Consider the following 57,277-nt stretch of genomic DNA (forward strand, 5'->3'; position numbering starts at 1 on the left):
ACATTCCAAGCGCCCACACTTATCGGCTGTTATATTGTTAAAGAGCATTACAACATGACCCAACGGTCATGAGGCTGACACAAACCTGCTTTACAGTAGGTCTTGTCGCATTCAGCTCAACCCGATTCAAACCCGAAGGTTTTCACATCAGACTGACTTGACTGCGTTGCTGTGTCAGCAGCAGAGAAACGAGATTATGAAGTATGTGGTTTTGTTTGTCAAGAACTTTTTTAAAGAATTTTTAAAACCGTTCTTTTTAAACCCCCTGGCAAATCGTTAACACCAACCTGCCAGACCACCAACTTCACGTTGCCTGCTTAAGCCGTAGCGTTCTAAACCAACACACTTAACCAGACTTCGTTTCCTTTTCACCGCCGGACGTTTTGGGGTAAACCCTAATGCCGTTGCTGCGAAAGAATGTAACTATAGCGGACTTCTTCGCACCTTGGCAAGCTTTTTCTACAAATATCTGTAGGTATTTTACACAAAAAAACATAAGCCATTGATTTAATTGAAAACATAAAGCAAGCCCACCCCTCAGAATATTTGTGCTTTTATTGCAACAACGCAACAGGAAGAGGTTTTCTGCCTGCACCACAGACTCCCACATATCCAAAACCCTTGCCTGAATGCTGTCCTGGCTCCGCTCACCTCACCCAACTCATTGCTCCACACATGATTTATTATCCATACCAGCGCCCGTTATTTTTTTACAACATGTGTACATGTGATCGTCTTTATCTAACATAAAGCATTTTGCTTTCTTTTATTTTTTGCAACGCAAAGCTTGAGCGCATATCAATAACAGAAGGATGCTTCATTAATACATTCATGGAGAACGCCGAAAAAGCCGCCAAATCTTTTACCTGCACTCTTAATATGTAATCCATTTCCCCGGACAGGGCATAACACTCCACCACCTCGGGCCATTTCTGCACATCTTGGGCAAATTCCTCCATGGGTGCATGACTGCCACCATTGACCTTGTTCAGATGAATGGATACATAAGCAATCAAGCCGCAACCGATCTTATCCGGATCGACCTTTGCGGTATATCCCGTGATATATCCCTCATCTTCCAGGCGCTTGACCCGTCGCAAACAAGGACTCGGAGACAACGCAACCCGATCGGCCAACTCAAGATTGCTCAGCCTTCCATCCTGCTGCAACTCATTAATAATTTGCTTGTCTATCTTATCCAGTGAATTTATTGGCATTTTATTTCCTTAATATTTTATTTATTAGAATAATAATTTAAAAATTCATTTTTTCGAGACTTATTCGCAATTTTTAGTTGTTCATTTTTTATTAAAATATCATTTACGCACAAGCTGACAATGAATCAATAACAAAAGGAGATAATCATGAACACTGAAACATTCACCCCCTGGGACAACCCAATGGGCACAGCCGGTTTTGAATTTATTGAATACACCGCCCCCGATCCGGAAGCACTGGGCAAGGTATTTATCGCTTTAGGCTTTAAAGCCATCGCCAGGCACCGCACCAAAAACGTCACCCTATACCGCCAGGGCGAAATTAATTTTCTCATCAACGCCGAAAAGGACTCTTTTGCCCAACGGTTTGCCCGCCAGCATGGCCCGTCCATCTGCGCGATTGCCTTTCGGGTCCAGGATGCCGCCAAAGCCTATCAACGCGCACTGGAACTGGGCGCCTGGGGGTTTGATTCACAAAGTGGCCCAATGGAACTGAATATTCCGGCGATTAAAGGTATTGGTGACTCCCTGATTTATCTGGTTGATCGCTGGAAAGGAAAAGACGGACACTGCGGCATTGGCGATATCAGTATTTATGATGTTGACTTTGAACCCATCAATTGCGAAACCGCCAGTCAAGACCTGAATCACCAAGGAGCCGGCCTGCAAATTATTGACCACCTTACCCATAACGTCCATAAAGGCCGCATGCAGGAATGGGCCGAGTTTTATGAGCGCCTGTTCAACTTCAGGGAAATCCGTTATTTTGATATTGAAGGTAAAGTAACAGGCGTCAAGTCCAAGGCCATGACTTCTCCTTGTGGAAAAATCCGCATCCCGATTAATGAAGAAGGTACCGAAGAAAAAGGACAAATCCAGGAATATCTGGACTTATATCATGGTGAGGGCATCCAGCATATTGCCCTGGGCACCCACAATATTTATGAGACGGTAGAAGCACTAAGGCAAAACAAGCTGAAATTTCTGGATACGCCTGACACCTATTATGAATTGTTAAGCCAACGCCTGCCCAACCACAACGAGGATGTAGCACGCTTGAAAAAGAACCGTATTCTTCTGGACGGTGGACCGAACAACGATTTACTCTTGCAGATTTTTACCGAAAACCAGATTGGTCCCATTTTCTTTGAGATTATCCAGCGTAAAGGCAATGAAGGTTTTGGCGAAGGCAACTTCAAGGCCCTGTTTGAATCCATCGAACTGGATCAGATGCGCCGGGGCGTCTTGAAAACAGTAGAGTAATTCTGCCCTTCAAAACCAGGAGTTGATAAGCAACAAAACATGCCCGTCATTAATTGAATCAGACTGCTTTATTGAAGCAACACACCTTCAGCACGATGGGCAACCTCATTGCCCAGTGCTGAAAGCACCGCAGATTCCTGATTCCATTGATGCCAATACAAAGGGACATCAATATAAGCCCCCGGCATGACCTGCACCAGACGAGCATTGTCTTTATCGTTTAACATTGTGTGAGGCACCATGCCATAACCCAAGCCCAGACGTATGGCATCAGTAAAGGGTTCCGAAGCAGGTATGTAATGACAGGGGCAGGCACTTTGCGATAAACCCAGATATTTTTTGAGGAACTGTTCCTGCAGCAAATCATTTTGATCAAAAATCAACATGGGCGCCTGCACAGCTGTCTCCCGATTAAAACCAAGCGAAAACCAACGCTGCATGAACTCACGGCTTGCCATCATGGAATAACGCAAATTCCCCAGGAAACGGCTGGAACAACCCCTCATGGCCTGTTGATTGGAGGATAACGCCGCCACCACCAGCCCCTCCTCCATATGACGATGTGTTAAATCCTGATCAATTAACAGGATATTAAGCAAAATCCGGTTTTCTATTACAAACGTTGAAATAGCGGGCATGAACCAGGATCCGATTGAGTCATTATTAACGGATATATTCAGCTCCAGAAACTGGTTTTCTGAAGGAAAAAAAGTGCGTTGGAAATCCTTGAACAACAACTCTCGCTTACGTATAAACTGCGCCAGCTTCATGCCTTGCCTGGTTACCTGACACGGCCGGGTTCTTTGCACCAATGGCGCACCCAGCGCATTTTCCAGCGCCCGTATTCGTTGCGATATTGCTGCTGGCGTAATATTCAGTTTTTGGGCTGCTGCCTCAAAACTGCCGCCTTCAAGAATAGCGATAAATGCCTGGGTCTGACGCGGATCAAAGTCATGAATCACAACACTTCCTTAAATATAATTTAATATATATAAAATAAATTAAATTATATTTAAATAACAATCCGTTCAATGCATAATCCAGTCTTCTGAACTATATCCCATTCGATTTCCCCATGAGCGCTCTTTTTGCAGGATTCCTGCTCTCACTTTCCCTTATTTTAGCCATTGGTTCGCAAAACGCGTTTATTCTTCGCCAGGGCCTTAAGGCTGAACATGTTTTCTGGGTATGCCTGATTTGCGCCATTTCTGACGCAACGCTTATTGGCATAGGTGTTGCCGGTTTTAGCGTGGTTTTGTCCCAATCCGGTTTCTGGCTGGCCACCATCCGCTATGCCGGTGCCGCTTTCCTGTTTTTTTATGGACTCATGAATTTCATTTCCGCCCTCAAAGGGCAAAGCAGCTTGAATGCAAGCCAGATCAACACACCCAGCAGCCTGAAAAAAACACTATTAATCTGCCTGGCCTTTACCTGGCTGAATCCGCATGTCTACCTGGACACCCTGCTTTTGATCGGTTCTGTTTCTACCCGCTACCCGGGCAAGGGCCTGAACTTTTTCCTAGGCGCCAGCCTGGCATCCCTTTTGTTTTTCTTTTCATTGGGCTATGGTGCCCGTTTGCTGCAACCTTTGTTCAAAAGGGCAAGGGCCTGGCAAATACTGGATATAGGCACCGGTATGATTATGTGGTCAATCGCCCTTTCATTAATATAAAGCCCTCATAAAACCAGTTCACGCAGTGATTATGTCGTTAACAGGTAAAAACCGGGCTTTTTTTATAAGACAGCAGCATGCCTGCCACATCAAAAAGCCTTCAATTTATCGGGAAAACGTTTCATGAACTTGTTTACTTTTTCAGACACCACAAAAGCGCAATAAGGCTGATTGGGATTACGGGCAAAATAATTGTCATGATAGGCTTCGGCTGGCCAGAATTGCGCCTTGGGCAACAACTTGGTAACCACCGGCAAAGCAAACTGTTCTTGCAGCCGTTCTATGTGTGAACGGGCAACGGCCTCCTGCCCGGGGTTCTGTAAGAAAATGGCCGACGCATATTGCGGCCCCACATCATTTCCCTGACGATCGGGCGTGGTCGGGTCATGCGTTTCAAAAAAAACCGTCAACAAGTCATCAAAACCGATTTCCTGTGGATTAAACTCAATTTTCACCACTTCAATATGACCGGTATTTTTTTCACACACCTGCTCGTAACTGGGATTATCCACATGGCCACCACAATAACCCGACTGCACATCAATCACACCGCGCAGACGTAAAAAAACCGCCTCGGTGCACCAGAAGCAACCACCTCCCAATACCGCTGTTTCTGTTAATGTATTATTCATTAGTCGCCCCCTCCAAACTCAAACCCCGAATCCATCGGGCAATCGTCAATGCGTCTTCCTCACTGATTTGTGGCTGGGCTGGCATGGGAATGACCCCCCATCGACCTCGCCCCCCCTGGCGAATTGCCTGAGCCAGATAGACTTCAATTTCATCGCTGGCCTGCTGGTAGCGTTGGGCTATGGCTTTGAACGGTGGCCCTACCCGGGCCTTTTCCACCTGGTGACAACCCAGGCAAACTTTTTCCTGCGCCAGTTTTGCCCCATCAAGCTGACCGGAAGCATAAACGGCCGTTGACCCGCACATCATTAATAAAAAACACCATCTACCCAGCGAACGCCACATATTCAACCCAAACATAATTAAAATTTAAACAATTAAATGTATTTACACGACAACTTCCGGAACATTCGCCACAACACTTTATACTTTTTTAACTGCGATAATGCTATTGTATCCAGAAAATTGACTGAACCAATTATTTCTCATTCCCATACAACAGAACCGAACACATGATCCCATTTCCCGAAATCAATCCTGTTGCCATCGAAATTGGCCCATTAAAAGTCCATTGGTATGGGCTGATGTACTTGCTTGCCTTTGCCCTGGTATGGATACTGGGCAGATACCGCATAAAAAAAGGCATGATTGACCTGACCCAACAACGCTTTGAAGACCTGATCTTTTATGGTGTACTGGGCGTCATCCTGGGTGGTCGCCTTGGCTATATCCTGTTTTACCAACCTTCTTTTTACCTTGCACATCCACTGGAAATCTTCTCGATCTGGGACGGCGGTATGTCTTTTCATGGCGGGCTTCTTGGCGTGTTACTGGCCATGTATCTGTTTGGCCGTAAAGTAGGCAAGACTTTTTTCGAAGTGACCGATTTCATCGCCCCCTTGGTGCCACTGGGTTTGGCCTGCGGACGTCTGGGCAATTTCATTAACGGTGAACTTTGGGGCCGCCCGGCCGATGTCCCCTGGGCCATGATTTTTCCAGGTGCCGGCAATATTCCCCGCCACCCTTCACAAATTTACCAGATGCTGCTCGAAGGGATTCTATTATTTATCATCCTGTGGTTATTTTCAGGCAAGAAAAGACCCGTTGGTCAAGTCAGTGCCGTTTTCCTGATGGGATATGGCGTTTTTCGCTTTATTGCCGAATATACACGCGAGCCCGACAGTTACCTGGGTTTTCTGGCCCTGGGCTTTAGCATGGGACAGTGGCTGTCCATCCCCATGATTCTGGCGGGCATCTACTTATATATAAGCAGCACAAAAAAAACGGCGAACAACAAATAAATTCAAAGCCCGTACCAAGCAAAAAGCGGATCTTGAAACCAAGATCCGCTTTTTCATTAAATGCCCCGCATGTACCGTCTAGGCCGGCACCTCGAACCCTAAAGTTCAAGATTGGTCACCATCAATAAAGCTTCGGGTTCGTCTGACGAGAGACGCTCACACCCACTTCATAATCCGATAACCTGATGCCATAAGCATAGGTAAGAGATGATAAGCCAAGTCACGAATACCGCAGGGACAACCTTTCGTGTAAATTGATAATACACTAAAACTTGTTTTCCAGCCTGACTTTTACAAGCCTTTTAATTCATTAATTCCATCATCAAGCAAAGTATTGAGTTCCTCAATTTTTTTCTTGAAGTCACCGTATTGTACACCAGCAAAAGGCCCGTCAACCGCCCTCACAGACAAAAGATCGGAAGCCATTTGAATACATGCCATGATCGCAATACGCTCATTGCTAACCGATGCATTGCCAGAGCCTTTGATTTTAAGCATAAGCTGATCTGCATGCCTGACGGCCTCTACCAGCTTTTGCCGTTCTTCAGAAGGGCAGGCAAGAGAAAGCTCACGCCCCAGAATTGATACATTGACCCGTTCCATTATTTAGCTCCTTCCGTAACAGCACCAGGCAAATTGGCCAACACGTGTTCTACACGATCACGTGCCTTCATGGCTCCCTCACGAAAAGCAGCCAGCTCGCTTTGCGCCTTGGCCAGATCGATCTGCAACCGGGCAATTTCCTGTTGCGCACTTTCGAGCTCGGATTTTAACCGAACATTCTCATGCTCAGCCTTGGCACGGATTTCACCCACTTCCTGCTCATGGTTATCCAGGCGCTGCATAATGTTCTTGAACTCGTCCTCACGGGCCTGGAATTGATCGCGGTATGAGTCACGGGCCTTTTCGGCCAACTCCAGCCGTGTGGCAATGGACTGACGCTCAGCCATTAAACTGCGTGATAATTGAACCACTTGCCCGACACGAGCAGCAACTTGATCTAAGTCTTGCAACATAGTGATATCGTATTCAGTACAAAAGGCGCGCTTACAGGTAAACGCACTGGATTAAAAATAAGAAGATATTGATTTTACCCTGTATTCAAAACCACAAACCGGATTTTTTAATATTAAGGTATATTAATCTTTCAAGTGTTTTTTCCATTTTGACATCAACAGGATTGCCATGGCATCAATTACCGAAAAATCTTACGAAACGACCCCTGCCATCAATGTGGCTTTTATAGGTTTGGGCGTTATGGGCTTTCCCATGGCTGGTCACCTGGCCAGGGCGGGTCACAAGGTTTGCGTCTACAACCGCACCACCGCCAAAGCCGAAAGCTGGGCTGCCGAGTTTGGCGGATCATGGGCTCCTACTCCGGCACAGGCCAGCAAAGACGCCGATGCTGTTTTTTGTTGCGTGGGCAATGATGATGACCTGCGTAGCGTTGTCCTGGGAGAAACGGGCGCTTTCAATGGCATGAAACCAGGTGCCGTTTTTGTTGATCACACCACGGCCTCTGCCGATGTTGCGCGCGAACTATATCAATTAGCCAAAGAAAAACAGCTGGAATTTATCGATGCCCCCGTTTCTGGCGGGCAGGCGGGCGCTGTCAACGGCGTGCTTACTGTCATGTGCGGTGGCGAACCGGCTGTTTTCGACAAAATCCAGGCGGTTGCAAAACCCTACTCACGTGCGATTACCCTTTTGGGTGAACCCGGTGCCGGCCAACTGGCCAAAATGGTCAACCAGATTTGCATTGCCGGCCTGGTCCAGGGCCTGTCGGAAGCCATTGCCTTCGGAGAAAGGGCAGGTCTTGACATGTATGCCGTGCTGGATGTCATCGGCAAAGGTGCTGCTCAAAGCTGGCAGATGGATAACCGTGGCAAAACCATGATTGAAAACAAATTTGATTTTGGTTTTGCCGTAGACTGGATGCGCAAAGACCTGGGCCTGGTACTGGATGAGGCAAAGCGCAATGGCGCCCTGCTACCGGTCACGGCTTTGGTCGACCAGTTTTATGCGGAAGTACAGCAAAAAGGCGGTCACCGCTGGGATACCTCCAGTCTTATTTCCCGCCTGAAACCCTGATCAGCCTTAACCCTGCAAAAAAGTCGTGCCTTTTTTGAATGGTACGACTTTTTTCACTATATACTCAAGGTCTTAGCATCAAAAACACTAACAACCGAGAAAGACAAAACCGATCAGTTTGAAATAAATACATCACCATGAGTCTGCTGATACTCAAGCAGCTCTTGCTGAACCGCCTTACGCGTTTTGGTACTGTTTACCACAACCGCCGGAGAAGAAGACTCTTTAGTCATGCGCTGTTCGACTTTTTGTCCTGCATCGATACTTGCGGCATTGGGCACAAACGGATAATCAGACTCACTCAAGGCTGAGGCATGCACCGCACCTGCGGCAAGAGTAGTGGCAATAAGGGCGGCTTTAATGATGTTTTTCATAATAAACTCCAAAATATTAATGACTTTCAATAAAAATCAAGTTTCATACCGATTTGTTAAATTTCGGGAAAGTTGATTTGATGGGTTTATTATGAAGCGGTAAACGTGATAGAAAAATAGCGATTGTTGCAAATGTATTTCCATTAATGGAAATATAATCAGACATTTATCCTACAATTAAGAATATTTATAGCAATTTTAGTTCCAATCAATCACGAACACACTGGAGAGTCATCATGAAAGTGCTTGTATGTGGTGCAAAAGGCTTTATTGGCGAAAACATTTCCCGGGCACTTAAACAGGCCGGCCATGAAGTGATTGCCGGCATCTCGGCACGACATGCCGGTGCCCTACCCAATAGCGTGGTGGTTGACTATGCCAAAGATACCACCCCCCAGGCATGGCTGCCCCGGCTTGACAATGTAGATGCCGTCATCAATGCCGTGGGTGTTCTTCGCACGTCCCGTAACCGCCCCATTGATGCCGTACACCAACACGCCCCCATCGCCCTATGGGATGCCTGTGCTCTGGCAAACATTAAAAAGGTCATACAAATCTCAGCGCTTGGCAGCGAAACCAGCGAAACACAATACGCCCGTACCAAACGGGCTGCAGACCACTACCTTATGGGGCTCGCTGACAGTGGCAAAATAAACCACACCATATTGCGCCCCAGTATTGTATTTGGCAAAGGTGGCGCCAGCAGTGGGCTCTTCATGAACTTGGCCAGATTACCTTTGCTGCTTTTGCCCAAACCGGTTCTGCATGCGCGTGTCCAGCCTGTTTCCGTACTTAATCTGGCTGAAGCTGTCGTTGCCCTGCTGGGCCCTGCCCTTGTACAACAGGGCATTATCAGCTGCACCGGAGCAGAACCGGTTCTGATGAGTGATTTCATTGCCAGCCTGCGACAACAGTGCGGTAAAAACCCGGCTCGCGTTCTACCTTTACCTGACAGCCTGAGCATCCTAAGCGCCCGCCTGGGAGATCTGGCCCCAGGCATTCCATGGTGCACAGAGACCATGACTATGCTGGCCACCAACAATGAAGATAGTTGTGCTGATTTTGAAGCCCTGATTGGACACACACCCGTGCATTACGGTGAGCTGGTGAGCAAGGCCTGGAACATCTAAAGAAACATGACTGCGAAATGCAACAACCATTGGAAGTTGAAATATTTACTTGAGGAAAAACAGAAAAAGATGAGATAAATTGAAATTAATTGCTGATTTGTTTTTTTATTCAAAAGCAATTAATGGTGCCCAGGAGAAGACTCGAACTTCCACAGGATTGCTCCCGCTAGGACCTGAACCTAGTGCGTCTACCAATTCCGCCACCTGGGCACTTACATGCGATTTGCTTATTTACTGCGTTTCGCGATGAAGATGAAATTATAATCCCATTATAAAAAAACACAAGTCCTGTTTCTGATTATTTTATGATTTTTTCATCTTTGTTGTTTTCAATACAACAAAACAACAATTTCAATCATCACAATACAAAACTGGCCGGTGCCATTTAAACAGCACCAGCCAGTGAATGATAAACCGATTACCGCTACTCAACACCCAACGGGATTTTTGCTTTCTCCGTTTTTTGGGTATTGGCGGCATCTGTTTTTTTGCCACGCCCCGCCTGTGATTTACGTCCATAAAACTGGCGCGGCCTGGAAGTTCGGGTTTCGGATGGATTGCGAAAAATGATTTTGGACAACTCATTCAACGCCTGCATATATACTTCACGTTTGAATTCGATCACTGAATCCAGAGGAACCCAATACCGGCTCCAGCGCCAGGCATCAAATTCCGGATGATTGGTTGCCCGTAAACTGACATCAGAATCCTTGCCCACCAAACGTAATAAAAACCAAATCTGCTTTTGCCCCTTATAATATCCTCGCGACTCGCGTCGCACAAAATTATCCGGTACGTTGTACCGTAACCAATTACGTGTTCGTCCCAATATTCGTACATGCTCTGGTTTCAGACCAACTTCTTCATGAAGTTCACGGAACATGGCCTGCACAGGGCTTTCACCATGATTAATGCCACCTTGCGGAAACTGCCATGAATGTTCTCGAATTCTTTTACCCCAGAACACCTCATTCTTCTGATTAACAAGGATAATACCAACATTAGGACGGTAGCCTTCGCGATCCAGCATGCGGCCACCCCCATTTTCAAATACAATTTAGTTGATTATACGTATCTATTGAGTCTGTAACCATGTTAGCATCCAAATTTCACTTAAATACCTTAAAAGAAGCCCCCACAGAAGCCGAAATCGTCAGTCATCAATTAATGACACGTGCCGGCATGATTCGAAAACACGCAGGCGGCATTTATACCTATATGCCGTTAGGCCTGAAAATCATGCGCAAAGTAGAGGCGATCGTTCGTGAGGAAATGAACAAAGCCGGTGCCATAGAGCTGCTTATGCCTGTTGTTCAGCCCGCGGAACTCTGGATGGAATCCGGCCGCTGGGAACAATACGGCCCTGAACTGCTGCGCATCAAGGATCGCCATCAGCGTGACTTTGTGCTGCAACCCACTTCTGAAGAAGTCATTACCGATATTGCCCGTAATGAAATCCACAGTTACCGGCAACTGCCCGTTAATTTTTACCACATCCAAACCAAATTCCGTGATGAACGCCGCCCCCGCTTCGGCCTGATGCGTGGTCGTGAATTCACCATGAAAGACGCCTACTCTTTCGATCGCGATGAAGCCGGTGCCCTGGCCAGCTATGACATCATGTATAACGCCTACATGCGTATTTTCAAGCGTCTTGGACTGACTTTTCGTGCCGTTGCTGCCGATACAGGCTCTATTGGCGGCTCACGCAGCCATGAGTTCCAGGTGATTGCCGATACCGGCGAAGACCTTATCGTGTACAACCCCGACTCTGACTATGCCGCCAACATAGAACTGGCCGAAGCGCCTTGCCTGATTGAAAAACGCGCTGAACCAACCCAGGAAAGTCAGGAAGTTGAAACACCCAACGCCAACAAATGCGAACTGGTTGCACAGCAACTGGGGGTCAGCTTGGACAAAACCGTCAAATCGGTGGTGTTCGTCACCACGCCTGAAGAGGGGCCTGCCCAAGTATGGCTGCTCATGGTGCGTGGCGACCATGAAATCAACGAAATCAAGGTCAGCAAGCTGCCTGCCTTCAAACATGGTTTTCGTCTGGCTACCGAAGAGGAAATTCTTGAATACTTTGGCTCTGAGCCCGGCTATCTTGGTCCGCTCAATACCGCCAAACCCGTCAACATCATTGCTGACACCACAGTTGCCAATATGTCCGACTTTATTTGTGGTGCCAATAAAGCGCCCTATCACATTACCGGCATCAACTGGGGCCGTGACCTACCCGAACCCGAAGTGGCCGATTTGCGCAATGTGGTTGCCGGAGACCCGGCCATTGGTGAGCCCGGTACGCTGGCTATCCAGCGCGGTATCGAGGTTGGCCATGTGTTCTTTCTGGGTGACAAATATTCGTCCGAACTGAAGGCCACTTTCCTGAACGAAAACGGCAAACCCGAAACCTTGCAAATGGGCTGCTACGGCATTGGCATCAGCCGCATCACCGCCGCCGCGATTGAACAAAACCATGACGAAAAAGGCATTATATGGCCAATTGCCATGGCCCCCTTCGAGGTTGTCATTTGTCCGGTGGGCTGGGGAAAAAGCGAAGCCATTCGCAATGAAGCAACAGCACTTTACGAAACCCTGAAACAAAACAATATAGACGTTATACTTGACGATCGTGATACCCGCCCCGGTGTCATGTTCTCGGAATGGGAACTCATTGGCGTGCCGATCAGGGTTACCATTGGTGATCGAGGGCTCAAGGACGGTATTATCGAGGTACAGGAGCGCAGCAAAGCAGAGGCGGTTAAAGTCCCTGTGGCAGAAGTAAACGCTTACGTTTTATCCTTGTTTAACAACCTTAAAAATACGCTATAATTCACTGATTTATCAGGGTTTTAAATGTCTGAAAAACAAGACAACAGGCAATTCACACTTCCCATCCGGGTTTACTACGAAGACACGGATGCCGGAGGTGTGGTTTTTTACGCCAATTATTTAAAGTTTTTTGAGCGTGCCCGCACTGAATGGCTACGCCATCTTGGTGTCAATCAATCAGAGTTGGCCAGCAGTGACAACCGCATTTTTGTGGTTGTCAACACCCAACTGAACTACAAAAAACCCGCCCGGCTTGACGATATGATTGTCATTAAAAGCAAAATCACCAAAGTCGGCGATGCCTCTGCCACCTTCGTACAATGGGCAGAACGAGACGCCCAGCTACTGGTTGAAAGCACGATTAAAATATGTTGCGTCAACAATCAAACTTTCCGGCCAGCGGCCATACCCCCCTCAGTCAGAACCTTATTAATTTCCGTGCAGGACTAATATTTTATTATGCAACCCGTTCAAGATGAGATGTCAATTTTCTCGCTGATAGTCAATGCGAGCGCCCCCGTACAAATCGTTATGCTTATCCTGCTGGCCATTTCGGTGGTCTCCTGGACTTACATCATAAGCAAACGACTAACCTTAAAACGCACACAAACACAAACCCGCGAATTTGAAAATGCCTTCTGGAAAGGCGGTGACCTGTCTTCCCTGCACCAGTCCATCAGCCGCAACACTGAAGAGCATGGTGCACTGGCCCGTATTTTCGAAGCGGGCATGAGCGAATTCATGAAAGCCCGCCGTACCGGCAACACCGACATCAATACGCTCATGGAAGGCCCCAACCGCGCCATGCGAGCCACCTACCAGCGCGAACTGGATCTGCTCGACTCCCGTCTGAACTTTCTGGCTTCTGCCGGCTCGGTCAGCCCCTACATTGGGCTATTGGGCACCGTCTGGGGCATCATGCACTCTTTCATCGGACTATCAACTACCCAGCAGGCAACTCTGGCAGCGGTTGCGCCAGGTATTGCCGAAGCGCTTATCGCCACGGCCATCGGCCTGTTTGCAGCCATTCCCGCTGTCATTGCCTACAATCACTTCTCAAACGACATCGACAAACTGGCCAACCGTTTTGATAGTTTCATTGATGAGTTTCTGAATATTTTGCAACGTCAGGTACGCTAATCATGTCTTCCAGAAGAAACAGCCATCGACGTGGCCGTCGAATGAAAAATGAAATGAACGTGGTTCCCTATATCGACGTCATGCTGGTATTGCTGGTTATTTTCATGGTCACGGCCCCCATGATCACGCCAGGCCTGATCAACCTGCCCTCGGTTGGCCAGGCGGCAACAGTTCCGTCAACGCCGGTTGAAATCGAACTTGCCGAAAACGGTGACATTTCCATTCGCCTGCGTGAAGCCGGCAAAACCTTCCAGAAAATCGAGAAAGACAATTTACTCTCCGAGGTGCAGGCACTGGTTCAGGCTGACACCCCCGTCATTATTGCCGCGGATGGGAAAGTCCCCTATGAGGATGTCGTCAAAATCATGGATACCCTGCGCAGCAATGGTCTGACCCGCCTTGGTTTGCTGGTGAACCAAAACAGTGAAAACTCCTCAAATTAAGATTGCCTGATTAACACGACCTATTTTCATGAAACACACTGAAAATCCTAACGAGTTCTATGAGCAGTCCGATGACCGCAAAGGGCTTATCGGCGCCCTGACGCTTCATAGCCTGTTAGTGATCGCACTTATCGTCAGTCTGCTGGCCTCTCCCGAGGCGCCCACCGGTCCCATACAATTGGAGTTGTGGACCGAAGGTACGGAACAGGTACTGAAAGCACCGGCCCAAACACAGTCTCCCGAACCGGAAGAAGAAGATACCACAAGTGATGAGGACCCTGATCCACCGGTTGAAGAGCTGGAAAGCCAGGAATCCCCGGCAGAACCCGAGGCGGCCCCCCAGGCATCCGAACCCCCTCCTTCTGCCCAGAAACCGGTAGCCAATGCCCAGCAACAGGAAGATCCTGAAATTGCCATAGAAAAGAAACGCCAGCAAGCACAGGAAGAGCAGCGTCAAAAAGCCTTGGCGGATGCCAAGGCAGCCAAAGAGGCCCGCGAAAAAGCACTGGCGGAAGCACGAGCCCTTGAAGCCGCTCGCGAGAAAGCGCTGGCAGAAGCCAAAGCCGCGAAACAAGAAGCCGAGAAAAAGGCCAAGGCACTCGCGGAAGCCAAGGCAAAACAGGAAGCTGAAGCCAAGGCAAAAGCACTGGCAGAAGCCAAGGCCAAGGAAGAAGCCGCCAAAAAAGCCAAGGCACTGGCAGAGGCCAAGGCCAAGGAAGAAGCCGAGAAAAAAGCCAAGGCCTTGGCAGAGGCCAAAGCCAAACAGGAAAAAGAAAAAGCACTGGCCAAAGCAAAAGCCGATGCCAAAAAAGCGGCCCAAGCCAAGCAGAAGGCCGAATCCCAAGGCGAAGCCTTGCGGGCAGCCATGCGTGGTGACATTGCCAGTGCCGCCGGTATCAAGGGTGGCGCAAGCAACCGGAATCAGGTTGGTGGCGGTGGCGGCAACTCAGCCTACGCCAGACTAGTACAACAGTGCGTGCAGCCCCGCCTGCTCTTTAACGGCAATGCCAAACTGGAGTTAACCTATCGCGTTGATTTTGATGCCTCATTCAAGCCAAAATCAGCCAAAATTACGAAACGCTCAGGCAATCCCGCGTTTGATGCTGCTGTACAAAAAGCCCTGATGGCATGCAATCCATTTCCAAAGCCACCATCAGGAAATACCTATGTGACAGGTCCTTACACCTACACACCACGATAACTCTTACTTTTTTGTCTGACTAAGGAGATGTGCTATGACTGCAACCCTTGATAATCGCAGCATGCGGAATACCGGCCAAGGCCGGCTCGCATTCATGCACCGTGTTTTTCTGTTCCTTGTTTTTGCATGTTTCCTGCAACTGGGCAATTTTGCCCAGGCCCAGGTTCAGGTCGCCCTGCAAGGCTCTGGTTCTGCCAATAAATTTCCTATCATCATTGCCGATTTTGCCGGCACCAATGGCAAGGAAATTGCCGATATTATCAGTGCCGACCTGATCCGTTCCGGACAGTTTGAAGTGACCCGCACCCAGGCGCTTACCATCGACTCAAACGGCACTCCTAACTGGGCTGCCATCTCCAACCTGGGCGCAACAACCGTTGCTTATGGCTCTGTCAACGGCACAACCGCCAATTACCAGCTTACCGACACCGCATTGAGAGCCCCTCTTGAGGCCAAAAACATTGCCGACCCTCAAATGCGTCGTCTGGCCCATAAAATCGCCGATGCCATCTATGAGAAAATGACCGGAGTGCGTGGCATTTTCGCAACAAGAATCGCGTATTCAACAGGGCAACAATTGGTGGTCGCTGATGCCGATGGTGAAAACCGCAAAGTCGTCGTCAACTCACCCAGTTCCATCATTTCTCCCGCCTGGTCTCCAGATGGTTCAAGATTGGCTTATGTCAGTTTTGAAACCGGCAAACCCGTTGTTTATATACAAAACCTGGCCACCGGTTCACGTCAGGTGGTTGCCAACTACAAGGGCAACAACAGTGCACCCGCATGGTCTCCAGATGGCAGCCAACTTGCCGTGGCGCTTAGCATGAATGCACTCTCAAACATCTACCAAATAAGTGCCTCGGGTGGCTCAACACCGCGCAAACTCACCGATTCGCACGAAATTGATACAGAACCTTTTTACTTCCCGAATGGCAGTGGCATCATCTTTACCAGTGACCGTGGTGGCAGCGCACAAATTTACCGCACGGGTCTGAATGGTGGTGGCGCCAGCCGTCTTACCTTCAACGGGTCTCAAAACGTCTCTGGAAAAATTTCACCAGACGGCACAAAACTGGTATATTCTAGTCTAAGAGGAGGCTCATACTCCATCGCCCTGCAAGGGCTGGGTGGCGGTTCGGATAAAACCCTTACTTCCGGGCCCAATGATCTTTCTCCAAGTTTTGCACCAAACGGGATGCAAATACTTTATGTTTCAAGCGGAGGCTTAAGCATTGTTAACACTGACGGCTCTTTCCAAGCAAGTATTCCATCAGTCGGAAACGTATCAAGCGCTGCTTGGGGCCCGTTTACTGATTAATCGTGTATATTTTAAAGGAAATACTATGAGTTCTCGCATCGCGAAAACTTTGGCAATCGCAGCCATCGCTGCCTCCCTGGCGGCATGTAGCTCAACTCCATTGGATGGCAGTGCAGGTACAGGCGACTATGCATCAGGCGCTGCCATGGATCCATTCAACCCTAACAGCCCGTTAGCTCAACAGCGCTCTGTTTATTTCGCGTTTGACAGCTATGCTGTTGAACCGCAATACCAGCCTTTAGTCCAAATGCACGCTCAGTATCTAACCGCACACCCACAACAGCGCGTTCGTATTGAAGGCAATACCGACGCTCGTGGAAGTGCCGAATACAACTTGGCTCTTGGTCAGCGCCGTTCAGTTGCAGTTGGCAATCAACTGGTACAACAAGGTGTAAACGGTAACCAGATCGAAGCGGTCAGCTTTGGTAAAGAGCGTCCCAAAGCATTAGGTAACACCGAAGAAGCCTATGCAGAAAACCGTCGCGCAGATATTAACTACCTCCGTTAATCGCTCGTTCGGATAATTTGCATTGTGACACGCCGCACGGTATGGCTGTGCGGCGTTGCTGTTTTACTGGAGTAAACATGATCGTTAAGAAAAAACACACACTTTCACTGCTCACCACCGCTTTTTTTTGTAGCATCTTGAATACCAATGCCTATGCATTTGAAGATGAAGATGCACGTCGTGCCATTCTTGATCTGCGTGCCCAGCTAAGACAAAGTGCACAGGCAAGGCTTGAGCTTTCCAATAAAATCCAAAACCTTCAAACCCAAATTACCCAACTGCGCGGAGAAGTTGAAAGACTCAGTAGTGCAGACACACTTTCGCGTCAATCGGCACGTGTCGAGGCCGGCTATGACCCCACCCCCCAAGTTGGTGACCCTAACGAACAGCGTGCTTATGATGAAGCCCTTGACCTGTTCAGGCAGGGTAATTACGCCCAATCCAGCGTAGCCCTGGGAAATTTTGCCACCACCTATCCAAACAGCCCATTGACACCCAGCGCCCGTTTTTACGAAGGTAGCAGCCTTTATGCGAGCAAAGACTTCAGAGGTGCCATACAAAGACTGCAATCCATGGTGGCCAACTACCCTGCTGACCCCAAAGCCGGAGATGCCCTGTTAGTCATTGCCGGGAGCCAGGTTGAACTCAATAACATTGCTGGCGCCAAAGAAACCCTGCAAAGCATTATCAATCGATATCCCGACACCCCTTCCGCTGATACGGCCAAACAGCGTCTGGAACTGTTCAGATAAGTTATTCCCGCTTCAAAAAAACAGGCATCATTCCATCGCACCTTCCTCAAGTGTGATCATGATGCCTTTACTTTTATACCCTCTTTCCCGCACTGTCATGGATTCTTCCTTTCCCATTAAAACTCTTCAGACCACAAGCAGCTGTTTTCACTACCAAGACAAGGGGACAGGCCCAGCACTATTGTTAATCCATGGCTCATTGTGTGACTTGCGGTACTGGCGCTGGCAACTGCCCGAACTTGCCGGACATTGTCGGGTCATTGTGCCGAGCCTGCCCCACTACTGGCCCCAGGAAAACGCCCAAACCGAGTTTTCGGTTTATCAGCATGCCCGCGACATGCTTCACTTGCTAGATGCCTTAAATATTGAGTCCGCCCATGTTCTGGGGCATTCCCGCGGTGGTTCGATTGCCATCCAAATGGCACTGGAGCAAAATGACAAAGTCCGTTCACTCATTCTGGCCGACCCCGGAATCAGAACCCGCCAACAGGAAAGCCATGCCAACTTTAAACATGAAGCACTACTGGCCATACAGGAAGGAAAGCTTGACGAAGGCCTGGCTGTTTTTATTGATGCCGTCAGCGGTGAAAACACCTGGAAACGCATGGTCAGATGGTTCAAGCAAATGGTTCGGGACAATGCCAATACGCTGATATTACAACAAAATGAACCGGCCTTTTACTTTGATGAAGCGATTTTTTCAGCCTTGACGCTCCCCATTACCCTGCTGGGTGGATCAGACAGTCCAGCCCCGTTTCCCCAAATCATTGCACGTCTTGACAGCATTTTGCCCCAGGCCCAAAGCCATGTCATCTCGCCTGCATCTCACGGCATGAATCTGGCCATGCCTCATGAGTTCAACCGGATTATCCTTGATCACTTAATTCAGCAAGCATTCACCAATTAAAATAAAACATGGATTTGGCCAAAAACACAATAAAAATCATATGCACAAAAACACTCATATGAATATAGCGTGACCATGCCTTGGTTAAGGTTTTGTGTTTCATTTTGACAATGGCAATCAAAAAATGCACAAAGACGCTGAAGGCCAACAGGATTTTAAGACTCAGCTGCCAGGCAAAAGCCGATGAAAAAGGATGGGATAGGACAGCACCGTAGCGCATGGCCATTAGTACACCGGAAAGAAACAGCACAACCACCACCCATGGCATGAAACTTTTCACCCGTTTTCCAATGACTGGCATCACTTCATGCCGGGCGGACCTGGAAACCTGCTTGCCATGAACGGCAGACAGAACCAGCACCTCGAAAAACACCCCGCCCACAAAAACAATCGCGCAGAACAGGTGTACGATATGCGCAATACTGTAGCTCATATAACGTCCAATCCAGCCATAACCGATATTTAATGGTCAAACGACCGGGCATTGACCGGCTTCAATTCACAAGTAACCGGAATTCTGTCTCCGGTACCCAGTACAAAACGGGTTTGTATTTTATCGCCCGCTTTCAGGCCTGCAGCCGGCTTTTCAAGCATGGCATGAAACCCGCCAGGTGCAAAATGCAAGGTTTCACCTGCCTTGACGATGACTTCAGGCACCATTTCCATGCCCGACTGTCCATCTTTCATATAAGAACGATGCAGCATGGTCTCTTCAAACGCATCTGTTTCAATAGCCTTGATAACCGCTATTTGTGTGGTGTCATGATTCTTGATATCAAAAAAACCACCCGAAGGGGTGACTGAGGGCATCAGGCGTACCCAGCATTTTTCAATGGAAACATTGTTGGTACCCTTTTCGGTGCTTACTTCGATATTCATGGCATGACCATGGCCGTGTCCATGCTGGGCATATGCCCCCGACATCAAGACTGCAGACAGCCCCAAAGACACTACAAGCATTGATTTTTTCATATGCCACCTTTATCAAAATAAATAATTAAAAATCCAAAATTAAATAATGCTACTTATTCCGTTTTGAACATACTATCATGTGCTTGATCCAATGTAATTGATCTGCGTTATCACTTGAACGCGGCCTGACAACTTTCCCGCGCCCCACAATAAAAAGACATGCTTGTTAAGCATGTCTTTTTATTGTGCATGAATCATGCGGGATCATGGCAAAGCTGCCAAACCGGTTTACATATGACCGGTTTTTTCATAGCGGTCATGCCAGCTCAAGGCTTCTGACAAAACATGTGGCGTATGGATCCCACGTCCTGAATTGCAGGCCCGCTCAAAATAATCAAGCAAAGCTGCCTTGTAATCAGGATGCGCACAGTTTTCGATGATGCAAATTGCGCGCTGACGTGGTGACAGGCCTCGCAAATCGGCCAGTCCCTGTTCGGTCACGATGATCTGGACATCATGCTCAGTGTGGTCTACGTGAGAAACCATGGGGACAATCGCGGAAATGGCACCGTCTTTGGCTGTTGAGGGGGTCACAAAGAATGACATATAACCATTGCGGGCAAAGTCACCCGAACCGCCAATGCCGTTCATGATACTGCTTCCCATAATATGCGTTGAATTCACATTACCATAGATATCGGCCTCGATCATGCCATTAATGGCGATAATGCCAAGACGCCGCACAATTTCAGGGTGATTGCTGATTTCCTGGGTACGCAAAAGGATACGTTCACGATAAAAATCGATATTATCATTTAACTCTTTAAGCCCGTCGGCGCTTAAAGACAAGGCTGTAGCAGAGGCGCTAACGAGTTTTCCGGATTTGATCATGTCCAGCATGCCATCCTGGATCACTTCGGTAAACGCCTTCAGATTTTCAAACTCACCTTCATTAAGACCAGCCATCACGGCATTGGCAATATTGCCCACCCCGGATTGCAAGGGCAACAGGTTCTTGGGCAAACGACCTGCTGCCACTTCCTGGCTAAAAAACGCCAGAATATGTTTGGCAATGCGTTTGGAGGTTTCATCGGGCTCGGTAAACTTGTTGACCCGGTCTGTTTCATTGGTTTCAACAACCGCAATAATCTTATCCAAGGGGCAACGCAGATAAGGCTCGCCAATTCGCTGGTCGGGCTCGGCCATCATGATGGGCTTGCGATTGGGCGGCAAAGCCGTACCATAGTAAATATCGTGCATGCCCTCGAGCTTTTCACTTAATTTATGGTTGACTTCAATAATAACCTTGTCTGCCTGGTCAATCCAGGTTTTATTGTTACCCACAGAGGCGGCAGGAATCAAACGACCATCCTCCAAAATGCCCGCAACTTCAATAACCGCAATATCCAGTTTTCCAAAAAAACCAAACCAGGCAAACTGAGCGACATGTGACAGGTGAATATCCATGTAATTCATTTGGCCTGAATTGATTTTCTGACGGCAAACGGGATCAGACTGATAGGGTAAACGCATTTCAATGCCATCAACCTCTGCCAGAACACCGTCCAGCTCAGGGGCGGTTGAAGCGCCTGTCCAGACGCTGATACGAAACGGTTTGCCCTGATCATGAACCGATTTGATGTGCTTGGCCAATGCAAGCGGAATGGCTTTGGGATAGCCGGCACCGGTAAAACCGCTCATGCCGACATTAACACCGGACGGAATTAATTTAGCTGCCTCATCCGCACTCATCACTCGGTTTTGCAATGCAGCACATTTTATTCTTGAATTAGTTGACATATTTTTACTTCACGAAAAAAAAACGCAATACTGCGCGTAATAAAATAATGCATCAATAAATGCACACTTCACTTTATAATCGGTAATACACCCTCTTGCTTACAAATACACTCCAATTGCAACAATATGTTATATTGATTTGATGAAAATCAATAGAATCAAGGGTAACATCACAAGCTGATTATCATAAAAACAACCTGAGACATGCGAGACACAAAATGAATCCGACAACATACGATTTCATTCTGGTAAGCCGAAAAACAATGCTCAAAACCTTGCTTTGCATGGCATTGCTGGCCCCCATTGTAGCACCAGCCCAATCAGTACCCACGATTAATATCTGGCAAACGGCAAGTTGCAACTGCTGCAAACAATGGGCACAAGAGATGCAACATTCGGGTTTTCACCTGAATATCCAAACCGTTCCTGATACAACGATGTACCGCAGACAATTCGGCATTCCTGATGAGCTGGCTTCATGCCAAACAGCCCAGGCAGGGCCTTACGTGCTTGAAGGACCGGTTCCTGCCCGGGATGTGATAGACATGCTCCAGAGCCAACCCGATATTATCGGGTTGATCAATCCCACCCTGCAAGCCCAGCCTCCCAAGGCCAAGACAAAAAACAGTGTCCCCACCAACACTGCGCAAAGAACGTACATACTTCATAAAAACGGACAGGCCACCCACTTGCATCCCAACTAAGCACCGCCTGCCGGGCGGGCTGCCGGTTTTAATTCGGTGCTCTGCCCGAATTCCAATGATAAAACCCAATAACCTTATAAAATCGGGTAATAACCAAGCAATAAAAATTTCGTTCCAAAACAGCTGGTTCTTCGGTATGGTTTGACCATCTGATCCTGCAAATGTAAACAAAGGAGTTCCTGAAAAATGAAAACATTGACATATACGCTGGCCGCTTTTGCACTGATTGCCGGTGCTCAAACGGCACAGGCATCCACGCTGGACACCATCAAACAGCGCGGTGAGGTTCTGTGTGGTACCACCACCGGATTTGCCGGTTTTTCGGCCCCCAATGCCAAAGGCGAGTGGGAAGGGCTTGATGTGGATCTGTGCAAATCAATTGCAGCGGCTGTTTTGGGTGATGCCAACAAATTCAAGGCAGTCCCCCTGAATTCCCAGCAGCGTTTTACCGCCCTGCAATCGGGCGAGGTCGATGTTCTGACCCGCAACACGACCATTACCCAACAGCGTGATACCGCACTGGGCATTTTGGGTGCCGGCATCAACTTTTATGATGGCCAGGGCTTTTTGGTACCCAAAAAGCTGGGCGTTAAAAATGCCAAGGAGCTGGATGGTGCCACCGTTTGCATGCAAACCGGCACGTCCAATGAAAACACGATGGCCGACTGGGCACGCGCCAACAATATTAAATACACCCCCGTTGTATTTGACCAGTTCAATGAAGTCGTCAATGCCTTTGCGGCAGGCCGTTGTGATGTATTCACCACCGATGCCTCAGGCCTGGCTTCCATCCGTATTTCAAAATTAAGCAACCCCGATGACTACGAGGTCCTGACGGAAATCATTTCCAAAGAGCCATTGGGCCCATTTGTACGCCAGGGTGATGACCAGTGGCTGAATATTGTCAAATGGACTTTACAAGCCCTCATCAACGCCGAAGAGCTGGGACTGACTTCTGCCAATGTTGATGAAGCACTCCAAAGCACCAATCCCAATGTGCAGCGTTTGCTGGGCGTGACACCCGGTGCCGGCAAAAACCTGGGATTGGATGAAAAGTGGGCTTACAACATCATTAAACAGGTTGGCAATTATGGTGAAAGCTTTGAGCGCAATGTGGGTCAGGACAGCCCGCTTAAAATCAAGCGCGGCCTGAATGCCCAATGGAATGAAGGCGGCCTGTTATATGGCCTGCCTGTAAGGTAAGCCGTTTGCATTTAATACGGCAAACTTAAACGTCAACACTGCCACAAGCTATAATACCTTTTTTGTGGCAGTGATTTACGTATGCACCCCCCTTTTTTTGTTCTTCTGGATGATGCGGTTACCCAAACCGGACTGCTGCACGAACAACTGGTTCACACTGACAGCATAAAAGCCGATGACCTCGGGCACTTGCAATCCCTGCTGCTGCAGGGCTGGCAAAAAAACCGGCATGCCATTGTGTGGGCGCCCTATGGTTTGGGTCAGGACATAATCGGGCTAAAAAAAACAGAGCTGCCAGACACGGGCACTTTTACGCAAGCGCAACATGCCCTGCAGGTTCTCTGGTTTACCAAAAAAACCGTACTCAACAACCTGGAAGCCATCCAGGCGTGGTTACATGCCCAGTTCAGTCCTGAAGAACCCGCCGGCCTGTTACGACCAACGCTGGCGCAGAACCAGGCCGATTACATTGAAAGCATCGAACAGATCCGGCAAGACATTGCCGCTGGTGAAGTTTACCAAATCAACTATACCACCCAGCTGCATTTTCAAACCTATGGCTCGCCCTTTAAGCTCTATCAGAAATTACGGGCAAAACAAGCCGTGCCATACGGGGCCCTGGCCTGCCTGCCCGCATCATCCGCTCACACAGGCAATGAAACAGCACCCAGTGCCTGCTGGACCCTCTGCTTTTCACCTGAACTGTTTCTGGACATCCGCCACGATGGGAGCATTCATACCGAGCCCATGAAAGGCACGGTACCCGCTCTGGATGATGGCCGGAACGACGCCCGTGCCAAAGCACTGCAGGCCGACCCCAAAAACCGGGCGGAAAATGTCATGATCGTTGATTTACTGCGTAATGACCTAAGTAAAGTTGCCGTGCCAAATGGTGTGAAGGTACCCGAACTTTTTAAAGTCACACCGTTTGGTCCGGTATTGCAAATGACCACCCCCATTTATGCCCAGGCAAAACCCAATACCCATATGGGTGATATTTTTCAGGCACTCTTTCCGTGCGGGTCCATTACCGGCGCGCCTAAAAAAAGAAGTATGGAACTGATTGCCAAATATGAACGGCGTGACCGTGGCCTGTATACCGGCAGTATCGGCTATCTCGAGCCCTGCGAGGGCGGACTGGGCTTTTGTGGCAAACTCAATGTTGTCATCCGAACCTTAAATCTGACAGAGTCAACGCCAGACAAAACCACACGACCCACACCCACAGCCAACACCCTGCCCTCACCGCTTCACTTTACCGGTATCATGGGAGTGGGATCGGGTATCGTGTATGACAGCACCGCTGAAAGCGAATATGAAGAATGTCACTGGAAATACCGTTTTTTACAAAGCCTGCCCATTGATTTCACTCTGTTTGAAACCATGCTGTATGAGCAGGGAAAATGTCTCCTTCTTGAAGCCCATTTATCACGCCTGAAACGTTCCGCCCATGAGCTGGGATTTGTCTTTCATGAAGCAAGCGTGCGTCAACAGCTCACCAGCCACTTCAGTCAATTGCAGCGGCAAGATAAAAACACCGGACATCCCCTGGGCTATCGGGTTAAGGCCAGTTTACATGACAATGGTTCCCTGAGCATTCAGCATGCCGCGCTGGAGCCCCTTGCACAAGAAAAGCAAAGCGTGATCATTGCCCCGGTTTGCTTTCCCAATCAGGATTTTTTGCGTCGTTACAAAACCAGCCACCGTCAACCATACGATGAACACATGCACCGGGCCATACAACATCAGGCCTTTGACAGTCTTTGTTTTAATCAGGATGGTTTTCTGCTCGAAGGCGCGCGCAGCAGCATTTTCATTTACCATCAGGGCCAATGGCAGACGCCGCCACTGGAGCTGGATATTTTGCGCAGCGTGATGCGCGAACAAATCATGCAAAATCCAGCGCATTGGCTTGCCGCTCATACTCCCGCAAACGCACATCCCACTAACGCGGCATGGACGGTAACAGAAAAAACCATTACCCGCGAGCAAGTGGAAAACGCTGAAATTATTCTGGCCGTTAATGCACTTAGGGGAATTATCCCAGTAAAATTGCTACACTTAAACGATTTTAACGCTTAATAACCAAAGGAAACAATCCATGAGCTTTCCCCCCTGTCCACAATGCACTTCTGAACTGACTTACAACGATGGCATACAATGGGTTTGCCCTGAATGTGGGCATGAATGGCTTGAGGGCGAACAGGCCCAGGCTGAAGAAGGGCGCGTGGTTAAAGACAGCAATGGCACCGTTTTGCAAGATGGCGACAGTGTCACCCTGATCAAGGATCTGAAAATCAAGGGTTCATCACAGGTCATCAAACAAGGTACCAAGGTTAAAAACATCCGTATCGTAGACGGTGACCATGACATTGCCTGCAAGATTGAAGGCAGCAACATGATGCTGAAGTCCGAATTTCTGAAAAAAATTTAAAGACAGATATGCTTTTCCATGAGCAGGCTTTACATCATGGAAAAGCATGAGCAGCTGCTGCAGCCGACAACGGGCAAAAACTAAGGCTGACGGTTCAGGGTATGCTCAAGCAATAACACCACAATACACCCCATGATAAAACCATTACCAGCTATGGGTCGTGCCATGGCAGGAATCTGCGCCACCACCTCGGGGGGCAGAAAAGCAATCAGAATAGAAAGCATGACCGGAAAAGCGATGGTTACGCCACTGTAAAAATCAACAACGCCCTTTTCCCGGACCAGCATTTGCAAAGATGCCGCCAATTGTGCCGACATCACATACAATAACGCTGCCCCCATAACAACGGCAGGTATCAGGGTCATGAAACCGATAATATCCGGCACCCATGAACATAGCACCAACAGCAATCCTGCCAGCACCAACGGATAACGCGAAGCACATTGGGTAGCCGCAATCACGCCCGGGCTCATGGAGTAATCAATTGGACCAATCACACCAAAAAAACCAGCAATCATATTACCCAGCCCGGTGACGCCTACTCCCTTTTTGCTACGCTCGGGCATATTATGAGCACCCAGCATGGCACCTACCCCCTGGATGGAACCCAGTTCATTAATCATGAGAGCAATAAAACTGAAGAAAAATGCCAACAGGGTTGGCGCATCAAACTCGGGCTGCCACACCAACGAAGTCACAAACAGGGCACCCGTTTCTGCCCGGGGTAACACCGCAGGCAAACTGCCAGGCCAGCCGGCAAGACTAAAATACACCAGCGAGCCCAGCACCAGACCCAGCAAAACCACCATGGATTTCCAGACACCCGCCAGCCACCTGTTACCCACCAACATTATGAGCGTTAATGAAATGGCAAAGACCAGATTACCGGCTGCCGGGCCGGTTTCACCCATGGATAAATGCAAAATGAGCGGTGACAGGGTAATCGCCACCAAAACCAAAATAACCACCACTACCCGGGGCGTAAAAATTTTCTGGATTTTACTCAACCCGCCACTAAAGGCCAATAAGGCAATGCAAGCACCCCCGGTTCCTATGGCGGTATAGATGGCCGCCTCAGAACCGGTTCCCGCCACAACACCCAACAGCAATACCGATGCGGGGCCCACGATCAGGGGCAGCCTGTGCCCCCACAACACTTGCACAAACATGACAAGCCCGCATACGGCAAACAGTTTTTGCATATACATGATCTGGGCAAAAACATCCCGCCCCTGCAAAACCGCCACCACACTGCCAATAATAAGCAAAGAAGGTACCGCGATACTAAACCACTGCAACCCATACATCAGCATGGGAAATGCACGGGGTTTATCATCCAGTTGGTACTTCATTTAAATACATCCTTCAAAAAACCACAGCCCTTTTCAGTATTTCCTGGGGATCGGCATAAACATGCGCCCCGACAATACGCCCACCCGGTGAAAACCGGCTTTGAATAAAGGCATCGGCAACATACGAAGGCGCATAATGACACATCAGGGTGGCTTGCGCCAGCAAAATCAGTTCCTGCACCACCTGCCGGGCACCGTACTCAAGCTCATGGGCATCATGACGCAAACGCATCTTGAGCGTGTTGATCGCCTGGCTCAACAAAGCATGCATGCCCGCCTCAGCGGAAAGATTGCCCAGCAAGATCTCTGTCAACTCGGGCTCGTTGCGTAAAGCCCGCAAGACATCCAGGCACATTACATTGCCTGAACCCTCCCAAATTGAGTTAACCGGTGCCTCACGCAGCAAACGCGGCATGGGGCCGTCTTCCACATAACCATTACCGCCCCAGACTTCCATGCATTCAGCAACCGTTTCAACCGCCCGCTTGCATACCCAGAACTTGGCCGCAGGCGTCACAATGCGTGCATAGGCTCGGGACAGGTCTGAATGCCGGTTTTCCATCGCATGCGCAAGCACCATGGACAACCACATGGCCGCCTCGCTTTCCAGTACAAGATCACACAAGACCATTTGCATCAAAGGCTGCTCAACCAGTCTCTTACCGAATACCCTTCTGTGTCGGGCATGATATACGGCCTGCACCACTGCCTGGCGTAACAAAGCCGCACTACCCAATACACAGTCAAGCCTGGTTTGAGCCACCATTTTAATAATGGCCTGTATGCCCCGCCCTGGCTCACCGACAGGCAAGGCCCAGGCGTTTTGCAGCAAAACTTCGGCACTGGCATTGGAGCGGTTACCCATTTTGTCTTTAAGCGCCTGTATTTGTACTCCGTTCAGTTGGCCATCGGGGCACCAGCGCGGTACATAAAAACAACTTAACTCGCCTTTTGATTGCGCCAGAACCAGATGGGCATCGGAAAGTGGCGAAGAAAAAAACCATTTATGCCCATTCAGGCGATAAGTCTGGGTGTGTGCGAACTGACCTGATGGTTCTGCAATCGTGGTATTGGCACGGACATCGGATCCTCCCTGTTTTTCGGTCATGCCCATGCCAATCATCATGCCTTTCTTGCCTTCCAGGGGTTGATCGGACGCATCGTATTCCCGACTGTACAAATGCGGTACCAGCATCTCAAACCAGGACTCATATTTCAAGGCAGGAATGGACGCAAAGGTCATGGTAACCGGACACAGACTGCCCGCTTCGGTTTGACCATGCAAATAAAACAATGCCGCCCGTCTGACATGGGCATTGCTTTGCCAGGCATCGGCATGAACGCCCTGTTGAAACAGGTTGCGTAACAGCTCGTGCCAACTGTCATGAAAAGAAATGGTGGCCGTTTGATGATCCGCCTGCTTCAACATCCTGAGCTGCGGTGGATGCTTATTGGCATTGACCGCATGTTGCAATAAGGGGGCAGACCCCATCAGGGCACCATATTCCTGGCAATCTTCCAAGGCCCATGAAGCGCCCAGGGATCTAAGGGCTTCTTTTAATGCAGGATCAGAGTCAAAAATATTGTAATTGCACAAACCCGTGACTTGATTGTCTGAAATCTGTTCATGCCGCATATCAACCTCCTTTGAAAACACCCCAGGTATTTCCTGTTGATGACTGCTTTACTTATTTACTTATATTCTTACTTATATTCCATTGCCATGTTTTTAGCCAGCGCCACAACGTCTTTCAAGAGTCCTGACTCATCATTTTTACGCCAACTCATCATGATCGGTGAAGTGAACCCAACCGCCTGAAAGTCAATATAAACCACATCGTCACGCAACAATCGTCTCACCGACTCGGGAACCAGCGCAATACCGATACCGGCGGCCACCAGGCCAATCGCCGTTTGCAACTCGTTGACTTCCTGCACGACATTGGGCACATACCCATGCTGACTGAACAAATCCAGAACATGGTCCGCATAACTGGGACGAGGAGCGGCCGGATACACAATCAGTGATTCCTGCAAGATTTCATTGACCCCAACCCCCGCCACACTGGCCAACCGGTGATATCTGGGCACAGCCACCACCAGGGATTCATCACGCAGCACCACACGTGCAATTTCAGGATCGCTTAATTTGATCCGCCCGATACCAAGATCAATACGTCCCATTTTCAAGGCTTCAAACTGTTGCAAGGTCGTCATTTCCACCAGACCGATTTCCACCTGCGCACTCAATTCCCTTAAAGCACGGATAAAATCAGGCATGTAGCCATAAAGCGTGGAAGGCACAAACCCCACACCAAACCAGACACGGTCTTTCTTGCCGATCCGTTGCGTAGCCTTGATGGTCTCTTCCAGCTGCTGGGTCATTTTCTGGGTATGATCCATAAAGTACTTGCCCGCATCAGTAAGACGGATTCCACGCCCCTGGCGCTCGAAGACCTTGACCCCCAGTTCTTCCTCCAGTAGTTTGATTTGTCTGCTTAACGGCGGCTGCGCGATATGCAGTAACTTGGCCGCCCGGGTAAAACTAAGTTCCCGTGCAACACAATGAAAGTACCGAATTTGTCTTAACTCCATAACCCATACCTTTAAAGTATTGACACCTACAAATATAGTCTTAGACAGCAGAAAAAACTACAAGGATAATTATTTCATCTACATTAAATCATATGGCTATATCCCATTCAGTCATTCCCTGTGACAGGATATATTCCATACCTTAATTCCGGAGATTTCCCTGATGCCAAACCGCAATCGTTCATTTGTGGCAAAAAAAATATTAACACTTGCCACTGCCGGCAGTTTGCTTGCTCTTTCCAATAGCGCGCTGGCCGCCTACCCCGAGCGTCCGATTTCCTGGATTGTTCCCTTCCCGCCCGGTGGTGCCATGGATGTTATTGCCCGCACGCTGGGTGAAGCCATGAGCCAGGAACTGGGCCAATCTATTGTGGTTGAAAATAAACCCGGTGCAGGCGGCAATATTGGTGCTGCGCAAGTTGCCAGTGCCAAACCCGATGGTTATACCATCATGATTGTTGCCAACGGCATGGCAGTCAACCCCTCATTATACAAACAACTCACTTACGACCCCATCAAGGACTTTTCCCCCATTTCCCTGCTGGCCGCCGTCCCCAATATTCTGGTCACCCAGGATAGCCGCAATGATGTCAACTCAGTCAAGGACGTGATTGAACAGAGCAAAGAAAACCCCGGTAAATACACCTACGCCTCGGCAGGTGTGGGCACTTCCATTCACCTGGCGGGTGCATTGTTTACTTACCTGGGCAAACTGGACATGCTACATGTTCCATACCGTGGCAGTGGCCCGGCTGTCACCGATTTACTGGGTGGACAGGTGGATTACATGTTTGACAGCATTACCTCTGCCAAACCCCATATTGATGCAGGCAAACTCAAGGCACTGGCCATTACAACCGATAAACGCTCTTCCACCCTGCCCGACCTGCCCACGGTTGCAGAAAGCGGGCTGAAAGGCTATGAATTGACCCCTTGGTTTGCCACCTTTGCGCCAGCCGGCACGCCCGACGACGTTATCCAGACACTGAATAAAGCCATGTTAAACGCCATGGACTCAGAAAAGGTCAAAACCACCTTTGCCACGATTGGTGCGGAAAAAATCGGCAGCACACCTGAAGAACTGAAAGCTTACCTGCAGGATGAAACCACCAAATGGCAAAAAATCATCAAAGACACGGGAATTTCCGCGAACTGAGTAAAATGAATACTCATGGACTATCTTTTTTAAAGGAACGCATATGCTATACATGGTTGAAATGAACGTTAATATTCCTCACGATATGCCCGAGGAAGTGGCCAATGAAATCAAGGCTACTGAAAAGGCATACTCACAGGAACTGCAACGCTCCGGCAAATGGGCTTACATCTGGCGCGTGGTGGGCGAATATAAAAACGTCAGTATTTTTGATGTGGAAAGCAATGAAGAACTGCACACATTGCTGTCTGGCCTGCCCCTGTTCCCGTACATGGATATCAAGGTAACGGCCCTGTGCCGACATCCTTCGGCCATTTAACCCACCTGCTTGTCACCCCAGTCATCTTATAACAGCAAACTTCAAACCCGGTTTGCTGTTTTGTTTTTCAGCAACAGGAACATTTATGAGCTCTATCCAGATTAATAATGAAACCTTCAACTACGAGTTGAACGGTCCCGAAAACACCCCGGTTCTATTTTTCTCAAACTCCCTGGGTACCACCCACAGCATGTGGGCCAAACAGGTGGACTATTTCAGCAAAAACTATCGTGTCTTGAGCTACGATACCCGTGGGCATGGTGAATCCGTCAAAAACAAAGGCCCTTATACGCTTGAACAACTGGGCAATGATGTGCTGCAAATCACCCAGGCCCTGGGCATCGAAAAGTTCAGTTTTTGCGGCATTTCAATGGGTGGTCTGATTGGACAGTGGCTGGGCATTCATGCTCCTGAAAAACTGGATAAACTGGTGGTGTGCAACACCGCTGCCAAAATCGGCCAGGAAGCTGGCTGGAATGATCGGGCCGCTCTGGTTCGTTCTGAAGGCATGAATCCGGTCGCCGATGGTTCTGCCGGCCGCTGGTTTACCGAAGGCTTCGTACAGGCCAACCCGGCTAGTGTTAATGCGCTGATTAACGGCTTGCGCCAGACGGACGCCGAAGGCTATGCCTCATGTTGCGATGCTTTGGCCAAAGCCGATTTACGTGAAAAAATCGCACTGATCAAAACGCCTACCCTGATTGTGGCTGGAAGCCATGATCCGGTAACCACCGTGGCCGATGCCGATGCGATGGCAGAAAAAATTGCCGGATCAAAACGGGTTGATCTGGATGCCTCACACTTGTCCAATATTGAAGCCAGTGAAGCCTTCAATCGTGCCCTGGAAGACTTTCTGAAGAGATAACTCCCTGCCATGACAACAATGCCGGCATATCTGTTTAAACAGAATATGCCGGCATTGTTGCAGAAAAAACGATTTGCTCAAACTGCCTTTATGGCAAGCACCTTCCCAGCCATGCTGAAAAGGTGCGAACATTAAGCTTGTGCGCGAGCGCGGGTTACTTCAGTACTGATCAAATTCTGGCGATCGGCATGCAGATCAAAGTTGAATTCGATATGAGAGAATGGGCCATTCATGTCATATTTCTTGATCACTTCAGGATCAGACTCTTTCTTGACCTCAGGAACCAATCCCTCACGGGTTGCAAAAGCGAAGTCATCCCACAGGTATGGATCACCATCAATATTGATCTGGGTTGTCAGCTTGCGCTGGCCTTCAGCGGTCACAAAGAAGTGAATGTGTGCAGGACGATGACCATGACGACCCAGTTTTTTCAGGATCACATCGGTTGCGCCACCGGGAGGAACACTGTATCCAACGGGCAGCACACTGCGGAAACAGTAACGGCCGTTTTCATCGGTACGAATACTGCGACGCAGGTTAAACTCTTCCTGTGAAGGATCGAAGTGGGAATAATTGCCCAAGTGGTTGGCATGCCATACTTCAACCAAAGCGTTTTTCAGCGGATTACCTGCCTCATCACGCACCACACCTTCCATCACCAGCGGCTCACCAATCTCACCATCCTTGTCCAGACGGGCAAATCCTACGGATTCTGGTGCACCGGCCACATACAAAGGTCCTTCAATAGTACGTGGTGTACCACCGGTAATACCGGCAGCAGCCTCTTCCTCATCCAAACGGATATCAAGCAAGCGCTCAAAACCCAGACCAGCTGCGATCAGGCCATACTCCTGACCACTGTTGGCCAGGAAATTCAATGCTGTCCAGAACTCGCTGGGGGTAATATCAAAATCTTCGATCGTATTGAACAAATCGCTAATGATACGATTGATGATTGCCTTGATGCGCTCATCGGCAACGGGGGACTCGGTAGCCTGCATTTGTGCCAGCAACGCGGCAACGGACTCTTTACTCATAATGTCTCTTCCTTTTGCGAAGTGATAAAAAATTTCAATAAATGTTTAACGCTTATATAGCCGTTATTTGCGTGTGTAAAAATTCACCTTATCATCGTCCAGACTGATGCCCAGACCCGGACCGGTTGGGATTTTCAGGGTGAAATTACTGTAATCCAGCGGTGTTGCCAGAATCTCATCTTTCAACAGAAGCGGTCCAAACAATTCAGTCCCCCACTCGAGATTGTTCAAGGTCGCAAACAAATGGGCTGCTGCAATGGTTGCAATAGATCCTTCAAGCATCGTACCACCATACAAGGCAATATCAGCCGCTTGCGCAATACCAATCAAATCACGGGCATGCTGCAAACCACCGGCCTGCTCAATCTTGATGGCGAACACATTGGCACAATGCTGTGAAGCAAGCGTAAACCCATCTTCCGGACCTTTCAGGGACTCATCGGCCATAATTGGTACAATGCCCAGCGCCGTCAAGCGTTGCATACCCGCCAGGTTTTTCTCATGAATCGGCTGTTCCACCAGCTCTACACCCACATCAGCCAAAGCACGCAGGTTTTGTACTGTCTGGGTTTCAGACCAGCCCTGATTGATATCAACACGAATGCTGACATCATCACCCACAGCCTTCCTGATGGCAGCGATATGCTTGATATCGTCTTTGGGTGAGCGCATGCCAATTTTCAGTTTGAATATATTGTGCCGACGTGTTTCCAACATCTGCTCTGCTTCGGCAATATCTTTTTGCGTATCGCCACTGGCCAGCGTCCAGGCCACTTTGATTTCATTGGCAACCACACCACCGAACAGGGCATTCAGCGGAATGCCAAGACGTTTGGCATAGGCATCGTATAAAGCCGTTTCTATCGCGCACTTGGCAAAACGATTGTCTTTAATGGTTTTATTGATCAGTTTGCGCAAGGCCGCCAGTTTAGTGGCTGATTGACCAACAATAAGAGGCGCAAAATAACTGTCAATATTTGTCTTGATGCTTTCAGGGCTTTCGCCACCATAATTCAAGCCACCAATGGTCGTGGCCTCTCCAATACCTTCAATGCCATCAGAAGTCTTGATGCGCACCAGCACAATGCTTTGGCAATGCATGGTAGCCACAGACATTTTGTGTGGCCTGATGGTAGGGATATCCAAAATCCGGGTATTAACTTCAACAATCGTTGCGTCCATCTTTTCCTCTGATGAAATACTGCTTTTCATTAATATTTCAAGAGTATATAAGCACAAGCCTGATGGGTCTAATACGGAATTTATTGCAATTCATACCAAAAAGGTATGAGTATGCATCATTAAAAAAACCGCTATCCCTTACAGGGAATAGCGGTTTTTTATTGGGCGCAAGGACTAGGATTCTAGTCCTGAGCGCTTATTACCACTGATAACCGGCACCAATGGTTGCACCCATTTGGCCACGTGAAGATCCTGCCACGCTACCTTTAAGTACCCACTTGCCGTTTTCTGTAACAGTAGAAGCACCAATAGCATAACCAGACTCAGAGGCATAAACACCACCAGCCATGGAAATCATGCTCTTGCCTGGCAAATAAGCCTGCGGCAGGCCTGCAACAGCCATGGCAGTTGCGGCACCGGCATCAGCACGTTTTTCAACACGGCGGACATCACCACGCAGGGATGAGATGTCGTTACGTACTTCGGTTAAATCAGCGGGTGTTGCACCCTGAACCATACGGGTAACCTGATCCAGGTTCACGGCATCGGTTCCGTCAACCGCTTCAGCAACACCGGTCAGGCGACGGGCCTCACCACTTTCATTCCTGAAATTAACCTCGTTGCCACCTGTAGATTTACCTACGGTAATGGCTGCGTTGGGACTTGCCTGCTGAACCAGACCAATCTTGCCATCATTAACCTGATTATATAGATTGGTTACGGAATTACTGACGCTGTTAAAAGCATCTCCAACATTAGTGTAGTTATTGTTAACAATACCACCTTGAGTAATCTCATTGATATTGTAGGTGGTGCCAGTAATGGAACCATCAATATTAACTACTGTATTTCCACCCAGCGCATCGGCAATGGATTGATTGGTCGCATGCAATTGAGCACCGTTGATAGCATCGGTACTTGTTGCATTAACTGCACCCGCTGCCACGCCAGTCAACTTACGGGCCTGGCTGTCTTTATTCTGAAAGTTCACCACACTGCCATCGGTATCTTTACCGACAGTAATATCTCTTGAAACAGTATCTTGCTGTACCAGATTATTGCCACCCACAACGTTATTTTCAAGGTCGGTAACACGAGTATCCAGGTAATACAAGGCACTTCCCACATCAGTAAATGACTGACTGGCATCAGAGAAACCATTGTAAGTGGGGCCGGTCACTGTACCGTTTAGCGCGATGTTGGCACCACCACCCAATGCATTAATAACTGGTGTCAATTGTCCAACGGTAGCGGCATCACTGGCTTTAGTGCCATTTGCAACATTAGTGATACGACGCTCATTACCCACTGAACCGACTGAAACGGTATTGGCTTCGTTGGCAACAGAGCCTGTACCCAGGGCAACAGCATTTGTTGCTGTCGCTTGAGCAAGCGCACCGATTGCCACAGAGTTATTGACTGTCGCCAGAGCACCTAAACCTAAAGCGGTAGAACCCTCTCCCGCGGCAGAAGCACCAGAGCCTATAGCAGTAGCGCCAGCCTTTGCCGCAGAAGCGGCACCACCCAAGGCCACAGTAGCCTCAGCCGTAGCCGCTGCGCCTGTACCCAAAGCGGTCGTTAATGCACCACTGGCCTTGGCTCCATCACCAATCGCCATGGCGCCTGCACCATTAGCGGTAGCAATAGCACCGGTACCCAAACCGTTTATTTCTCCACCACCAATTGCAATTTCACCAACAACAGGGGCAGGGATTGGGTTACCGGGAGTAGGTGCAGCGGCAGGCTTCACCAAACCTAAAATATTACCGTCAGATTGCAACAATGCCAGGTCCAGTGGCTGTTTGCCCTGCAATGCCAACGACAAATCATCAACCAGATCCAGATGCAGATTTTGTGGCAACTCGATACCCAGGTTGCTTGTAACACCATTAACAACGCCTACAATCGGATTAACAACCGGAGCCAAGGCACCCAACAGGGAGTTAAGCAGGCCTTCAACCGGTTTCAAAACAGGTGTCAACACACCGTCAAGTGTGTTGCCGAGCTGGTTTTGGGGTAAGGTAATACCAGTAGCCAAATCAAGCACATTGCCTGAACCACCTTGAGCGCCACCACCCAGTAAACCACCAAGCAGGCCACCGCCCTGGCCGCCACCCAGCAAACCGCCAAGCAGGCCACCACCCTGGCCACCGCCCAGCAAGCCGCCTAACAGGCCACCTGACTGACCGCCAGATTGTCCACCACCCAGCAGACCGCCCAAGAGGCCGCCTGAAGCAGCAGCACCCGTTCCGGGATTGCCGGTTGAGCCACCTAACAGGCCACCCAGCAAGCCGCCCCCTTGACCACCACCAGTTAAACCGCCTGTCAGGCCGCTTAACAGATTATTAACAGTACCAATAACAGGGGTAAGTGCGCCTTGATCGCCAACCAGGGTATTAACCAAACCACCTACGGGTGCCAATGGGCCATTGGCAGATGTCAAATCGTTAACCAGACCGGTAACAGGAGCCAAAGCGCCGGTTTGAGGATCAACCAGACCATTTATCAGGCCACCTACCGGTGTCAGGGCGGTATTGTTTACCAGCCTGCCAACGGTTCCCTGGACATCGGTAATTACGCCATCACCGGCACTGCCACCACCTAACAAGCCACCAGACTGCCCACCACCCAGCAAGCCGCCCAAGAGGCCGCCTGAAGCAGCAGCACCCGTTCCGGGATTGCCGGTTGAGCCACCTAACAGGCCACCCAACAAGCCACCCCCTTGACCACCACCGGTTAAACCGCCTGTCAGGCCGCTTAATAGATTATTAACAGTACCAACAACAGGGGTAAGTGCGCCTTGATCGCCAACCAGGGTATTAACCAAACCACCTACGGGTGCCAATGGGCCATTGGCAGATGTCAAATCGTTAACCAGACCGGTAACAGGAGCCAAAGCGCCGGTTTGAGGATCAACCAGACCATTTACCAGACCACCTACCGGTGCCAGGGCGGTATTGTTTACCAGCCTGCCAACGGTTCCCTGGACATCGGTAATTACGCCGTCACCGGCACTGCCACCACCCAGCAAACCACCGTTGCCACCGGTCAAACCACCCAGCAGTCCCAGAACAGGGTCAAGCGGGCCGCCTTGGGCACCACCGGTTAAACCACCGGTAACACCACTTAACAACCCATTGACTGTTGCCACCACAGGCGTTAAGGCGCCTTGCTGACCAACCAGACCATTAACCAGACCACCAACAGGTGCCAGTGCACCAGAGGGTGAGGTCAGGTTGTCAACCAGGCCGGTTACCGGTGCCAATGCGCCGGTTTGCGGATCAATAAGACCATTGGCAAGACTGCCTACAGGAGACAGGACGGTATTGTTAACCAAGGTACCAACAGTACCTTGTACATCGGTAATCACGCCGGTACCGGTAGCACCTGTTGCACCGCCCAATCCACCTACCAGGCCCAGAACGGGATCAAGCAGGCCACCCAAACCGGCACCAGCTCCTTGACCGCCGGTTAAACCACCAACGACACCCAGCACTGGATCAAGTACGCCGCCAAGAAGATTGGTTGCTGTTGCCCCCTGGGAGCCGGTTAATCCACCGACAATTCCCATAACGGGTGACAAGGCTGCTGTGGTAGACAGATTTGCAACATTATTGATATTTGGATTTGACTGGGCATTGGCTACACCACCGGTGATGCAAAAACCCAAAATACCAGCCGCCACTGTTTTGAACAGAATACTGCCGCTGCGTTTTCCTTTGGTTTTGGTTTTTTCAGATACGGCAACGTAGGCGCCTGTATGTTCATTCCAAACAGACTTGTAGATATGGTTCATTTGTAGCGCTCTCCAAACAATATATAGAAGTACCGCATCTATACTCATCATCTTTTGATTGCCTAACAAATAACGACGTTGCTATAGCAAAAACAGAAAACAAACTGAATGCGGCCAATATTAAAAAAATAGAAAAACATGTAACTTTGGGGAGACACGATAACACCAGATGATTACTTTAGAAACATTCTCATTCTTTAATCAAACCCCTATTGTTTTGATTAAAATATTAAATATTATTAATTAATAAACAAATAGTTTTAATAATTATTTTTCAAAAACCAAAAAAGTAACAATTTAATTCCATAAACATCAAATCATTGAATTTTGGAAAACAATTAACCCCTTATTTTTAAAGCCTCTACAAGATATTTTTCTCTTTAAACAAAATAAGTGGCAGCAAGTTCTTGTGAGCAACGCATACGACAGGATTTATTTTTCATGAAATTTTGTAAAAAATTGTAATGATGTTGTTTTGATGCATTTTTTTCATTTTATTAATCAAACTTAACATTTCATTAAGAAATTTTATGTGAAGTAAATTACCATTTTTCATTTAAAAAACAGGATGTTCCAGCATAAATACCGCACATTCCCCCTATGAAAATAATGTCAATAGGCAATCCCCCTGAAAACAGAAAAAACCAATAATGAGTACACCGTTATACGGGTAATTTTCATACTTTCCACATCCACGGAATTCGAGTTTGACGGTTGCGGCATATATTGCTTGTCGTCAGTCATTTAACCCCTATAATTAACGTTGTTATCATTTTGTCATACACGGCGGGAACAAATACTGCCGCCTGACCCATTTATACACAAGCCTCATTCATCATGAACACTACTTCTGAACATCAAGTTGAATTTACAATTAACCGCAATGCCAATCCATTACCAGAGGCAGAGCGTAATGCCATTTTACAAAACCCGGGTTTTGGCAAGTATTTTACCGATCACATGGCAACCATTGACTGGACTCACGAACTGGGCTGGCACGATGCCCGCATTGTGCCTTATGGTCCTTTACAATTGGACCCGGCAGCTTCCGTTCTGCATTACGCGCAAGAAATCTTTGAAGGTTTAAAAGCTTATCGTCACGCAGATGGCTCTGTCTGGACTTTTCGCCCCGAAGCTAACGCCCTGCGCTTTCAACTGTCTGCCCGTCGCCTGGCTTTACCTGAACTGCCTGTAGATCTGTTCATTGAGTCATTGAAACAACTGATTAGCGTAGACAAGGCCTGGGTGCCCAGCGCGCCTGAGACCAGCGCCTATATCCGCCCGTTCATGATTGCCAACGAGAGCTTCCTGGGAGTTCGCTCCGCAGAGCGTGCCGCCTATCATGTTATTGTCAGCCCTGCCGGCTCCTATTTTGCCAAAGGTATGCAGCCTATTTCCATCTGGCTGGCTTCCGAATTTTCCCGTGCCGGCAAAGGCGGCACCGGAGAAGCAAAATGTGGTGGCAACTACGCCGCTTCTTTACTGCCTCAACAGGAAGCCTATGCCAATGGCTGTTCACAGGTCCTTTTCCTGGATGCCGAAGAGCACACTTATCTTGAAGAACTGGGTGGCATGAATATTTTCCTGGTTCGCAAAGACGGTACACTCATCACTCCCAAACCCTCTGGCAGCATTCTTAAAGGCATTACCCGCGCCAGCCTGATTCAGCTGGCTCAAGACATGGGCATGAAAGTGGAAGAGCGCAGAGTAGCATTGCAAGAATGGCAAGACGGCATCAATTCCGGTGAAATTACCGAAGCATTCGCCTGCGGTACCGCTGCTGTTATTGCACCGATCAGTGCCCTGAAAAGCAGAGACTTCATTATTGGTGACGAGAACGCACCAGCAGGTGAAGTAACCATTGCCTTACGTAAAAAACTAACCGGTATCCAGTATGGCCTTGAAGAAGACACTCATGGCTGGCTGACCCGCCTGGCCTGATTTCACCGGCGATACCCATCCAACCCGGTGACCGGCACACGCGTTTATCAAGGAGACCACATGCGCATCAAGGCATCAGAATCATTATTACTGGTTATTGATATTCAAAGCCGCATGCTGCCGGCCATTGATAACGGGCAAGAAGTGCTTGCCCAGGCTACCTGGATGGTAGATGTGGCCCAAGCCATTGGCATCCCCGTTCTGGCAACAGAACAGTACCCCAAAGGCCTGGGTCGCACTGAATCCAATCTGCTTTCACGCCTGCCCGAACAGCAGGTACTGGAAAAAATTCATTTTTCGGCCGTAACAGGCCAAGGCCTGCTTAACACCCCTTTTTCAACACGCAGGCAATGGGTTGTTGTTGGCACCGAAGCACATGTATGCGTCCAGCAAACCGCGCTTGACCTGCTGGCGGCCGGCAAAGAGGTTTTTATTGTGGACGAGGCAGTTGGCTCACGCAAACCTCGCGATAAAGCCCTGGCCCTGCAACGCTTGCGGCAAAACGGGGCTGAAGTGGTGTCGCGGGAAATGGTGGCTTTTGAATGGCTGGAAGAAGCCAACACGCCCCTGTTCCGGGACGTGCTGAAGCGTTTTATTATACTTTAGCCTATCCTTCCCCGACCAAGCTCAGCGGCTTCGCCTAAAGGTTGCTGCGCAACCAAATCACTTGGACGAGGTTTGTCGAGCATTCCGATCAATTGACTTTTAGCAGTTCAACTTCAAATTTCAAATCGCTATTAGGCGGTATGACACTGCCAGCACCACGCTCGCCGTAAGCTGAACGCGAAGGACAGAACAGGACGGCAGAGCCGCCTTCTTTCATTTTCTGCAAGCCTTCAGTCCAGCACGGAATAACCCGGCTTAAAGGAAATGAAATAGGTTCGTTACGCTTGTAAGAAGAGTCGAATTCCGTGCCATCAAGCAGGGTGCCCCGATAATGCACCTTAACGGTATCGGTTGATTTAGGACTGATACCATCACCCACTTTGGTATGCTCAACCCTGACACCATTTGACAGGGTATCTACGGCAACGGCTTGCGCCATAGCGGCACCAGTGCCCAACAAAGCGCTGACCGCAAATAGAATCAAAGATTTTTTCATATAAAACAGCCTGTAAATTTTTATTAAAAACACGTTTTTGCCCGCTCCCAAACCCGCAGAGCACGCCTGCCACTTAATCGACAGCCTGATCGGCAATTTCCTCATATACCGGATAATCAGTATAACCTTCCTGGCCACCACCATAAAATACAGCCGGATCAAACGCTGTTAATGGCCAGCCATTTTTCAGTCTCGCCACCAAATCGGGGTTGGAAATAAACGGGCGCCCAAAAGCGACCAGATCAATCAGGCCTTCCTGCAGATCCCTTTCACCTTCTTCCTTGGTGTATTCACCCGCCATAATCAGGGTACCCGTATAGGCTTTACGGAAGGCTTCAAGAAATGCTTTGCCATTGGTATTATTAACAATGGCCTTGCGGTTGCTAAGATGCACGTATGCCAGGTTTTTTCCCGAAAGCAGGCGGGCCAATTCAAGCCATGTTTGCGCTTCATCATCAAACACCGGCATATCAAAACCCCGGTTAAACGGCGACAGCCGGATACCCACACGCGAACTGCCGATTGCCGCCACAACCGCATCAACCACTTCCAGCACAAAAGTCAGGCGCCCCTCGACAGAGTTGCCACCATAACGATCCTCACGGGTATTAATGCCCGCATTAATGAACTGCTCAATCAGATAGCCATTGGCACCATGAATTTCCACGCCGTCAAAACCGGCCTCAACCGCATTGGCGGCAGCTCTGGCAAAATCCTGCACCACTGCCTCTACCTCTTGAGTCGACAAGGCGCGTGGCTGGCTGGCCTGAACCCTGGCAGCTTGGCCCTGTTCATCATAAGCAAACGCCGTGGTGTTTTCTGCCTTTTTATTACTTGCACCAACCGGTGCTGCACCATTTTCCTGCAACGAAACATGAGAAATGCGACCGACATGCCAGAGCTGGCAGAAAATTTTTCCGTCTTTTTCATGCACAGCGCGGGTCACTTGCTTCCAGCCTTCAACTTGTTCAGGACTGTATATGCCCGGCGTAAACAAATACCCGGCACCCTGACGGGAAATGGGCGAACCCTCGGAAACAATAAGCCCTGCACCAGCCCTTTGCTGGTAATACAGGGCAGTTTGCGCATCTGCAACCGTATTAACCGCCCTGGAACGGGTCATGGGTGCCATCACGATACGATTTTTCAAATGCAGACCAGCCAAATCATAGGCCGAAAAAAGATCACTCATTGATTCAATTCCATTAAAAGCTGAAAAATAACGTGACTGAACATACTAGGAGCGTTCGGAACCTCCCAAGACATCCAATCTTTTACCAATACGCTTAGACTACCATTTTTAAAGCCTAAGAGACAGATTATTAAAAAGGCAGAGGCGAAACATCCGCACCAAAATCATTCAACCAGCCCATGCCTCTTACCTGCCAACCGGCAACAAGGCAAATTCCCTGGCATAATGTATTGACAGGCTCGGGCACGGTTAGTAAGATCACAGCCATTACAAGCCCCGAACAAGATGCATCCGGGGAAGCGCCCTGCACACTAACAATGCTTATTCGCATATCCCCACTGTTTTAAAATAATGTACGAATCAAAAAGCCAACCTTTGTTACCGGCACGACATTTCAGACACCGCATGCTGACACACGTCTTTTATGCTCTGCTTGTTATGATTGTTACCTTGGCAATCGGTGTGTTTGCCCATCTTTTGCTAGAGCAGGTAAGCTGGCATGAAGCCTTGCTTAATACGGCTTTCATTATTGGCGGCCTGGGTCCATACATCGTGCCCGAAAGCATTGCCGGCAAACTGTTCTTTGCCTTCTACAGCATGTTTGTCGGATTGGTGTTTATAGGAACGCTGGGCATCATTCTGGCCCCTTTGGCCCACCGTCTTATTCATAAATTCCATCTGGATGATGACGAGGATCTTTAACCGGACCACACATTCTGTCTGCCGGCCACAAATAAAAAACCTGGCCAACAGGCCAGGTCTTGTTCAGGAATAGCGCTTTTCCAGCTCGTCCCATTCAGGCTTGTTCACCAGGCGCTGCCTTTCGGCAAACGTTGCGACCAGCCCGCTGGACTCTTGCACTTCCTTCTCGTCGCGCAACACCGTCAAGGCTTTCTGCATGCCGGTAACTGCGCCCTGCAAGGCCGCGTTGGCATACAGCACGATGCCAAAGCCCAGTTCGGCCAGCTGATCGGCATTGAAAATAGGTGTACGACCACCAATCACCATGTTCATCAACTGCGGCTTGCCAAGAAGCTGGGGAAGCGCGCGCACTTGCTCGGCTTCTGTGACAGCTTCCACAAACAGAATGTCGGCACCGGCTTCAGCGAACTTCTGGGCACGCTCAATCGCTGCCTCAAAACCATGGGTGGCTGCCGCATCGGTACGCGCCATAATCAGGAAGTCAGGATCCTGACGTGCATCGACCGCCGCCTTGATCTTGCTGACTGCTTCTTCGGTCGAAATCACCTCTTTGCCTGAGAAATGACCGCAACGCTTGGGCGCAACCTGGTCTTCCAACTGAATGCAGTCAGCGCCGGCACGTTCCAGAACCCGGACAGTATGGCGAACATTCAGGGCATTACCAAACCCGGTATCAGCATCGACAATCAGTGGCACATCTACTGCATCACGGATTCTGGCGGTATGCTCGGCGATTTCATGTAAACCCATAAAACCCTGATCAGGCATGCCAAACCACATATTGGTTACACCCGCACCCGTCACATAAATGGCCTGAAAGCCAAGATCGGCAATCACTTTGGCCGACAAAGCATTAAATGCACCGGGAACGATAATACCCTGGCGCGCTTCAACGAGTGATCTGAGTTGCTTTCTTGTCGACATGCAATAAATCCTTCTTTAACAATATTAAAAGTTAATCAATTTTCTGGCGCTTTCAGAACGAATCGGCCGGAATCCGCACATAGCCTTCCATCAGGACACGGGCGCTTCGGCTCATGAGTGCTTTTTTCACAACCCACTGCCCGTTTTCTTCAATCGCCTGTGCACCCACCCGCAATGTACCTGAAGGGTGACCGAAGGTAACAGATTCACGCTCACCACCGCCTGCCGCAAGGTTGACCAGGGTACCGGGAATGGCTGCAGCCGTACCGATAGCAACCGCTGCGGTGCCCATCATGGCATGATGCAATTTACCCATGGAAAGCGCCCGTACAACCAGGTCGATACTATCGACAGATACCTGTTTGCCGCTGGATGCCGTGTAATCAGCCGCCTCAGCCACAAAAGCCACCTTGGGTGTGTGCTGGCGACGGGCGGCTTCCTCGATATTGGCAATGAGCCCCATTCGCAGCGCACCATGCGCGCGAATGGTTTCAAACATGGCCAGTGTATCGGCGTTACCGTTGATATCATCCTGCAGCTCCGTGCCGGTAAAGCCAATATCCCTGGCATTTACAAACACAGTTGGAATACCTGCATTGATCATGGTCGCCTGCAACTTGCCAACACCGGGTACATCCAGCTCGTCAACCAGATTGCCAGTAGGGAACATGGCACCGCCAGCGCCCTCTTCGTCTGCTGCCGGATCCAGGAATTCAAGCCGCACTTCGGCGGCGGGGAAAGTCACCCCATCCAGCTCAAAATCGCCTGTTTCCTGCACCTGACCATTGGTGATGGGCACATGGGCCACAATGGTCTTTCCGATATTGGCCTGCCAGATGGATACGGTGACAACACCATTTTCCGGAATACGGTCGGCATCGATCAACCCATTGCTGATCGCAAAAGGTCCCACGGCCGCCGACAGATTTCCGCAATTGCCGCTCCAGTCGATAAAAGGCTGATCGATGGACACCTGACCGAACAGATAATCAACATCATGTCCGGCACGCTCGCTTTTCGACAGAATCACAACCTTGCTGGTACTTGAAGTCGCACCGCCCATACCGTCGGTTTGCTTGCCATAAGGATCCGGGCTGCCGATCACGCGCAGCAACAGTGCGTCGCGCGCGGCACCTGGCGTCTGGGCGACTTCGGGCAAATCACTCAGCCGGAAAAACACACCCTTACTGGTGCCACCCCGCATATAGGTGGCTGCAATTTTAATCTGTGGCGCTTTTGTCATTGCTTTTTCCATATTTGCATCATTTCTGACTGGTTGCGGGTGACTCAAGAAAGTCCTGCGCAAAGCGTTGCAGAACCCCGCCAGCCTCATAGATGGAGACTTCTTCAGCGGTATCCAGACGGCAGGTCACCGGCACTTCCAGACGTTCGCCATTTTTACGATGAATCACCAGCGTCAGTGTTGAGCGCGGTTCTGGCTTACCCACTACATCGTAGATTTCCGTACCATCAATGTTCAGCGTCTTGCGATTGACACCCGGCTTGAATTCCAGTGGCAATACACCCATGCCAACCAGATTGGTGCGATGAATCCGCTCGAACCCTTCTGCAACAATCGCTTCGACACCCGCCAGACGCACACCCTTGGCCGCCCAGTCGCGTGAAGAACCCTGACCGTAGTCTGCGCCCGCCACGATAATCAGCGGCTGCTTGCGTTCCATATAGGTTTCGATGGCTTCCCACATACGCACCACCTTACCTTCCGGTTCGATGCGTGCCAGAGAGCCTTGCTTGACCTCACCGTTTTCCTGCACCATTTCATTGAGCAGTTTGGGATTGGCGAACGTGGCCCGCTGTGCGGTCAGGTGATCGCCACGGTGGGTTGCGTAAGAGTTGAAGTCCTCTGGTGGCAAGCCCATCTTGGCCAGATATTCTCCGGCTGCACTGTTCGGCAAAATAGCATTGGAAGGCGACAGGTGATCGGTTGTGATGTTGTCCCCCAGCACCGCCAGCGGACGCATGCCCTTGAGCGTGCGTTCGCCTGCCAGCGCGCCTTCCCAGTACGGTGGGCAGCGAATGTAGGTACTTTGCGGACGCCATTCGTACAACGGACTGACCGATTCACCATCATCGGCATTGATCGCGAACATCGGTTCGTACACCTTGCGGAATTGCTCCGGTTTCACGCTGCTGGCCACAATGGCATCAATCTCTTCGTCGGTGGGCCAGATATCCTTCAGGGTCACTGGCTGACCATTCCGGTCGGTACCCAGCACGTCTTTTTCGATGTCAAAGCGAATGGTACCGGCAATCGCGTAAGCCACAACCAGCGGTGGCGAAGCCAGGAATGCCTGCTTGGCATAGGGGTGGATACGGCCATCGAAGTTACGGTTGCCCGATAAAACAGCGGTCGCATACAGATCACGGTCGATGATTTCCTGCTGAATGACAGGATCCAGCGCACCGCTCATGCCGTTACAGGTGGTACAGGCAAAGCCCACAATACCAAAACCCAGCTTCTCCAGCTCGGGCAAGAGATTGGCCTCTTCCAGATACAGCTGAACTGCCTTGGAGCCCGGTGCCAGTGATGTTTTGACCCATGGCTTGCGTAGCAGGCCACGTGCATTGGCGTTACGTGCCAACAGCCCGGCTGCAATCACGTTGCGTGGATTACTCGTATTGGTGCAACTGGTAATCGCGGCAATAATCACCGCGCCATCGGGCATCAGCCCCGGTTCATTTTCAACCACACCGGCAATACCCCGGCTGGCAAGCTCTGAAGTGGGTACGCGACGATGCGGATTGGATGGGCCGGCCAGATTGCGTACTACCGTTGACAAATCAAAGGAAAGGACGCGCTCATACTGCGCGGTTTTCAGACTGTCAGCCCACAGACCCGTCTGCTTGGCATAGGTTTCCACCAGCTTGACCTGTTCCTCATCACGACCGGTCAGTTTCAGGTAATCAATCGTTTGCCGGTCAATGTAAAACATCGCGGCAGTGGCACCATATTCGGGCGTCATATTGGAAATCGTGGCGCGATCGCCCAGCGTCAGGCGGGACGCGCCTTCGCCGAAGAATTCCAGGTAAGACGAGACCACTTTCTGCTCACGCAAAAACTCGGTCAGGGCCAGGACCAGATCGGTGGCGGTAATGCCTGGCTGCAATTGCCCGGTCAGTTCAACACCGACAATGTCGGGCAAACGCATCCAGGACGCACGACCCAACATCACGCTCTCGGCCTCCAAGCCGCCCACGCCAATGGCGATAACACCCAGCGCATCGACATGAGGCGTATGACTGTCGGTACCAACAAGGGTATCCGGGAAAGCAACCCCATCACGACTGTGAATGACCGGTGACATACGCTCCAGATTGATCTGGTGCATGATGCCGTTACCCGGTGGAATCACATCGACATTCTTGAATGCCTTCTTGGTCCAATTGATAAAATGAAAGCGGTCGTCATTGCGGCGATCTTCGACTGCACGGTTTTTGGCAAAGGCATCCCTGTCAAAACCGGCATATTCGACGGCCAGCGAATGGTCCACGATCAACTGCGTGGGTACGACCGGGTTGATCTGGGCAGGATCGCCCCCTTGCTTGGCAATCGCCTCGCGCAACCCGGCCAGGTCTACAAGCGCAGTCTGTCCCAGGATATCGTGACACACCACGCGCGCAGGAAACCATGGAAAATCCAGGTCACGCTTGCGTTCGATCAATTGCTTGAGCGAGTCTGTCAGGATGGCAGGGTCGCAGCGACGCACCAGGTTTTCTGCAAATACGCGTGAGGTATACGGTAGCGTATCGTAGGCGTTGGGGGCAATGGCATCAACGGCAGCACGCGCGTCGAAGTAATCCAGCCCTGTGCCGGGCAGTGGTTTGCGGTATTCAGTATTCATAGTAATCAACGCTTCATAAGAATCAACGCTGGTCCAGCGGAACGAATGCTTGATCTTCAGGACCGATATAGTTGGCGGTCGGACGAATAATCTTATTGTCGATACGTTGTTCGATAATGTGCGCTGCCCAGCCTGCGGTACGCGCAATCACAAACAGCGGTGTGAACATGGCGGTAGGCACGCCCATCATGTGATAGGACACGGCCGAGAACCAGTCCAGATTGGGGAACATTTTCTTGATGTCCCACATGACGCTTTCCAGGCGTTCGGCAATATCGAACATTTTCATGTTCTGCTGCGTTGCCGACAGTTTGCGCGCCACTTCCTTGATGACTTTGTTGCGCGGGTCGGAAATCGTATACACGGGATGACCAAAGCCAATGATGACCTCTTTGTTCTCTACGCGACAACGAATATCGGCTTCGGCCTCATCCGGTGTTTCATAGCGTTTTTGCACCTCAAAAGCGACTTCGTTGGCACCACCGTGCTTGGGACCGCGCAATGCGCCGATACCACCGGTAATGGCTGAATACATATCCGAACCTGTTCCGGCAATCACCCGGCAGGTGAACGTGGATGCATTGAACTCGTGCTCGGCATACAGGTTCAGTGAAGTATGCATGGCCTGGACCCACTCATCAGGTGGCGTCTCGCCGTGCAGCAGATGCAGAAAATGCCCGCCGATGCTGTCGTCGTTGGTTTCGACATCAATACACTTGCCATTATGGCTATAGTGGTACCAATACAGCAGCGCCGAACCCAGACTGGCCATCAGACGGTCTGCAATATCGCGCGCATCCGGCAGGTTATGATCATCTTTTTCAGGTAACACACAACCCAGGACCGATACGGCCGTGCGCATGACATCCATGGGATGGCTGGAAGCGGGCAAGGCCTGTAACGCATCCTGCAACTGAACCGGCAGGCCGCGCAAACGGCGAAGCTTCTGTTTATAGGAGGCCAGTTCAGCCTTGTTGGGCAGTTTGCCGTGAATGAGCAGGTGAGCGACCTCTTCAAATTCACAGGCTTGCGCCAGATCCAGAATATCGTAACCACGATAATGCAGGTCGTTGCCGCTGCGGCCCACGGTACATAGTGCGGTATTGCCAGCAATAACGCCAGACAAGGCCACTGATTTCTTTGGTTTGAAGCCCGTTGTTTCGGGTGCTTGTGTCATGGTATTCCTCCGCTACTTTACAATGCAAATAATACGCTATAATCAATATTTGCAGTTTACGCAAAATTACCAAAAATTGCATTAATAACAAGGCGAATATTGGTAAACCCTATGCTGCATATTTGCAAATTTTGCGAATTTTTTTAGTTAATCAGCCTTATCAAGCCGGTATTGGATTCAATGGCCACCATGCGAAAAGTATTTATGGGCGTGCGATTACGCCGGTTGCGCGAGGAACGCAAATTGACCCAGATAGGGCTGGCCCGCATGCTGGGCCTGTCTCCCAGCTACCTGAATCAGATCGAACAAAACCAGCGGCCCTTGACCATGTCGGTCCTGCGCCGTTTGAGCGAAGTGTTCAAGATGGACGTCAACGCGTTTTCAGACGACGAACAAACGCGCATGATCGCTGCCTTGCACGAAGTGGCGGCCACCCTGCCGGCATCAGCGCTCGGCGGACACGAAGGGGACAGAATATCCCAGGCGGAAATACACGAAATCGCAACGAATATGCCGGCGGTAGGTCGGGTTTTGATTGATCTTCACCGCCGTCACCGCGAAGCGGCAGAGCGGCTGGAAGCCATGACTGAAAAAATGACCCATCAGAACCAGAACCCTGGCAGCTCCACCGATGCCCTGCTCATACAAACCCAACCCTACGAGGAAGCCCGCGACTTTTTCTTTACCCATCACAACTATTTCGCGCAACTCGATGCCTACGCGGAGCAATGTCATACCGCCTGGGGGCTGGCTGACGTACCCACACCCGGCCTGGCGGACCGACTGGAGCAGCGCTTGCGCGAACAACATGGCGTCATCGTGAACAACCTGCCCGCAGAAAAGGGCCTGCAACGTGCCTACAACCCGACACTGCGCCAGCTTAGCCTGCCCCCTTACCTCACACCCGGACAACGGGCCTTTCAAATGGGCACACAATTGGCATTTCTGGAGCTGGACACCGTACTTGAACGCATGGTGGACGCACCACGCTTTTCCAGTCAGGCGGTACGCAAATTGGTACGACTGGGCCTGGCCAACTATTTTGCGGCCGCGCTGATCCTGCCCTACCGACAGTTCCTGGCTGCTGCCGAGCAATTGCAATATGACATCGACCTGTTGGGACAACGGTTTGGCGTCAGCTTCGAAACCGTTTGCCACCGCCTGAGCACCATGCAGCGGCCCGATGCAACGGGCGTGCCGTTTTTCTTCATCCGCGTGGACCGCGCGGGCAATATATCCAAACGCCAGTCTGCCGCCCACTTTCATTTCTCCCGTGTCGGTGGCGCCTGTCCTTTATGGAATGTCTACGAAGCCTTTTCCAGCCCCGGGCGGATTCTCCGGCAACTGGCACGCATGCCCGACGGACGCGTGTACCTGTGGATTGCGCGTACCGTATGCCGTCAGACCGGCGGCTTCGGACAACCAAGCAAAGATTTCGCTGTCGCGCTGGGTTGCGATGTCGCTCATGCCCATCGGCTGGTTTATGCAAAAGGGCTGGATTTCAGCAATCCGGATATTCCCACACCCATTGGCATGGGCTGCCGGGTGTGCGAGCGGCCACAATGCGCCCAACGCGCGTTCCCGTATATTGGCAGGGAGCTGGACGTCAATGAAAACCTCAGCAGCGTCTCTCCCTACCCCATGAACAACCCTTGAATTCCGGCACATAGAGCAAGATGTTATCCATGGAAGCTACCTTCAGTCAGATTATGTTCAATTTCCGCAACGCAGCTTCGGGCGGCACGCATGACTCCAGCCAACGTGGCGGATGCCGGACCCGTCCAATCACCGTAACCTACTAGCCACAGTCGGGGTTCCTTGATGCAATGGCCTTCCTTGACCAGCACTTTACCGTCTGGCTCAACAACACCCAACTCCGCTAGATGTTGCAGCGCTGGCCGAAATCCTGTGCACCAAACCACAGCATCAATCTCCTGATGTCGCCCATCATCCCACGCAATACCTGTTTCAGTGAATCTTGAAAAAGGACGATCAGCAACCAACACTCCCCGTTCACGGGCCTCACGCACCGGAGGCACCATCACAATATCGCCTAGGCCGCCAATGGGAATATCAACAGTTCTCCCTTCCTTCTGAGCTAACCAGCGCTCAGTAGCGCGCTCAAACAGCACCCGACCATCAACGTCATCAGGCAAAAAAACTGGGGGTGAAGGAGTGATCCAGAGGGTTTGTGCGACTTTGGATAGTTCAGCCAAAATCTGGGCGCCTGAGTTGCCGCCACCCACAACAGCCACTCGCTGGTTTTTATACCCTTCTGGATCGATATAAGAAGCAGAGTGCTGCTGCTTACCCTTGAATACGTCAGATCCAGGATACACCGGGATGTAAGGGTTGCTCCAGTTGCCGGTAGCGCTGACCACCGCGCGACTCTGCCAGATGGCTTTTTCAGTATGGGTCAGCAAGAACTGACCGTCCTTTGATATTTTTTGTACCTGCACAGGTCGCATTACGGGCATCGCGTACCGTGCTTCATAGCGGGTAAAATAATCAAGAACCTCGTCGCGCGACGGATAAACACCCGATGTGGATGCAGGCATGGGCCAGCCCGGCAAAGAGCTCCAATTCGCGGGCGAAAACAACCGTAATGATTGCCAACCGTGTAGCCAGGCACCACCAGGTTGCACCTGATTATCCAATACTACAAACGACAAACCTGTCCGGCGAAGAAAGTATGCAGTTGCCAAACCCGCCTGACCCCCACCAATAATGACCACATCAACATGCATAGGGTTATTGTCAGCTTTTATCATAAAACTCCAAAATTCACTGTCCCCGCAAAAGGAGCCAGCAGGTTGAATGGGGTGGTTAGATCTCGGTCTGGTTGACGCGCCGGCTCAGTGCTTCGGCGCTTTCCTTACGCTCACTATAGCGCTCCACCAAATAGGGAGCAACATCACGCGTAAGCAAGGTGAACTTAACCAGCTCTTCCATCACATCGACTACGCGGTCGTAGTAGCTGGAGGGCTTCATGCGATTTTCGGCATCGAACTCCTGAAAGGCCTTGGCGACCGAGGACTGATTCGGGATAGTCACCATGCGCATCCAGCGCCCCAACACACGCATCTGATTGACGGCATTGAAAGACTGGCTGCCCCCACATACCTGCATCACTGCCAGCGTCTTGCCCTGAGTGGGTCGCACAGCACCTACAGACAGGGGAATCCAGTCAATCTGAGCCTTCATGATGCCCGTCATCGCTCCATGGCGCTCGGGCGAGCACCACACCATGCCTTCGGCCCACTGCGCCAGGCTGCGCAGCTCCTGCACTTTGGGATGGCTCTCTGTCGCATCGTCGGGCAGAGGCAGTCCGCTGGGATTGAAGATTTTGGTTTCTGCTCCCATGGCTTGCAGCAAGCGCTCGGCTTCTTCGACCAGCAGGCGGCTGAAAGAGCGCTCACGCAATGACCCATACAACAACAAAATGCGAGGTGGATGGTTGGAGCGAATGGGATTAGCCAAGCGTTCGGGGTCTGGAACCCGAAAATGTTCCGGTGCTGCTGCGGGCAAATCAGCCAGTGATTTGGTCTCTTTTTTAAGCACGTTGTCCATCCTTTCCAATCACGACTTCTCCATCCTCTTTGGTGAACGGACCTTGCTGCGGGTTCGGCAAAATTTCCAGTACTCGCTCGGAAGGACGGCACAGGCGCACACCCAGCGGTGTCTTAACGATGGGGCGCTGTATCAGGATGGGGTATTGCGCCACCACATCTAGCAATTGAGCATCCGTCAGCGCTGGATTACCCAGTCCGAGTTCGTCGTAGGGGGTCCCCTTTTGACGCAGCACATCGCGCAAGCTCAGACCAATGGCTTGCACCAAGCTCATCAGCTCCTCGCGACTGGGGGGTGTTTTCAGGTATTCAATGACCTGAGGCTCCACACCGCTGTTGCGAATCATCGCCAGCGTATTGCGTGAGGTGCCACACTGGGGGTTGTGGTAAATCGTGATGTCAGTCATTACAGATATTCCTCGTAAAAATCTTGATACTTTGGGGTGTCAGAGAGGGGCACGGTCAAGTGATGAGGGACGCCAGGCGTTCACCATAGCCACCAAAGACAGCATAACGGGCACTTCCACCAGCACCCCCACCACGGTGGCCAAGGCCGCGCCCGAATTTAGGCCGAACAAAGAAATAGCCACTGCCACCGCCAATTCGAAAAAGTTGGACGTGCCAATCAGGCAGGCAGGACCTGCTACGTTGTGCGGCAGCTTCAGCCTTTTCGCCATCCACCAGCTGATGAAGAAAATGCCATAGGTCTGCAGCACCAAGGGCACGGCAATCAGTCCAATCACACCTGGCTGGGCCACGATGGTTTCTGCCTGGAATCCAAACAGCAACACCACCGTCGCAATCAGTCCGACAATAGACCACGGTTTAAGCGCTGCCACATAAGCAGTCAAGGCCTGGGACGACCGCTGGAGCACCAAGTGTCGTGTCAGCATACCCGCCGCCAGTGGCAGCACCACATACAATACAGTGCTCAGAACCAGCGTTTCCCAGGGCACCGTCACGTTGGTCACCCCCAGCAAAAAGGCTGCAATCGGGGCATAAGCCACCACCATGATGAGGTCGTTCACCGACACCTGTACCAAGGTGTAGTTGGCATCACCTTTGACTAATTGGCTCCAGACAAATACCATAGCCGTACATGGCGCTACCCCGAGCAAAATCATGCCGGCAATGTATTCGCTGGCCGATTGCGGATCCACCCAAGGGGCAAACAGGTACTGGAAAAACAGCACACCTAAAGCCGCCATGGTGAAAGGCTTGATGAGCCAGTTGACCACCAGCGTTAGGAGCAAGCCCTGTGGGCGCTTGCCTACGTCTTTGACGGCGTGCCAGTCAATCTGAATCATCATTGGGTAAATCATCACCCAGATAAATACCGCCACCACAAGGTTGACTTGTGCATATTCCAAGGCGGCCACAGTCTGAAAAAACCCAGGCAACCACAGCCCCAGCACTACACCAGCGCCAATGCCCAAGGCGACCCACACTGTTAAAAAACGTTCAAAAATTCCCATAATCTACCTTTATCTGCGGCTCACTAGAAAAATACGTTGTAAGGATGTGATGACACGGGCCCATCCCAAAAGGCCATTCAACCATTCACACAAGCAGACACATTAAGGTCTGCACATCCCTCACCCTGGCAGCACTCTGCGGTCAAAAAAGCCAGCAAAGCATTCATTTTGACCAGTTCTGCCCGGTAAATGACGTAGCGTCCATGGCGCTCACTGGTCACCAGGCCAGCAAAGTGAAGTTCCTTAAGATGAAAAGACAAGGCCGTGGTGGACACTTCCAAAGTCTCCGACATGCTGCTAGGCGTCAAGCCTGTTTTGCCTGCTACCACCAGCAGGCGAAATAACTTCAGGCGGGTTTCTTGGGCCAGCGCTGCAAGCGCCTTGACCACTTCGAGTTCATTCATCACGGCTCCTCAAATCTTTGTACTGTGCGTCCACGACCAAGTTGATGTTGGCATCATGGATAGTGGTGATTTTGTCATGCCTGATGCCCAGCTTCTCATGAACCACTCGGGCAACAGGCGATAGGCAGCTGTTGGTGCAGCTAGCCACTGTCAAGAAAAAATTCATAAGCAATAGGAAGGTGCAAAACTGCTTGCTACTTACTCCTTTCTTCAGCACGAACCTATAGATAGGAGCATTCAGCCACATACTCACCACTATTCGATAATATTATAATTCAATTATTATTGAATTAATAGAGGTGACAAATAAAGTGACCATTGTAAACTCGTATACTTTCCCCTAAAACGACACAAGCCAACAGCATCCTCGACAAAAATGTAACAATTCAAAATCCCCCTCTTGAAAATTTCAGTTTCGTCCTTATAATTAGCACTCAAGGAAGCCGAGTGCTAACAACCGGTTCCTTACTGATTTTTTAACACAACTTAATTAGAGACAGGAGTTTCTCCATGGCATTGCGTCCTTTACAAGATCGCGTCATTATCAAGCGCTTAGACAACGAGCTGAAAACAGCATCAGGTATTGTTATCCCTGACAGCGCTGCTGAAAAACCTGATCAAGGTGAAGTTATTGCTGTTGGACCAGGCAAAAAAACAGAAGACGGCAAAGTATTGCCTGTAGACCTGAAAGTTGGTGACAAAGTATTGTTCGGTAAATATGCTGGCCAGTCTGTAAAAGTAGACGGTGAAGAACTGCTGGTTATCCGCGAAGACGAAATCCTCGCCGTTGTTGCTTAAGCAATAACCACTTATTTTAAATGCATATTTTTGCTATCAGGCACACTGATGGCACTTAAACATAATCAAGGAATTCAAAATGGCTGCAAAGCAAGTATTATTCGGTGACGACGCACGCGTTCGTATCGTGCGTGGCGTAAACACACTGGCAAACGCTGTTAAAACAACATTGGGCCCTAAAGGCCGTAACGTTGTTCTCGATCGCTCTTTCGGCGCTCCTACCGTTACCAAAGATGGTGTTTCCGTTGCCAAAGAAATCGAACTGAAAGACAAATTTGAAAACATCGGTGCACAACTGGTTAAAGAAGTTGCTTCAAAAACTTCCGACAATGCCGGTGACGGTACCACTACCGCTACCGTATTGGCACAGGCTGTTGTAGAAGAAGGCCTGAAATACGTTGCCGCTGGCATCAACCCAATGGACCTGAAGCGCGGTATCGACAAAGCCGTTGGCGCTGCCATTGAAGAACTGAAAAAACTGTCCAAACCTTGCACCACCAGCAAAGAAATCGCCCAGGTTGGCTCTATCTCTGCCAACAGCGATGCTTCTATCGGTGACATCATTGCCAACGCCATGGACAAAGTGGGTAAAGAAGGCGTGATCACTGTTGAAGACGGCAAATCACTCGAAAACGAACTCGACGTTGTTGAGGGTATGCAATTCGACCGTGGTTACCTGTCTCCTTACTTCATCAACAACCAGGAAAAACAGGTTGCTGCCCTGGAAGATCCATTTATTCTGATTTTCGACAAAAAAATCAGCAACATCCGTGATCTGCTGCCCGTACTGGAACAAGTTGCCAAATCAAGCCGTCCTCTGCTGATCATCGCTGAAGATGTTGAAGGCGAAGCACTGGCAACACTGGTTGTCAATAACATCCGCGGTATCCTGAAAACCACTGCTGTTAAAGCACCAGGTTTTGGTGACCGTCGTAAAGCCATGCTGGAAGATATCGCCATCCTGACCGGTGGTACCGTGATTTCTGAAGAAACCGGCATGTCTCTGGAAAAAGCCACGATCGAAGATCTGGGTCAGGCAAAACGCATCGAAGTAGGCAAAGAAAACACCACCATCATCGACGGTGCTGGCGTTAGCGCAAACATCGAAGCCCGCGTTAAACAAATCCGCACCCAAATCGAAGAAGCCACTTCTGACTACGATCGTGAAAAACTGCAAGAGCGCGTTGCCAAACTGGCAGGCGGTGTTGCCGTTATCCGCGTGGGTGCTGCTACCGAAGTTGAAATGAAAGAGAAAAAAGCACGTGTTGAAGATGCCCTGCATGCAACTCGCGCTGCGGTTGAAGAAGGTATTGTTCCTGGCGGTGGTGTTGCCCTGATCCGTGCCAAAAACGCAATCAAAGACCTGACCGGTGCCAACGCTGACCAGGACGCAGGTATCAAACTGATTCTGCGCGCCATTGAAGCACCTTTGCGCACCATCGTTGCCAACGCTGGTGAAGAGCCTAGCGTCGTCGTCAACAACGTTGCCAACGGCACAGGTAACTACGGTTATAACGCAGCTACCGGTGAATACGGTGACCTGGTTGAGCAAGGTGTTCTGGATCCAACCAAAGTAACCCGTACAGCACTGCAAAACGCAGCCTCTGTCGCCAGCCTGCTGTTGACCACAGAAGCCGCCATTTGCGAAATCGTAGAAGACAAGCCTGCTGCTGCAATGCCTGACATGGGCGGCATGGGCGGTATGGGTGGCATGGGCGGATTCTAATCTGTCTGTCCCATAAAACGGAGTCTTCCCTTGCTCCGTTTAGCCACATGAACCCGGGTCTCTGGCCCGGGTTTTTCTTTGCGATAAACATTTGTAAAACAATATCCTCTTGCCCACCATCCAAAATGGCTCATCAAGCCCCTCTCTAACAATAATCCTGCTGCATTCCAGTGACGATTTTTTTCATCCACATCGCTTATTGGCGAGTCAGGCAAGCAAGTTGCACTACAATAACGCCTGTGATGCATTGAACATCAGCCGTACAAT

Annotated in this window: 56 protein-coding genes, 1 tRNA gene and 1 other RNA gene; 27 read left to right on the top strand and 31 right to left on the bottom strand. The window is 50.0% G+C overall.

Annotated features, from left to right (window positions below; translation table 11 throughout):
- Positions 1-737: 737 nt before the first annotated feature.
- Positions 738-1,217: an Lrp/AsnC family transcriptional regulator gene (locus tag HCX92_RS12980; RefSeq protein WP_169295390.1), complete on the bottom strand. Its 480-nt coding sequence runs from the start codon at positions 1,215-1,217 to the stop codon at positions 738-740.
- 147 nt (positions 1,218-1,364) lie between these two features.
- On the opposite strand from HCX92_RS12980, the gene hppD reads away from it, so the two are divergent.
- On the top strand, positions 1,365-2,480 hold the full coding sequence (hppD, locus tag HCX92_RS12985) for a 4-hydroxyphenylpyruvate dioxygenase (RefSeq protein WP_169295391.1): 1,116 nt from the start codon (positions 1,365-1,367) through the stop codon (positions 2,478-2,480).
- A gap of 68 nt (positions 2,481-2,548) precedes the next feature.
- Here the strand turns inward: hppD and HCX92_RS12990 are convergent, their stop codons facing one another.
- Positions 2,549-3,442: a LysR family transcriptional regulator ArgP gene (locus tag HCX92_RS12990; protein WP_169295392.1), complete on the bottom strand. Its 894-nt coding sequence runs from the start codon at positions 3,440-3,442 to the stop codon at positions 2,549-2,551.
- A gap of 113 nt (positions 3,443-3,555) precedes the next feature.
- Here HCX92_RS12990 and HCX92_RS12995 point away from each other — a divergent pair, with 113 nt between their 5' ends.
- Positions 3,556-4,152: a LysE/ArgO family amino acid transporter gene (locus HCX92_RS12995; RefSeq protein WP_169295393.1), complete on the top strand. Its 597-nt coding sequence runs from the start codon at positions 3,556-3,558 to the stop codon at positions 4,150-4,152.
- An 89-nt stretch (positions 4,153-4,241) separates the two neighbouring features.
- On the opposite strand, the gene msrA is transcribed toward HCX92_RS12995, so the two are convergent.
- Positions 4,242-4,784, bottom strand: a complete 543-nt coding sequence (gene msrA, locus HCX92_RS13000; RefSeq protein WP_169295394.1) for a peptide-methionine (S)-S-oxide reductase MsrA — start codon at positions 4,782-4,784, stop codon at positions 4,242-4,244.
- Positions 4,777-5,127: a c-type cytochrome gene (locus HCX92_RS13005; RefSeq protein WP_248290064.1), complete on the bottom strand. Its 351-nt coding sequence runs from the start codon at positions 5,125-5,127 to the stop codon at positions 4,777-4,779. The genes msrA and HCX92_RS13005 overlap by 8 nt, the downstream gene beginning before the upstream one ends.
- A 167-nt stretch (positions 5,128-5,294) precedes the next feature.
- Here HCX92_RS13005 and lgt point away from each other — a divergent pair, with 167 nt between their 5' ends.
- Positions 5,295-6,083, top strand: coding sequence for a prolipoprotein diacylglyceryl transferase (gene lgt / locus HCX92_RS13010; RefSeq protein ID WP_169295395.1), 789 nt, complete (start codon positions 5,295-5,297; stop codon positions 6,081-6,083).
- A gap of 58 nt (positions 6,084-6,141) precedes the next feature.
- On the opposite strand, the gene ssrS is transcribed toward lgt, so the two are convergent.
- The 3 genes from ssrS to HCX92_RS13025 all read right to left on the bottom strand — a co-directional run bounded on the left by ssrS (position 6,142) and on the right by HCX92_RS13025 (position 7,099).
- A non-coding RNA gene (ssrS, locus tag HCX92_RS13015) (6S RNA) lies at positions 6,142-6,324 on the bottom strand.
- 50 nt (positions 6,325-6,374) lie between these two features.
- Positions 6,375-6,686, bottom strand: a complete 312-nt coding sequence (locus HCX92_RS13020) for a cell division protein ZapA (protein WP_169295396.1) — start codon at positions 6,684-6,686, stop codon at positions 6,375-6,377.
- Entirely contained in the window at positions 6,686-7,099 is a 414-nt protein-coding gene (locus HCX92_RS13025) for a hypothetical protein (RefSeq protein WP_169295397.1), read from the bottom strand. Before HCX92_RS13025 ends, HCX92_RS13020 begins: the two co-directional genes overlap by 1 nt.
- A 169-nt stretch (positions 7,100-7,268) precedes the next feature.
- On the opposite strand from HCX92_RS13025, the gene HCX92_RS13030 reads away from it, so the two are divergent.
- Positions 7,269-8,174 (top strand): NAD(P)-dependent oxidoreductase, encoded by a 906-nt coding sequence (locus HCX92_RS13030; RefSeq protein ID WP_169295398.1) that lies wholly within the window; start codon positions 7,269-7,271, stop codon positions 8,172-8,174.
- Between the two features lie 113 nt (positions 8,175-8,287).
- On the opposite strand, the gene HCX92_RS13035 is transcribed toward HCX92_RS13030, so the two are convergent.
- Positions 8,288-8,548 carry a DUF4148 domain-containing protein gene (locus HCX92_RS13035; RefSeq protein WP_169295399.1) on the bottom strand — a complete coding sequence of 87 codons (261 nt, stop codon included), beginning with the start codon at positions 8,546-8,548 and terminating at the stop codon, positions 8,288-8,290.
- Positions 8,549-8,784: 236 nt separating this feature from the next.
- On the opposite strand from HCX92_RS13035, the gene HCX92_RS13040 reads away from it, so the two are divergent.
- On the top strand, positions 8,785-9,678 hold the full coding sequence (locus HCX92_RS13040) for an NAD-dependent epimerase/dehydratase family protein (RefSeq protein ID WP_169295400.1): 894 nt from the start codon (positions 8,785-8,787) through the stop codon (positions 9,676-9,678).
- Positions 9,679-9,801: 123 nt separating this feature from the next.
- On the opposite strand, the gene HCX92_RS13045 is transcribed toward HCX92_RS13040, so the two are convergent.
- Together HCX92_RS13045 and HCX92_RS13050 are read right to left on the bottom strand one after the other, a co-directional pair.
- Positions 9,802-9,888, bottom strand: a tRNA-Leu gene (locus HCX92_RS13045).
- A gap of 214 nt (positions 9,889-10,102) precedes the next feature.
- Positions 10,103-10,708, bottom strand: a complete 606-nt coding sequence (locus HCX92_RS13050; protein WP_169295401.1) for an RNA pyrophosphohydrolase — start codon at positions 10,706-10,708, stop codon at positions 10,103-10,105.
- Positions 10,709-10,770: 62 nt separating this feature from the next.
- On the opposite strand from HCX92_RS13050, the gene HCX92_RS13055 reads away from it, so the two are divergent.
- The 9 genes from HCX92_RS13055 (at position 10,771) to HCX92_RS13095 (ending at position 18,782) form a co-directional block, all read left to right on the top strand.
- Positions 10,771-12,513, top strand: coding sequence for a proline--tRNA ligase (locus HCX92_RS13055; protein ID WP_169295402.1), 1,743 nt, complete (start codon positions 10,771-10,773; stop codon positions 12,511-12,513).
- A gap of 24 nt (positions 12,514-12,537) precedes the next feature.
- Positions 12,538-12,963, top strand: a complete 426-nt coding sequence (gene ybgC, locus HCX92_RS13060) for a tol-pal system-associated acyl-CoA thioesterase (RefSeq protein WP_169295403.1) — start codon at positions 12,538-12,540, stop codon at positions 12,961-12,963.
- A gap of 9 nt (positions 12,964-12,972) precedes the next feature.
- Positions 12,973-13,653, top strand: a complete 681-nt coding sequence (tolQ, locus tag HCX92_RS13065; RefSeq protein WP_169295404.1) for a protein TolQ — start codon at positions 12,973-12,975, stop codon at positions 13,651-13,653.
- A gap of 2 nt (positions 13,654-13,655) precedes the next feature.
- Complete coding sequence (locus HCX92_RS13070) at positions 13,656-14,096, top strand: ExbD/TolR family protein (RefSeq protein WP_169295405.1); 441 nt, start codon at positions 13,656-13,658, stop codon at positions 14,094-14,096.
- A 28-nt stretch (positions 14,097-14,124) separates the two neighbouring features.
- Positions 14,125-15,297, top strand: a complete 1,173-nt coding sequence (gene tolA / locus HCX92_RS13075; protein WP_169295406.1) for a cell envelope integrity protein TolA — start codon at positions 14,125-14,127, stop codon at positions 15,295-15,297.
- Between the two features lie 34 nt (positions 15,298-15,331).
- Entirely contained in the window at positions 15,332-16,615 is a 1,284-nt protein-coding gene (tolB, locus tag HCX92_RS13080) for a Tol-Pal system beta propeller repeat protein TolB (RefSeq protein WP_169295407.1), read from the top strand.
- A gap of 25 nt (positions 16,616-16,640) precedes the next feature.
- The gene (pal, locus tag HCX92_RS13085) at positions 16,641-17,123 is read left to right on the top strand and encodes a peptidoglycan-associated lipoprotein Pal (RefSeq protein WP_169295408.1); all 483 of its coding nucleotides are present in this window, start codon (positions 16,641-16,643) and stop codon (positions 17,121-17,123) included.
- 77 nt (positions 17,124-17,200) lie between these two features.
- Complete coding sequence (gene ybgF, locus HCX92_RS13090) at positions 17,201-17,875, top strand: tol-pal system protein YbgF (RefSeq protein WP_169295409.1); 675 nt, start codon at positions 17,201-17,203, stop codon at positions 17,873-17,875.
- Between the two features lie 58 nt (positions 17,876-17,933).
- Positions 17,934-18,782 (top strand): alpha/beta fold hydrolase, encoded by an 849-nt coding sequence (locus tag HCX92_RS13095; RefSeq protein ID WP_248290065.1) that lies wholly within the window; start codon positions 17,934-17,936, stop codon positions 18,780-18,782.
- Here HCX92_RS13095 and HCX92_RS13100 read toward each other — a convergent pair.
- The 3 genes from HCX92_RS13100 to HCX92_RS13110 all read right to left on the bottom strand — a co-directional run bounded on the left by HCX92_RS13100 (position 18,772) and on the right by HCX92_RS13110 (position 21,494).
- Positions 18,772-19,215, bottom strand: coding sequence for a CopD family copper resistance protein (locus tag HCX92_RS13100; RefSeq protein ID WP_169295410.1), 444 nt, complete (start codon positions 19,213-19,215; stop codon positions 18,772-18,774). The two genes, HCX92_RS13095 and HCX92_RS13100, sit on opposite strands and share 11 nt — an antisense overlap.
- Before the next feature lie 29 nt (positions 19,216-19,244).
- Entirely contained in the window at positions 19,245-19,754 is a 510-nt protein-coding gene (locus HCX92_RS13105) for a copper chaperone PCu(A)C (RefSeq protein WP_169295411.1), read from the bottom strand.
- Positions 19,755-19,982: 228 nt separating this feature from the next.
- Positions 19,983-21,494, bottom strand: coding sequence for an acetyl-CoA hydrolase/transferase family protein (locus tag HCX92_RS13110; protein ID WP_169295412.1), 1,512 nt, complete (start codon positions 21,492-21,494; stop codon positions 19,983-19,985).
- A 218-nt stretch (positions 21,495-21,712) separates the two neighbouring features.
- Between HCX92_RS13110 and HCX92_RS13115 the strand changes: the two genes are divergently transcribed.
- The 4 genes from HCX92_RS13115 to HCX92_RS13130 all read left to right on the top strand — a co-directional run bounded on the left by HCX92_RS13115 (position 21,713) and on the right by HCX92_RS13130 (position 25,835).
- Positions 21,713-22,198: a DUF411 domain-containing protein gene (locus tag HCX92_RS13115; RefSeq protein WP_169295413.1), complete on the top strand. Its 486-nt coding sequence runs from the start codon at positions 21,713-21,715 to the stop codon at positions 22,196-22,198.
- A gap of 186 nt (positions 22,199-22,384) precedes the next feature.
- Positions 22,385-23,401, top strand: a complete 1,017-nt coding sequence (locus tag HCX92_RS13120; protein WP_169295414.1) for an amino acid ABC transporter substrate-binding protein — start codon at positions 22,385-22,387, stop codon at positions 23,399-23,401.
- 81 nt (positions 23,402-23,482) lie between these two features.
- Positions 23,483-25,483 (top strand): bifunctional chorismate-binding protein/class IV aminotransferase, encoded by a 2,001-nt coding sequence (locus HCX92_RS13125; RefSeq protein WP_169295415.1) that lies wholly within the window; start codon positions 23,483-23,485, stop codon positions 25,481-25,483.
- A gap of 19 nt (positions 25,484-25,502) precedes the next feature.
- Positions 25,503-25,835 carry a zinc ribbon domain-containing protein YjdM gene (locus HCX92_RS13130; protein ID WP_169295416.1) on the top strand — a complete coding sequence of 111 codons (333 nt, stop codon included), beginning with the start codon at positions 25,503-25,505 and terminating at the stop codon, positions 25,833-25,835.
- Between the two features lie 80 nt (positions 25,836-25,915).
- On the opposite strand, the gene HCX92_RS13135 is transcribed toward HCX92_RS13130, so the two are convergent.
- From HCX92_RS13135 to HCX92_RS13145, 3 genes are all read right to left on the bottom strand, one after another.
- Positions 25,916-27,187, bottom strand: coding sequence for a solute carrier family 23 protein (locus HCX92_RS13135; RefSeq protein WP_169295417.1), 1,272 nt, complete (start codon positions 27,185-27,187; stop codon positions 25,916-25,918).
- 13 nt (positions 27,188-27,200) lie between these two features.
- Complete coding sequence (locus HCX92_RS13140; protein WP_169295418.1) at positions 27,201-28,823, bottom strand: acyl-CoA dehydrogenase family protein; 1,623 nt, start codon at positions 28,821-28,823, stop codon at positions 27,201-27,203.
- 68 nt (positions 28,824-28,891) lie between these two features.
- Positions 28,892-29,782 carry a LysR family transcriptional regulator gene (locus HCX92_RS13145; protein ID WP_169295419.1) on the bottom strand — a complete coding sequence of 297 codons (891 nt, stop codon included), beginning with the start codon at positions 29,780-29,782 and terminating at the stop codon, positions 28,892-28,894.
- A gap of 163 nt (positions 29,783-29,945) precedes the next feature.
- On the opposite strand from HCX92_RS13145, the gene HCX92_RS13150 reads away from it, so the two are divergent.
- The 3 genes from HCX92_RS13150 to pcaD all read left to right on the top strand — a co-directional run bounded on the left by HCX92_RS13150 (position 29,946) and on the right by pcaD (position 32,122).
- Entirely contained in the window at positions 29,946-30,938 is a 993-nt protein-coding gene (locus HCX92_RS13150; RefSeq protein WP_169295420.1) for a tripartite tricarboxylate transporter substrate binding protein, read from the top strand.
- Positions 30,939-30,981: 43 nt separating this feature from the next.
- A complete protein-coding gene (catC, locus tag HCX92_RS13155) occupies positions 30,982-31,257 on the top strand; it encodes a muconolactone Delta-isomerase (RefSeq protein WP_169295421.1) in 276 nt (91 codons plus the stop codon).
- An 85-nt stretch (positions 31,258-31,342) separates the two neighbouring features.
- On the top strand, positions 31,343-32,122 hold the full coding sequence (gene pcaD, locus HCX92_RS13160) for a 3-oxoadipate enol-lactonase (RefSeq protein ID WP_169295422.1): 780 nt from the start codon (positions 31,343-31,345) through the stop codon (positions 32,120-32,122).
- Positions 32,123-32,253: 131 nt separating this feature from the next.
- On the opposite strand, the gene catA is transcribed toward pcaD, so the two are convergent.
- The 3 genes from catA to HCX92_RS15000 form a co-directional block, all read right to left on the bottom strand.
- Positions 32,254-33,159: a catechol 1,2-dioxygenase gene (gene catA / locus HCX92_RS13165; RefSeq protein ID WP_169295423.1), complete on the bottom strand. Its 906-nt coding sequence runs from the start codon at positions 33,157-33,159 to the stop codon at positions 32,254-32,256.
- 63 nt (positions 33,160-33,222) lie between these two features.
- On the bottom strand, positions 33,223-34,371 hold the full coding sequence (locus HCX92_RS13170) for a muconate/chloromuconate family cycloisomerase (protein ID WP_371808425.1): 1,149 nt from the start codon (positions 34,369-34,371) through the stop codon (positions 33,223-33,225).
- A 169-nt stretch (positions 34,372-34,540) separates the two neighbouring features.
- Positions 34,541-38,137: a YadA-like family protein gene (locus HCX92_RS15000; protein WP_169295424.1), complete on the bottom strand. Its 3,597-nt coding sequence runs from the start codon at positions 38,135-38,137 to the stop codon at positions 34,541-34,543.
- Between the two features lie 837 nt (positions 38,138-38,974).
- Here HCX92_RS15000 and HCX92_RS13180 point away from each other — a divergent pair.
- Positions 38,975-40,078 carry a branched-chain amino acid aminotransferase gene (locus tag HCX92_RS13180; RefSeq protein ID WP_169295425.1) on the top strand — a complete coding sequence of 368 codons (1,104 nt, stop codon included), beginning with the start codon at positions 38,975-38,977 and terminating at the stop codon, positions 40,076-40,078.
- 60 nt (positions 40,079-40,138) lie between these two features.
- Positions 40,139-40,684, top strand: coding sequence for a hydrolase (locus tag HCX92_RS13185; protein ID WP_169295426.1), 546 nt, complete (start codon positions 40,139-40,141; stop codon positions 40,682-40,684).
- Between the two features lie 88 nt (positions 40,685-40,772).
- Here HCX92_RS13185 and HCX92_RS13190 read toward each other — a convergent pair whose 3' ends face one another.
- From HCX92_RS13190 to HCX92_RS13200, 3 genes are all read right to left on the bottom strand, one after another.
- A complete protein-coding gene (locus HCX92_RS13190) occupies positions 40,773-41,180 on the bottom strand; it encodes an FKBP-type peptidyl-prolyl cis-trans isomerase (protein ID WP_169295427.1) in 408 nt (135 codons plus the stop codon).
- Positions 41,181-41,253: 73 nt separating this feature from the next.
- On the bottom strand, positions 41,254-42,372 hold the full coding sequence (locus HCX92_RS13195; RefSeq protein WP_169295428.1) for an alkene reductase: 1,119 nt from the start codon (positions 42,370-42,372) through the stop codon (positions 41,254-41,256).
- A gap of 130 nt (positions 42,373-42,502) precedes the next feature.
- The gene (locus tag HCX92_RS13200) at positions 42,503-42,640 is read right to left on the bottom strand and encodes a hypothetical protein (protein WP_169295429.1); all 138 of its coding nucleotides are present in this window, start codon (positions 42,638-42,640) and stop codon (positions 42,503-42,505) included.
- A 137-nt stretch (positions 42,641-42,777) separates the two neighbouring features.
- Here HCX92_RS13200 and HCX92_RS13205 point away from each other — a divergent pair, with 137 nt between their 5' ends.
- Entirely contained in the window at positions 42,778-43,074 is a 297-nt protein-coding gene (locus HCX92_RS13205; protein WP_246587467.1) for a two pore domain potassium channel family protein, read from the top strand.
- A gap of 63 nt (positions 43,075-43,137) precedes the next feature.
- On the opposite strand, the gene HCX92_RS13210 is transcribed toward HCX92_RS13205, so the two are convergent.
- The 4 genes from HCX92_RS13210 to prpC are packed head-to-tail and all read right to left on the bottom strand — an operon-like array spanning position 43,138 to position 49,038.
- Complete coding sequence (locus tag HCX92_RS13210) at positions 43,138-43,998, bottom strand: oxaloacetate decarboxylase (protein ID WP_169295431.1); 861 nt, start codon at positions 43,996-43,998, stop codon at positions 43,138-43,140.
- A gap of 52 nt (positions 43,999-44,050) precedes the next feature.
- Positions 44,051-45,241 (bottom strand): 2-methylaconitate cis-trans isomerase PrpF, encoded by a 1,191-nt coding sequence (gene prpF / locus HCX92_RS13215; protein ID WP_169295432.1) that lies wholly within the window; start codon positions 45,239-45,241, stop codon positions 44,051-44,053.
- A 19-nt stretch (positions 45,242-45,260) separates the two neighbouring features.
- The gene (acnD, locus tag HCX92_RS13220; protein ID WP_169295433.1) at positions 45,261-47,861 is read right to left on the bottom strand and encodes a Fe/S-dependent 2-methylisocitrate dehydratase AcnD; all 2,601 of its coding nucleotides are present in this window, start codon (positions 47,859-47,861) and stop codon (positions 45,261-45,263) included.
- A gap of 22 nt (positions 47,862-47,883) precedes the next feature.
- The gene (prpC, locus tag HCX92_RS13225) at positions 47,884-49,038 is read right to left on the bottom strand and encodes a 2-methylcitrate synthase (RefSeq protein ID WP_169295434.1); all 1,155 of its coding nucleotides are present in this window, start codon (positions 49,036-49,038) and stop codon (positions 47,884-47,886) included.
- 189 nt (positions 49,039-49,227) lie between these two features.
- On the opposite strand from prpC, the gene HCX92_RS13230 reads away from it, so the two are divergent.
- Positions 49,228-50,694 carry a short-chain fatty acyl-CoA regulator family protein gene (locus tag HCX92_RS13230; protein ID WP_169295435.1) on the top strand — a complete coding sequence of 489 codons (1,467 nt, stop codon included), beginning with the start codon at positions 49,228-49,230 and terminating at the stop codon, positions 50,692-50,694.
- A gap of 23 nt (positions 50,695-50,717) precedes the next feature.
- Here HCX92_RS13230 and HCX92_RS13235 read toward each other — a convergent pair whose 3' ends face one another.
- The 5 genes from HCX92_RS13235 to HCX92_RS13255 form a co-directional block, all read right to left on the bottom strand.
- Positions 50,718-51,809, bottom strand: a complete 1,092-nt coding sequence (locus HCX92_RS13235) for an ArsO family NAD(P)H-dependent flavin-containing monooxygenase (RefSeq protein WP_248290066.1) — start codon at positions 51,807-51,809, stop codon at positions 50,718-50,720.
- Between the two features lie 55 nt (positions 51,810-51,864).
- The gene (gene arsH / locus HCX92_RS13240; RefSeq protein WP_169295436.1) at positions 51,865-52,608 is read right to left on the bottom strand and encodes an arsenical resistance protein ArsH; all 744 of its coding nucleotides are present in this window, start codon (positions 52,606-52,608) and stop codon (positions 51,865-51,867) included.
- Positions 52,592-53,014 (bottom strand): arsenate reductase (glutaredoxin), encoded by a 423-nt coding sequence (arsC, locus tag HCX92_RS13245; RefSeq protein ID WP_169295437.1) that lies wholly within the window; start codon positions 53,012-53,014, stop codon positions 52,592-52,594. Before arsC ends, arsH begins: the two co-directional genes overlap by 17 nt.
- A gap of 39 nt (positions 53,015-53,053) precedes the next feature.
- Positions 53,054-54,082 (bottom strand): ACR3 family arsenite efflux transporter, encoded by a 1,029-nt coding sequence (gene arsB / locus HCX92_RS13250; RefSeq protein ID WP_169295438.1) that lies wholly within the window; start codon positions 54,080-54,082, stop codon positions 53,054-53,056.
- Between the two features lie 77 nt (positions 54,083-54,159).
- Entirely contained in the window at positions 54,160-54,486 is a 327-nt protein-coding gene (locus HCX92_RS13255; protein WP_169295439.1) for a helix-turn-helix transcriptional regulator, read from the bottom strand.
- Between the two features lie 510 nt (positions 54,487-54,996).
- Here HCX92_RS13255 and HCX92_RS13265 point away from each other — a divergent pair.
- Together HCX92_RS13265 and groL are read left to right on the top strand one after the other, a co-directional pair.
- Positions 54,997-55,284, top strand: coding sequence for a co-chaperone GroES (locus tag HCX92_RS13265; RefSeq protein WP_169295440.1), 288 nt, complete (start codon positions 54,997-54,999; stop codon positions 55,282-55,284).
- Positions 55,285-55,363: 79 nt separating this feature from the next.
- The gene (groL, locus tag HCX92_RS13270) at positions 55,364-57,010 is read left to right on the top strand and encodes a chaperonin GroEL (protein WP_169295441.1); all 1,647 of its coding nucleotides are present in this window, start codon (positions 55,364-55,366) and stop codon (positions 57,008-57,010) included.
- Positions 57,011-57,277: the final 267 nt, after the last annotated feature.

It is taken from the genome of Advenella sp. EE-W14 (assembly GCF_012923605.1).
Taxonomy (GTDB): domain Bacteria; phylum Pseudomonadota; class Gammaproteobacteria; order Burkholderiales; family Burkholderiaceae_B; genus Advenella; species Advenella alkanexedens.

Excerpts from the sequence above, each read along its gene's own strand:
- pcaD (WP_169295422.1), top strand. The coding sequence starts at position 31,343 with ATGAGCTCTATCCAGATTAATAATGAAACCTTCAACTACGAGTTGAAC.
- ybgC (WP_169295403.1), top strand. The coding sequence starts at position 12,538 with ATGTCTGAAAAACAAGACAACAGGCAATTCACACTTCCCATCCGGGTT.
- HCX92_RS13110 (WP_169295412.1), bottom strand. The coding sequence starts at position 21,494 with ATGTCAACTAATTCAAGAATAAAATGTGCTGCATTGCAAAACCGAGTG.
- HCX92_RS13150 (WP_169295420.1), top strand. The coding sequence starts at position 29,946 with ATGCCAAACCGCAATCGTTCATTTGTGGCAAAAAAAATATTAACACTT.
- HCX92_RS13265 (WP_169295440.1), top strand. The coding sequence starts at position 54,997 with ATGGCATTGCGTCCTTTACAAGATCGCGTCATTATCAAGCGCTTAGAC.
- HCX92_RS13030 (WP_169295398.1), top strand. The coding sequence starts at position 7,269 with ATGGCATCAATTACCGAAAAATCTTACGAAACGACCCCTGCCATCAAT.
- HCX92_RS13095 (WP_248290065.1), top strand. The coding sequence starts at position 17,934 with ATGATGCCTTTACTTTTATACCCTCTTTCCCGCACTGTCATGGATTCT.
- HCX92_RS13135 (WP_169295417.1), bottom strand. The coding sequence starts at position 27,187 with ATGAAGTACCAACTGGATGATAAACCCCGTGCATTTCCCATGCTGATG.
- HCX92_RS13190 (WP_169295427.1), bottom strand. The coding sequence starts at position 41,180 with ATGAAAAAATCTTTGATTCTATTTGCGGTCAGCGCTTTGTTGGGCACT.
- tolA (WP_169295406.1), top strand. The coding sequence starts at position 14,125 with ATGAAACACACTGAAAATCCTAACGAGTTCTATGAGCAGTCCGATGAC.
- HCX92_RS13205 (WP_246587467.1), top strand. The coding sequence starts at position 42,778 with ATGCTGACACACGTCTTTTATGCTCTGCTTGTTATGATTGTTACCTTG.
- HCX92_RS13210 (WP_169295431.1), bottom strand. The coding sequence starts at position 43,998 with ATGTCGACAAGAAAGCAACTCAGATCACTCGTTGAAGCGCGCCAGGGT.
- HCX92_RS13145 (WP_169295419.1), bottom strand. The coding sequence starts at position 29,782 with ATGGAGTTAAGACAAATTCGGTACTTTCATTGTGTTGCACGGGAACTT.
- arsH (WP_169295436.1), bottom strand. The coding sequence starts at position 52,608 with ATGGACAACGTGCTTAAAAAAGAGACCAAATCACTGGCTGATTTGCCC.
- arsC (WP_169295437.1), bottom strand. The coding sequence starts at position 53,014 with ATGACTGACATCACGATTTACCACAACCCCCAGTGTGGCACCTCACGC.
- tolB (WP_169295407.1), top strand. The coding sequence starts at position 15,332 with ATGACTGCAACCCTTGATAATCGCAGCATGCGGAATACCGGCCAAGGC.
- HCX92_RS13195 (WP_169295428.1), bottom strand. The coding sequence starts at position 42,372 with ATGAGTGATCTTTTTTCGGCCTATGATTTGGCTGGTCTGCATTTGAAA.
- HCX92_RS13115 (WP_169295413.1), top strand. The coding sequence starts at position 21,713 with ATGAATCCGACAACATACGATTTCATTCTGGTAAGCCGAAAAACAATG.
- pal (WP_169295408.1), top strand. The coding sequence starts at position 16,641 with ATGAGTTCTCGCATCGCGAAAACTTTGGCAATCGCAGCCATCGCTGCC.
- HCX92_RS13255 (WP_169295439.1), bottom strand. The coding sequence starts at position 54,486 with ATGAATGAACTCGAAGTGGTCAAGGCGCTTGCAGCGCTGGCCCAAGAA.
- msrA (WP_169295394.1), bottom strand. The coding sequence starts at position 4,784 with ATGAATAATACATTAACAGAAACAGCGGTATTGGGAGGTGGTTGCTTC.
- prpC (WP_169295434.1), bottom strand. The coding sequence starts at position 49,038 with ATGACACAAGCACCCGAAACAACGGGCTTCAAACCAAAGAAATCAGTG.
- groL (WP_169295441.1), top strand. The coding sequence starts at position 55,364 with ATGGCTGCAAAGCAAGTATTATTCGGTGACGACGCACGCGTTCGTATC.
- acnD (WP_169295433.1), bottom strand. The coding sequence starts at position 47,861 with ATGAATACTGAATACCGCAAACCACTGCCCGGCACAGGGCTGGATTAC.
- HCX92_RS13040 (WP_169295400.1), top strand. The coding sequence starts at position 8,785 with ATGAAAGTGCTTGTATGTGGTGCAAAAGGCTTTATTGGCGAAAACATT.
- HCX92_RS13180 (WP_169295425.1), top strand. The coding sequence starts at position 38,975 with ATGAACACTACTTCTGAACATCAAGTTGAATTTACAATTAACCGCAAT.
- hppD (WP_169295391.1), top strand. The coding sequence starts at position 1,365 with ATGAACACTGAAACATTCACCCCCTGGGACAACCCAATGGGCACAGCC.
- HCX92_RS13230 (WP_169295435.1), top strand. The coding sequence starts at position 49,228 with ATGCGAAAAGTATTTATGGGCGTGCGATTACGCCGGTTGCGCGAGGAA.
- HCX92_RS13070 (WP_169295405.1), top strand. The coding sequence starts at position 13,656 with ATGTCTTCCAGAAGAAACAGCCATCGACGTGGCCGTCGAATGAAAAAT.
- HCX92_RS13170 (WP_371808425.1), bottom strand. The coding sequence starts at position 34,371 with ATGAAAAGCAGTATTTCATCAGAGGAAAAGATGGACGCAACGATTGTT.
- ybgF (WP_169295409.1), top strand. The coding sequence starts at position 17,201 with ATGATCGTTAAGAAAAAACACACACTTTCACTGCTCACCACCGCTTTT.
- HCX92_RS13105 (WP_169295411.1), bottom strand. The coding sequence starts at position 19,754 with ATGAAAAAATCAATGCTTGTAGTGTCTTTGGGGCTGTCTGCAGTCTTG.
- HCX92_RS13120 (WP_169295414.1), top strand. The coding sequence starts at position 22,385 with ATGAAAACATTGACATATACGCTGGCCGCTTTTGCACTGATTGCCGGT.
- HCX92_RS13130 (WP_169295416.1), top strand. The coding sequence starts at position 25,503 with ATGAGCTTTCCCCCCTGTCCACAATGCACTTCTGAACTGACTTACAAC.
- HCX92_RS15000 (WP_169295424.1), bottom strand. The coding sequence starts at position 38,137 with ATGAACCATATCTACAAGTCTGTTTGGAATGAACATACAGGCGCCTAC.
- HCX92_RS13125 (WP_169295415.1), top strand. The coding sequence starts at position 23,483 with ATGCACCCCCCTTTTTTTGTTCTTCTGGATGATGCGGTTACCCAAACC.
- HCX92_RS13020 (WP_169295396.1), bottom strand. The coding sequence starts at position 6,686 with ATGGAACGGGTCAATGTATCAATTCTGGGGCGTGAGCTTTCTCTTGCC.
- HCX92_RS13140 (WP_169295418.1), bottom strand. The coding sequence starts at position 28,823 with ATGCGGCATGAACAGATTTCAGACAATCAAGTCACGGGTTTGTGCAAT.
- catA (WP_169295423.1), bottom strand. The coding sequence starts at position 33,159 with ATGAGTAAAGAGTCCGTTGCCGCGTTGCTGGCACAAATGCAGGCTACC.
- HCX92_RS13050 (WP_169295401.1), bottom strand. The coding sequence starts at position 10,708 with ATGCTGGATCGCGAAGGCTACCGTCCTAATGTTGGTATTATCCTTGTT.
- arsB (WP_169295438.1), bottom strand. The coding sequence starts at position 54,082 with ATGGGAATTTTTGAACGTTTTTTAACAGTGTGGGTCGCCTTGGGCATT.
- HCX92_RS13005 (WP_248290064.1), bottom strand. The coding sequence starts at position 5,127 with ATGTGGCGTTCGCTGGGTAGATGGTGTTTTTTATTAATGATGTGCGGG.
- HCX92_RS13100 (WP_169295410.1), bottom strand. The coding sequence starts at position 19,215 with ATGAGCTACAGTATTGCGCATATCGTACACCTGTTCTGCGCGATTGTT.
- HCX92_RS13035 (WP_169295399.1), bottom strand. The coding sequence starts at position 8,548 with ATGAAAAACATCATTAAAGCCGCCCTTATTGCCACTACTCTTGCCGCA.
- HCX92_RS13185 (WP_169295426.1), top strand. The coding sequence starts at position 40,139 with ATGCGCATCAAGGCATCAGAATCATTATTACTGGTTATTGATATTCAA.
- HCX92_RS13235 (WP_248290066.1), bottom strand. The coding sequence starts at position 51,809 with ATGATAAAAGCTGACAATAACCCTATGCATGTTGATGTGGTCATTATT.
- prpF (WP_169295432.1), bottom strand. The coding sequence starts at position 45,241 with ATGACAAAAGCGCCACAGATTAAAATTGCAGCCACCTATATGCGGGGT.
- tolQ (WP_169295404.1), top strand. The coding sequence starts at position 12,973 with ATGCAACCCGTTCAAGATGAGATGTCAATTTTCTCGCTGATAGTCAAT.
- HCX92_RS12995 (WP_169295393.1), top strand. The coding sequence starts at position 3,556 with ATGAGCGCTCTTTTTGCAGGATTCCTGCTCTCACTTTCCCTTATTTTA.
- lgt (WP_169295395.1), top strand. The coding sequence starts at position 5,295 with ATGATCCCATTTCCCGAAATCAATCCTGTTGCCATCGAAATTGGCCCA.
- catC (WP_169295421.1), top strand. The coding sequence starts at position 30,982 with ATGCTATACATGGTTGAAATGAACGTTAATATTCCTCACGATATGCCC.
- HCX92_RS13025 (WP_169295397.1), bottom strand. The coding sequence starts at position 7,099 with ATGTTGCAAGACTTAGATCAAGTTGCTGCTCGTGTCGGGCAAGTGGTT.
- HCX92_RS12980 (WP_169295390.1), bottom strand. The coding sequence starts at position 1,217 with ATGCCAATAAATTCACTGGATAAGATAGACAAGCAAATTATTAATGAG.
- HCX92_RS13200 (WP_169295429.1), bottom strand. The coding sequence starts at position 42,640 with ATGGCTGTGATCTTACTAACCGTGCCCGAGCCTGTCAATACATTATGC.
- HCX92_RS13055 (WP_169295402.1), top strand. The coding sequence starts at position 10,771 with ATGTTAGCATCCAAATTTCACTTAAATACCTTAAAAGAAGCCCCCACA.